This window comes from Rhodophyticola sp. CCM32, assembly GCF_004751985.1.
Lineage (GTDB): Bacteria > Pseudomonadota > Alphaproteobacteria > Rhodobacterales > Rhodobacteraceae > Rhodophyticola.
The window spans coordinates 859,259-914,865 of record NZ_CP038492.1 but is presented as its reverse complement, the minus strand read 5'-3'; the positions used below and the strand labels follow the sequence as shown (position 1 = coordinate 914,865).

56 protein-coding genes and 2 pseudogenes (2 of these 58 running past the window's edge) are annotated in these 55,607 nt (G+C 62.2%); 23 read left to right on the top strand and 35 right to left on the bottom strand.

Annotation, left to right across the window (positions count from 1 at the left end):
• The 3 genes from E2K80_RS04410 to E2K80_RS04400 all read right to left on the bottom strand — a co-directional run.
• Positions 1-284: the 5' portion of a branched-chain amino acid ABC transporter permease gene (locus tag E2K80_RS04410; protein WP_135373150.1), read on the bottom strand. It extends 730 nt beyond the left edge of the window; only the first 284 of its 1,014 coding nucleotides appear in the window; its start codon is at positions 282-284; its stop codon lies beyond the left edge, outside the window.
• Positions 285-395: 111 nt separating this feature from the next.
• On the bottom strand, positions 396-1,160 hold the full coding sequence (locus E2K80_RS04405) for a branched-chain amino acid ABC transporter permease (protein ID WP_168193097.1): 765 nt from the start codon (positions 1,158-1,160) through the stop codon (positions 396-398).
• A 74-nt stretch (positions 1,161-1,234) separates the two neighbouring features.
• Positions 1,235-2,416 carry an ABC transporter substrate-binding protein gene (locus E2K80_RS04400; RefSeq protein WP_135373146.1) on the bottom strand — a complete coding sequence of 394 codons (1,182 nt, stop codon included), beginning with the start codon at positions 2,414-2,416 and terminating at the stop codon, positions 1,235-1,237.
• A gap of 158 nt (positions 2,417-2,574) precedes the next feature.
• Between E2K80_RS04400 and E2K80_RS04395 the strand changes: the two genes are divergently transcribed.
• Positions 2,575-4,212 (top strand): NAD(P)-binding domain-containing protein, encoded by a 1,638-nt coding sequence (locus E2K80_RS04395; RefSeq protein ID WP_135373144.1) that lies wholly within the window; start codon positions 2,575-2,577, stop codon positions 4,210-4,212.
• Between the two features lie 38 nt (positions 4,213-4,250).
• Here E2K80_RS04395 and E2K80_RS19910 read toward each other — a convergent pair whose 3' ends face one another.
• Together E2K80_RS19910 and E2K80_RS19905 are read right to left on the bottom strand one after the other, a co-directional pair.
• Positions 4,251-5,123 carry an NAD(P)H-hydrate dehydratase gene (locus E2K80_RS19910; RefSeq protein WP_338014577.1) on the bottom strand — a complete coding sequence of 291 codons (873 nt, stop codon included), beginning with the start codon at positions 5,121-5,123 and terminating at the stop codon, positions 4,251-4,253.
• 77 nt (positions 5,124-5,200) lie between these two features.
• The gene (locus E2K80_RS19905) at positions 5,201-5,866 is read right to left on the bottom strand and encodes an NAD(P)H-hydrate epimerase (RefSeq protein WP_135373140.1); all 666 of its coding nucleotides are present in this window, start codon (positions 5,864-5,866) and stop codon (positions 5,201-5,203) included.
• Positions 5,867-6,039: 173 nt separating this feature from the next.
• On the opposite strand from E2K80_RS19905, the gene E2K80_RS04380 reads away from it, so the two are divergent.
• Together E2K80_RS04380 and glnA are read left to right on the top strand one after the other, a co-directional pair.
• Positions 6,040-6,378, top strand: coding sequence for a P-II family nitrogen regulator (locus tag E2K80_RS04380; protein WP_135373138.1), 339 nt, complete (start codon positions 6,040-6,042; stop codon positions 6,376-6,378).
• Between the two features lie 73 nt (positions 6,379-6,451).
• Positions 6,452-7,858, top strand: coding sequence for a type I glutamate--ammonia ligase (gene glnA / locus E2K80_RS04375; protein WP_135373136.1), 1,407 nt, complete (start codon positions 6,452-6,454; stop codon positions 7,856-7,858).
• A 200-nt stretch (positions 7,859-8,058) separates the two neighbouring features.
• Here the strand turns inward: glnA and E2K80_RS04370 are convergent, their stop codons facing one another.
• The 11 genes from E2K80_RS04370 to E2K80_RS04320 form a co-directional block, all read right to left on the bottom strand.
• Complete coding sequence (locus E2K80_RS04370; protein ID WP_135373134.1) at positions 8,059-8,346, bottom strand: transposase; 288 nt, start codon at positions 8,344-8,346, stop codon at positions 8,059-8,061.
• Positions 8,347-8,587: 241 nt separating this feature from the next.
• Positions 8,588-10,093 carry an aldehyde dehydrogenase (NADP(+)) gene (locus E2K80_RS04365; protein WP_135373132.1) on the bottom strand — a complete coding sequence of 502 codons (1,506 nt, stop codon included), beginning with the start codon at positions 10,091-10,093 and terminating at the stop codon, positions 8,588-8,590.
• A gap of 12 nt (positions 10,094-10,105) precedes the next feature.
• Entirely contained in the window at positions 10,106-11,260 is a 1,155-nt protein-coding gene (locus tag E2K80_RS04360; protein WP_135373130.1) for a fumarylacetoacetate hydrolase family protein, read from the bottom strand.
• Positions 11,257-12,093: an alpha/beta hydrolase gene (locus E2K80_RS04355; RefSeq protein ID WP_135373128.1), complete on the bottom strand. Its 837-nt coding sequence runs from the start codon at positions 12,091-12,093 to the stop codon at positions 11,257-11,259. The genes E2K80_RS04360 and E2K80_RS04355 overlap by 4 nt, the downstream gene beginning before the upstream one ends.
• Entirely contained in the window at positions 12,090-12,722 is a 633-nt protein-coding gene (locus E2K80_RS04350; protein ID WP_135373126.1) for a hypothetical protein, read from the bottom strand. The genes E2K80_RS04355 and E2K80_RS04350 overlap by 4 nt, the downstream gene beginning before the upstream one ends.
• On the bottom strand, positions 12,715-14,085 hold the full coding sequence (locus E2K80_RS04345) for a substrate-binding domain-containing protein (RefSeq protein ID WP_135373124.1): 1,371 nt from the start codon (positions 14,083-14,085) through the stop codon (positions 12,715-12,717). Before E2K80_RS04345 ends, E2K80_RS04350 begins: the two co-directional genes overlap by 8 nt.
• A 12-nt stretch (positions 14,086-14,097) precedes the next feature.
• Positions 14,098-15,072, bottom strand: coding sequence for an ABC transporter permease (locus tag E2K80_RS04340; protein ID WP_135373122.1), 975 nt, complete (start codon positions 15,070-15,072; stop codon positions 14,098-14,100).
• A complete protein-coding gene (locus tag E2K80_RS04335; protein WP_168193096.1) occupies positions 15,069-16,013 on the bottom strand; it encodes an ABC transporter permease in 945 nt (314 codons plus the stop codon). The genes E2K80_RS04340 and E2K80_RS04335 overlap by 4 nt, the downstream gene beginning before the upstream one ends.
• Entirely contained in the window at positions 16,006-17,529 is a 1,524-nt protein-coding gene (locus E2K80_RS04330; RefSeq protein ID WP_135373118.1) for a sugar ABC transporter ATP-binding protein, read from the bottom strand. Before E2K80_RS04330 ends, E2K80_RS04335 begins: the two co-directional genes overlap by 8 nt.
• Positions 17,530-17,604: 75 nt before the next feature.
• On the bottom strand, positions 17,605-18,744 hold the full coding sequence (locus E2K80_RS04325; RefSeq protein ID WP_135373116.1) for a substrate-binding domain-containing protein: 1,140 nt from the start codon (positions 18,742-18,744) through the stop codon (positions 17,605-17,607).
• Between the two features lie 53 nt (positions 18,745-18,797).
• Complete coding sequence (locus E2K80_RS04320) at positions 18,798-20,081, bottom strand: metal-dependent hydrolase family protein (protein ID WP_135373114.1); 1,284 nt, start codon at positions 20,079-20,081, stop codon at positions 18,798-18,800.
• Between the two features lie 353 nt (positions 20,082-20,434).
• On the opposite strand from E2K80_RS04320, the gene E2K80_RS04315 reads away from it, so the two are divergent.
• Positions 20,435-21,310: a hypothetical protein gene (locus tag E2K80_RS04315; RefSeq protein WP_135373111.1), complete on the top strand. Its 876-nt coding sequence runs from the start codon at positions 20,435-20,437 to the stop codon at positions 21,308-21,310.
• A gap of 413 nt (positions 21,311-21,723) precedes the next feature.
• Here the strand turns inward: E2K80_RS04315 and E2K80_RS04310 are convergent, their stop codons facing one another.
• Complete coding sequence (locus E2K80_RS04310; protein ID WP_443216565.1) at positions 21,724-21,987, bottom strand: DUF2312 domain-containing protein; 264 nt, start codon at positions 21,985-21,987, stop codon at positions 21,724-21,726.
• Between the two features lie 134 nt (positions 21,988-22,121).
• Between E2K80_RS04310 and E2K80_RS04305 the strand changes: the two genes are divergently transcribed.
• Positions 22,122-22,340 (top strand): hypothetical protein, encoded by a 219-nt coding sequence (locus tag E2K80_RS04305; RefSeq protein ID WP_135373107.1) that lies wholly within the window; start codon positions 22,122-22,124, stop codon positions 22,338-22,340.
• A gap of 87 nt (positions 22,341-22,427) precedes the next feature.
• Here the strand turns inward: E2K80_RS04305 and E2K80_RS04300 are convergent, their stop codons facing one another.
• Positions 22,428-22,616 (bottom strand): hypothetical protein, encoded by a 189-nt coding sequence (locus E2K80_RS04300; RefSeq protein ID WP_135373105.1) that lies wholly within the window; start codon positions 22,614-22,616, stop codon positions 22,428-22,430.
• A gap of 241 nt (positions 22,617-22,857) precedes the next feature.
• On the opposite strand from E2K80_RS04300, the gene E2K80_RS19045 reads away from it, so the two are divergent.
• From E2K80_RS19045 to E2K80_RS04275, 6 genes are all read left to right on the top strand, one after another.
• Positions 22,858-23,007 carry a hypothetical protein gene (locus tag E2K80_RS19045; RefSeq protein WP_168193095.1) on the top strand — a complete coding sequence of 50 codons (150 nt, stop codon included), beginning with the start codon at positions 22,858-22,860 and terminating at the stop codon, positions 23,005-23,007.
• 58 nt (positions 23,008-23,065) lie between these two features.
• Complete coding sequence (locus E2K80_RS04295) at positions 23,066-23,929, top strand: MBL fold metallo-hydrolase (protein ID WP_135376471.1); 864 nt, start codon at positions 23,066-23,068, stop codon at positions 23,927-23,929.
• A gap of 12 nt (positions 23,930-23,941) precedes the next feature.
• The gene (locus tag E2K80_RS04290) at positions 23,942-24,370 is read left to right on the top strand and encodes a YeeE/YedE family protein (RefSeq protein WP_135373103.1); all 429 of its coding nucleotides are present in this window, start codon (positions 23,942-23,944) and stop codon (positions 24,368-24,370) included.
• A 1-nt stretch (position 24,371) separates the two neighbouring features.
• Positions 24,372-24,797, top strand: a complete 426-nt coding sequence (locus E2K80_RS04285) for a DUF6691 family protein (protein WP_135373101.1) — start codon at positions 24,372-24,374, stop codon at positions 24,795-24,797.
• 18 nt (positions 24,798-24,815) lie between these two features.
• Positions 24,816-25,247, top strand: coding sequence for a TIGR01244 family sulfur transferase (locus tag E2K80_RS04280; protein WP_135373099.1), 432 nt, complete (start codon positions 24,816-24,818; stop codon positions 25,245-25,247).
• Positions 25,248-25,405: 158 nt separating this feature from the next.
• Positions 25,406-26,314 (top strand): lysophospholipid acyltransferase family protein, encoded by a 909-nt coding sequence (locus E2K80_RS04275; protein ID WP_238475654.1) that lies wholly within the window; start codon positions 25,406-25,408, stop codon positions 26,312-26,314.
• Positions 26,315-26,344: 30 nt separating this feature from the next.
• On the opposite strand, the gene E2K80_RS04270 is transcribed toward E2K80_RS04275, so the two are convergent.
• Complete coding sequence (locus E2K80_RS04270) at positions 26,345-27,046, bottom strand: DUF1223 domain-containing protein (protein WP_135373095.1); 702 nt, start codon at positions 27,044-27,046, stop codon at positions 26,345-26,347.
• Between the two features lie 81 nt (positions 27,047-27,127).
• Positions 27,128-27,577: a methyltransferase family protein gene (locus E2K80_RS04265; protein ID WP_135373093.1), complete on the bottom strand. Its 450-nt coding sequence runs from the start codon at positions 27,575-27,577 to the stop codon at positions 27,128-27,130.
• Positions 27,578-27,744: 167 nt separating this feature from the next.
• Between E2K80_RS04265 and E2K80_RS04260 the strand changes: the two genes are divergently transcribed.
• Positions 27,745-28,623: a glycosyltransferase family 25 protein gene (locus E2K80_RS04260; protein WP_135373091.1), complete on the top strand. Its 879-nt coding sequence runs from the start codon at positions 27,745-27,747 to the stop codon at positions 28,621-28,623.
• Here the strand turns inward: E2K80_RS04260 and E2K80_RS04255 are convergent.
• Positions 28,602-29,399, bottom strand: coding sequence for an arginine deiminase-related protein (locus tag E2K80_RS04255; protein WP_135373089.1), 798 nt, complete (start codon positions 29,397-29,399; stop codon positions 28,602-28,604). The two genes, E2K80_RS04260 and E2K80_RS04255, sit on opposite strands and share 22 nt — an antisense overlap.
• Before the next feature lie 214 nt (positions 29,400-29,613).
• On the bottom strand, positions 29,614-32,304 hold the full coding sequence (gene acnA, locus E2K80_RS04250) for an aconitate hydratase AcnA (RefSeq protein WP_135373087.1): 2,691 nt from the start codon (positions 32,302-32,304) through the stop codon (positions 29,614-29,616).
• Between the two features lie 235 nt (positions 32,305-32,539).
• Between acnA and ccmA the strand changes: the two are divergent.
• The 5 genes and pseudogenes from ccmA (at position 32,540) to E2K80_RS04225 (ending at position 35,354) form a co-directional block, all read left to right on the top strand.
• Positions 32,540-33,162, top strand: a pseudogene (gene ccmA, locus E2K80_RS04245) (heme ABC exporter ATP-binding protein CcmA).
• Positions 33,159-33,815 carry a heme exporter protein CcmB gene (ccmB, locus tag E2K80_RS04240; RefSeq protein ID WP_135373085.1) on the top strand — a complete coding sequence of 219 codons (657 nt, stop codon included), beginning with the start codon at positions 33,159-33,161 and terminating at the stop codon, positions 33,813-33,815. Before ccmA ends, ccmB begins: the two are co-directional and overlap by 4 nt.
• 56 nt (positions 33,816-33,871) lie before the next feature.
• The gene (locus E2K80_RS04235; protein ID WP_135373083.1) at positions 33,872-34,600 is read left to right on the top strand and encodes a heme ABC transporter permease; all 729 of its coding nucleotides are present in this window, start codon (positions 33,872-33,874) and stop codon (positions 34,598-34,600) included.
• A complete protein-coding gene (ccmD, locus tag E2K80_RS04230; protein ID WP_135373081.1) occupies positions 34,600-34,755 on the top strand; it encodes a heme exporter protein CcmD in 156 nt (51 codons plus the stop codon). The genes E2K80_RS04235 and ccmD overlap by 1 nt, the downstream gene beginning before the upstream one ends.
• The gene (locus E2K80_RS04225; RefSeq protein WP_135373079.1) at positions 34,752-35,354 is read left to right on the top strand and encodes a DsbE family thiol:disulfide interchange protein; all 603 of its coding nucleotides are present in this window, start codon (positions 34,752-34,754) and stop codon (positions 35,352-35,354) included. The genes ccmD and E2K80_RS04225 overlap by 4 nt, the downstream gene beginning before the upstream one ends.
• Before the next feature lie 42 nt (positions 35,355-35,396).
• Here the strand turns inward: E2K80_RS04225 and E2K80_RS04220 are convergent, their stop codons facing one another.
• The 5 genes from E2K80_RS04220 to E2K80_RS04200 form a co-directional block, all read right to left on the bottom strand.
• A complete protein-coding gene (locus E2K80_RS04220) occupies positions 35,397-35,894 on the bottom strand; it encodes a MarR family winged helix-turn-helix transcriptional regulator (protein ID WP_210405425.1) in 498 nt (165 codons plus the stop codon).
• 196 nt (positions 35,895-36,090) lie between these two features.
• Positions 36,091-37,404 (bottom strand): Ig-like domain-containing protein, encoded by a 1,314-nt coding sequence (locus E2K80_RS04215; RefSeq protein WP_135373077.1) that lies wholly within the window; start codon positions 37,402-37,404, stop codon positions 36,091-36,093.
• The gene (locus E2K80_RS04210) at positions 37,401-42,716 is read right to left on the bottom strand and encodes an Ig-like domain-containing protein (RefSeq protein WP_135373075.1); all 5,316 of its coding nucleotides are present in this window, start codon (positions 42,714-42,716) and stop codon (positions 37,401-37,403) included. Before E2K80_RS04210 ends, E2K80_RS04215 begins: the two co-directional genes overlap by 4 nt.
• Before the next feature lie 195 nt (positions 42,717-42,911).
• Positions 42,912-43,181, bottom strand: coding sequence for an FAD assembly factor SdhE (locus tag E2K80_RS04205; protein WP_238475653.1), 270 nt, complete (start codon positions 43,179-43,181; stop codon positions 42,912-42,914).
• On the bottom strand, positions 43,178-43,585 hold the full coding sequence (locus E2K80_RS04200; RefSeq protein ID WP_135373073.1) for a helix-turn-helix domain-containing protein: 408 nt from the start codon (positions 43,583-43,585) through the stop codon (positions 43,178-43,180). Before E2K80_RS04200 ends, E2K80_RS04205 begins: the two co-directional genes overlap by 4 nt.
• A 192-nt stretch (positions 43,586-43,777) precedes the next feature.
• On the opposite strand from E2K80_RS04200, the gene E2K80_RS19435 reads away from it, so the two are divergent.
• Complete coding sequence (locus E2K80_RS19435) at positions 43,778-44,980, top strand: pyridoxal phosphate-dependent aminotransferase (RefSeq protein ID WP_135373071.1); 1,203 nt, start codon at positions 43,778-43,780, stop codon at positions 44,978-44,980.
• A gap of 559 nt (positions 44,981-45,539) precedes the next feature.
• Here the strand turns inward: E2K80_RS19435 and E2K80_RS19430 are convergent.
• From E2K80_RS19430 to E2K80_RS19425, 3 genes and pseudogenes are all read right to left on the bottom strand, one after another.
• Positions 45,540-47,351: pseudogene (locus E2K80_RS19430) on the bottom strand (3-hydroxyacyl-CoA dehydrogenase/enoyl-CoA hydratase family protein); the annotation flags it as partial.
• Positions 47,352-47,487: 136 nt separating this feature from the next.
• The gene (locus tag E2K80_RS04185; protein ID WP_238475652.1) at positions 47,488-48,069 is read right to left on the bottom strand and encodes an enoyl-CoA hydratase-related protein; all 582 of its coding nucleotides are present in this window, start codon (positions 48,067-48,069) and stop codon (positions 47,488-47,490) included.
• Positions 48,059-48,277 carry an enoyl-CoA hydratase/isomerase family protein gene (locus tag E2K80_RS19425; protein WP_238475651.1) on the bottom strand — a complete coding sequence of 73 codons (219 nt, stop codon included), beginning with the start codon at positions 48,275-48,277 and terminating at the stop codon, positions 48,059-48,061. Before E2K80_RS19425 ends, E2K80_RS04185 begins: the two co-directional genes overlap by 11 nt.
• Before the next feature lie 199 nt (positions 48,278-48,476).
• On the opposite strand from E2K80_RS19425, the gene E2K80_RS04180 reads away from it, so the two are divergent.
• On the top strand, positions 48,477-49,238 hold the full coding sequence (locus E2K80_RS04180; protein WP_135373067.1) for an SDR family NAD(P)-dependent oxidoreductase: 762 nt from the start codon (positions 48,477-48,479) through the stop codon (positions 49,236-49,238).
• A gap of 599 nt (positions 49,239-49,837) precedes the next feature.
• The gene (locus E2K80_RS04175; RefSeq protein WP_135373065.1) at positions 49,838-50,536 is read left to right on the top strand and encodes a GntR family transcriptional regulator; all 699 of its coding nucleotides are present in this window, start codon (positions 49,838-49,840) and stop codon (positions 50,534-50,536) included.
• Positions 50,537-50,546: 10 nt separating this feature from the next.
• Here the strand turns inward: E2K80_RS04175 and E2K80_RS04170 are convergent, their stop codons facing one another.
• The 4 genes from E2K80_RS04170 to E2K80_RS04155 all read right to left on the bottom strand — a co-directional run bounded on the left by E2K80_RS04170 (position 50,547) and on the right by E2K80_RS04155 (position 52,321).
• Positions 50,547-51,026 carry a 2-oxo acid dehydrogenase subunit E2 gene (locus E2K80_RS04170; RefSeq protein ID WP_238475756.1) on the bottom strand — a complete coding sequence of 160 codons (480 nt, stop codon included), beginning with the start codon at positions 51,024-51,026 and terminating at the stop codon, positions 50,547-50,549.
• 28 nt (positions 51,027-51,054) lie between these two features.
• Positions 51,055-51,555: a MaoC/PaaZ C-terminal domain-containing protein gene (locus E2K80_RS04165; RefSeq protein ID WP_135373061.1), complete on the bottom strand. Its 501-nt coding sequence runs from the start codon at positions 51,553-51,555 to the stop codon at positions 51,055-51,057.
• Positions 51,542-51,829 (bottom strand): SRPBCC family protein, encoded by a 288-nt coding sequence (locus E2K80_RS04160; protein WP_135373059.1) that lies wholly within the window; start codon positions 51,827-51,829, stop codon positions 51,542-51,544. The genes E2K80_RS04165 and E2K80_RS04160 overlap by 14 nt, the downstream gene beginning before the upstream one ends.
• A gap of 96 nt (positions 51,830-51,925) precedes the next feature.
• Positions 51,926-52,321: an SDR family NAD(P)-dependent oxidoreductase gene (locus tag E2K80_RS04155; protein WP_135373057.1), complete on the bottom strand. Its 396-nt coding sequence runs from the start codon at positions 52,319-52,321 to the stop codon at positions 51,926-51,928.
• Here E2K80_RS04155 and E2K80_RS04150 point away from each other — a divergent pair.
• Genes E2K80_RS04150 through E2K80_RS04140 form a run of 3 tightly spaced genes read left to right on the top strand, consistent with a single transcriptional unit; the run spans position 52,296 to position 54,984 of the window.
• Positions 52,296-53,423 (top strand): CaiB/BaiF CoA transferase family protein, encoded by a 1,128-nt coding sequence (locus tag E2K80_RS04150; protein WP_238475650.1) that lies wholly within the window; start codon positions 52,296-52,298, stop codon positions 53,421-53,423. The genes E2K80_RS04155 and E2K80_RS04150 overlap by 26 nt on opposite strands.
• Before the next feature lie 26 nt (positions 53,424-53,449).
• On the top strand, positions 53,450-53,827 hold the full coding sequence (locus E2K80_RS04145; RefSeq protein ID WP_135373053.1) for a Zn-ribbon domain-containing OB-fold protein: 378 nt from the start codon (positions 53,450-53,452) through the stop codon (positions 53,825-53,827).
• Positions 53,824-54,984: an acetyl-CoA acetyltransferase gene (locus tag E2K80_RS04140; protein ID WP_135373051.1), complete on the top strand. Its 1,161-nt coding sequence runs from the start codon at positions 53,824-53,826 to the stop codon at positions 54,982-54,984. The genes E2K80_RS04145 and E2K80_RS04140 overlap by 4 nt, the downstream gene beginning before the upstream one ends.
• 98 nt (positions 54,985-55,082) lie before the next feature.
• Here E2K80_RS04140 and polA read toward each other — a convergent pair whose 3' ends face one another.
• On the bottom strand, positions 55,083-55,607 hold the end of the coding sequence (gene polA / locus E2K80_RS04135; protein ID WP_135373049.1) for a DNA polymerase I. 2,274 nt of this gene lie beyond the right edge of the window; 525 of the gene's 2,799 nt are visible here — the last part of the coding sequence; its start codon lies off the right edge, out of view; its stop codon occupies positions 55,083-55,085.

Sequence of the window (55,607 nt, the reverse complement as noted above, 5' to 3'; positions counted from 1 at the left end):
AGGAATGCCAGCAGCCAGGGCACGCCGAACTGCATCGTCAGGATCACCGAGACATAGGCGCCCGTACCCGCAAATGCCGCCTGCCCCAGGGTCAGCATCCCGGCCCAGCCGGTGATCACGTTCTGGCCCAGAACGAAGATTGCATAGATCATTGTCAGGCTGAAAATATGCAGCCAGAACCGGCCCGGCAGCACGAAGGGCAGAATTGCCATCGCAGCAATGAAGAGCAGCGGTGCAAACCGGCGCCAGGCCGGGCCCTGCGCGGGGGTCAGGATCGCCATCATCTCAGGATCTTTCCGCCGAGGCCACGCCGAACAGCCCGTTGGGCCGGAACAGCAGGACCGCCACGATGATGGCAAGGCTGACACCGTCCCGATAGGCCGAGCCTGCGGTCATCACCGCAAGGGTTTCAGCCAGGCCCAGCAGGATGCCCCCCAGAACGCGCCCTGAAAACTGCCGATACCGCCCAGCATGGCCGCAGCCCAGGCCTTGGTGGTCGCCATCAGCCCCATCTGCAGGAAGACCGCATTGAAATACATCGCAAAGAGGACCGAACCCGCGACACCCAGAAACCCGCCAAGCGCATAGATCGCCACGATCACACCATTGACCGGAATGCCCATCAACTGCGCCGTGGGCAGATCCTGGCAGACACATTGGGCGGCAATCCCGAACTTGGTCTTATGCAGAAAGAATGACGCCCCGATGACCAGCACCAGCGAGATCGCAAGAATGATCAGGGATTGCGATGACAGGGTGATACCCCCGATCTCGACCGGAAAGCGGGGGATAAGCTGCGGGAAGGAGCGCACTTCGGGGCCCCAGATCAATTGCGCCGCCGCCGCCAGAACAAGGCCCGCGCCAAGGGCGCTGATCATCGGAACGATGCGGTTGGCATGCCGGACCGGACGATAGGCGATGCGTTCAACCGCCATGGCGATCACAGCACCGGAACAACAGGCCAGAAAGATTGCCAGCAGCGGCGGCAACCCGGCCTCGATCAGGCTCAGCGCCACGAAAGAGCCGACCATGATCACATAGCCATGGGCGAAATTGATCAGATTCAGGATCGAATAGACCATGCTGTAGCCCAGCGCGATCAGGGCATAGATGGCGCCCACCGCGATGCCGTTCGACAATTGTTCAAGATAATAATCCAAGGGGCGGTCTCCGGGCGGTAAAGGCAGGGGGCGCATGTGCCGCCCCCTGCAACTGTCTTAGCGTGTCGCGCGGATCAGCGCAGCACATCCAGCCCGGTTTCATCCACGCTTTCACCGGTTGATCTGAAACTGCCATCCTCCACGGTGATCACCGCGAAGGTGCGGTTCATCACATCGCCCTTGGCATCCCAGTTATAGGTGCCGCCCGCCCCCTCGAACGTGCTGGCCTTGGCGTCCGCGATCAGGGTTTCGGCTGTGCTGTCCTCGCCCATCAGCGCCTGCATCAGCAAAAGCAGATCGCTGGTGAACACGGCAACCTGGCTGGGCAGCGCATCATAATCCTCGGCAAACTGGGACATGAAGGCCTGCGTGGTCTCGTTCTCCGCATAGGGATCATAGGCCGCCAGAATGCTGGCCCCTTCGGCTGCACCTTGGCTCAACTCGATGAACTCGTTATAGAGCAGCGAATCCGGGCCCACGACGGGGATATCCGTCACGCCCTGCGCCTGGGCCTGCCCCATGAACAGACCGCCCTCGGTATAGTTGCAGTTGAGCATGAACACATCCGCGCCCGCCGCCTTGAACGTGCTGATAATGGAGGAAAAATCCCGGTCTACATTCGGGGTAAACCCACCCTCGGCCACGATATTGGCATCCAGCGCCTCGGCAGCGATGACCATCTCGTCGCGCAAACCGCGGCCGTAATCATCGTTGGCGAACAGAATGGCCAGGTTCCGCTTGCCCAGATTGTTGACCGCATAGGCCGAATATTGTTGCGCCCCGTAATCGCCACGGATCGTCATGCGGATGATATTCTCCCACCCGTTTTCCGTGACCTGCGAGTTCGAGGATGAGCCGCATAATACGGGAATTCCGGCCTCGGCATAGATCGGCATGGCCGCCAGGGTGCAGGAAGAATTCACATGACCGACAACAGCCACGTATTCGCCCGAATCCACAATCCGGCGCGCGACCGAGGCCGCCTCGCGCGGCTGGCCCATATCGTCGAAGACGTCATAGGTAATGGCGCGCCCGCCAATGCCGCCCGTGGCCTCGATCACCTTGATCGCGGCATCGGCACCGCGTTGCGCGTTCAGACCGAACGAGGCTGAATCCCCGGTCATCGGCGCGGCCAGGGCGATTTTGATATCCCCCTCCTGCGCCCAGATACGTTGTGTCAGCAGCATGGTGGCAGCAGCACTGCCAACGCCGGATTTCAGAATCGTGCGGCGACTGAATTTCGAAGTATTCGACATTTTTTATCCCCTGTTGGTTCGCGTCACGGCCCACCGTCCGCATATGTTCGAAGCGAATCATGTCACGGCAACCGATAATGAGATTACTACTGATATATCAGAGATCATCAACATTGACATACTTATGAGAACATCTTTTAGTCCCCGGCGGAGGAACAGTGCATGACAAACAGGCAGATGAGGCTGAAATGACGGAAAATGAGCGGGTTTTGGAAAGTGGCTGGAAGGTGCGGCCCCTGAGTTTCGAAGGGATGCGCGATCATCTGACCAATCTGACGGCCATTGAGCATGATGATCTGCGCACCGGCCTGAAACCGCCTTTCTGCCAGACTGTTCTGCCCGATGCCGAGGCCCGGCTTTCCTGCCTGACCGACCGGGTGCATCATGACCTCGACATATTGCTGTATCCAAAAGACAAATGGGTCTTTCCCCGCACCTCTTCCACGGGCGAACATGTGTATGATGTTGTCATCGTGGGTGGCGGGCAATGCGGCCTGTCGGTGGGCCATGGGCTGTTGCAGGAAAAGGTCGATAATTTCCTGATACTTGATCGTGCTCCCGCAGGGCGTGAAGGGCCCTGGATGACCTATTCGCGCATGTGGACCCTGCGGTCCCCCAAACATGTCGGCGGGCCCGAACTGGGCATGCCTTCGCTTGCCGGGCGCAGCTGGTTCGAGGCGGTCTATGGGCCCGAAGGCTGGGACGCGCTCGACAAATGGCCCCGCCAGCTGTGGCAGAGCTATCTTGACTGGTTCCGCGCGGCGCTGAACCTGCCCGTGCGCAATGATGCCGAGGTTGCGGGCTTCGCGCAGGAAGGCGAGTTTGTACGTGTCACCCTGACCTCGGGCGAAAGCGTTCTGAGCCGCAAGGTCGTGCTGGCCACGGGGATTGAGGGCATGGGAAACTGGCGCGTGCCGTCCTTCATCCGCGAAAACGTTCCGCAAAGCGCCTATACCTTGTGCACCGACGATGTGGACAGCCTGGACTGGAAGGGACAAACCGTCGCAGTTCTGGGCGCCGGTGCCACCGGCTGGGACCGCGCCGCCGACCTGCTGGAACTTGGCGCGGCAGGGGTGACCATCTACATGCGTCGTGCCGGTGTGTTGCAATCCAACGCGTTCCGGTATCTGGAAAAATCCGGCTATCTCAGGCATTTCGCCTCGATGACCGATGCCGAGAAATGGCGCTGGATTCAGAAAATCTTCACCTTTGGCCAACCGCCCACCCAGGACGGTGTTGACCGTTGTGCGCAATTCCCCAACTTCGCCCTGCATCAGGGCGCGACCTGGACCGACACGCGCATCACCGATGATGAACGCGTCGAAGTGACGGCAAGCGACGGGACCAGGGCGGTCTTTGATCACCTGTTCATCGGCTGCGGCTTTTCCGTCGACGCCCGCAACCGGCCTGAATTGCGGCCCTTTGCCGATAACATCCTGTTGTGGCGCGACGTACATGAGTCGCCTGCCGAGGCCACAGATACCTGGTTGATGAGCTATCCCTATCTGACCCGCGATCTGCGCTTTAAAGAGCGGGACCCGGGCAAGACGCCGGTTCTCAACAACATCTATTGCTTCAACTACGGCGCGACGGTGACAAACGCCCATTCCGGCGGGTCGCTGTCAGGGCTGCGCTATGGCCTGCCGCCGCTGATCCACGGGCTGACCCATGCCCTGTGGATGGAGGATGAACCGGTCCATTTCGCCTATACCCGCGACTGGGACCAGATCGACACTGACCCGTCCATTCTGGCCGATCACATCATCTCTGCCGCACCGGAACTGACCAACGCCTAAAGCGCAGCACCCCGGTTTTCACCTGCCCCAATACAGCTTCATCCGGTCTGGGGGAGGTTACCGGTTTCAAGCAGGCGCAGCACCTTCGGCAGCATCTCGGGCAGGTCCTCGGCAATCAGGCCCGGGCCGAACATGCTGGCGCAGCGCATATGCAGCCATGCGCCGGTCTCGGCGGCTTCCATAGGGGCAAAGCCCCGCGCCAGAAGCCCGCAGATCATTCCGGCCAGAACATCGCCCGATCCGGCCGTCGCCAGCCAGGGCGCGGTGCCTGAATTGACCGCGCACCGCCCGTCTGGGGCCGCGATGACGGTGTCCGCGCCTTTGAGCAGCACCACACATCCCGCCCGCGCCGCCGCCTCACGGCAGGCCTCATCCCTTGAGGAACCCGGACCGGTTTCCGGCGCGGCGGCTGTTTTTGCCGCAATATCCGGGAACAGGCGGGCAAATTCCCCCGCATGGGGTGTCAGCACGACCCTCGCATGCAGCAATGCGAACAAGGTCTGCGGATCGTTTTCAAAGGAGGTCAGGGCATCGGCGTCCAGCACCACGGACCGGGCCGGGTAAGAGGGTGAGACCCCCTGCCCCAGGGCGGCCCTGACCAGCGCCTGCGTCCTCTCTCCCACGCCGATCCCGGGGCCCAAGCATATTGCGTTGATCCGCGTGTCGTCCAGCAGCGCCGCAAGCCCTTCTGCCCCGTCGCTTTTCCTGAGCATGATCGCGGTCAGTTGCGTGGCGCATTCCATCATCGCCGATCCGGGCGCGGCCACGGTCACCAGCCCTGCCCCGATCCGCAAGGCACCGCGCGCGGCCAGCCGGGCGGCCCCGCTGCGACCCATCGGGCCCGACAGGATCATGGCATGGCCATGGCTGTATTTATGAGCCTCCGGCGATTTGCGCAGAGCCTCTGCCATGGCCGGGCCACCGGTAATTTGACGAGGGTGTCGAAACATTCATGCCTCCGGCGGGCGTATTTGGAACAAGAAGAAGGTCACAGCCCGATGTCTTTGACAACAACCTTGCCGCAATATGAGGGGCCTCTGCCCATCACATGGCCTTTCTTAAGCCCGTGAAACGTGACCGTGAGATCGGCGGAAAAGGCATGTTCACCGCCCAGGGGCTGCCCGGTATCCGCATCCAGACCTGCCGGGATATCGACCGAAACAATGGCGGGGCCGGGTGCAGTATCCGTCAGCCGGGTATTCGAGATAATATCAGGAAACGGATGGCGCAGGGGACGGGTCAACCCGATGCCGAACAAGGCCTCGATCACAAGGTCATAATGCAGGCGGAAATCCGGGGCCTGGTGGGCCGGGAGACCCGGATGAACCTGCCCGCCCTGTTTGATCCAGCGCTTATAATTGCGCCCTGCATCCGGCGGCAGTTTTGTCGGATCGCCATAGAGGAACAACGCCACCCGCCAGCCCCGCGCCTTCAACATCCGGGCCACCACAAACCCGTCACCGCCATTATTGCCCGGCCCGCACAGCAGCGCAGCCCGCTGCGGCCCCTGCGCGAAGGCGGGCCATTGCTCCAGAATTGCCTCAACCACGCCCTGCCCGGCACGTTCCATCAGGGCCAGCCCCGTGACATCGCCCCGCTTGATCGCGTCCTGTTCGATGGCCCGCATCCGGGCCGCTGTCAGCAATTCTGCCACCTGGCACCTCTCCCGATTCAATATCGCACAAAAAGGGGGCGCATCGCACAATCCTTCACCGCGACGCCCGGAATCCCCAATCTGCACAGCCCTGCGTCACGCTACCCGATTGCCCCCTTTGAGCGAAAGTGGTGTCACGGGCGGGCATGCAAGATCGAGGAGGCAAGGGCGTTATGAAAAAGATCGAGGCGATCATCAAACCGTTCAAACTGGACGAGGTGAAAGAAGCCCTGCAGGAGATCGGGATTCAGGGGCTGAGCGTGACCGAGGTCAAGGGGTTCGGCCGCCAGAAAGGTCACACGGAACTGTATCGCGGCGCTGAATATGTGGTGGATTTTCTGCCCAAGGTGAAGATCGAGGTCGCGCTGCCCGATGATCAGGTGGATGCCGCGATCGAGGCGATCATCACTGCCGCCAAGACCGACAAGATCGGCGACGGCAAGATCTTTGTTTCCCCCCTCGAACAGGCGATCCGCATCCGCACCGGAGAATCCGGCGAAGACGCGCTCTGACGCCGGACGAATTTCGTAAATTTCGGGGCGCTGCTGCCCCGGCAACAGACCCATAACGTTAAGGAAGGTCACGATGAGCAACGAGAACGTTCTGAAAATGATCAAGGATGAGGATGTCGAATATGTCGATATCCGGTTTACGGATCCCCGCGGCAAGCTTCAGCATGTGACTGTGATGTCCGATCAGGTTGATGAGGATTTTCTGGAAGAGGGCTTCATGTTCGACGGCTCCTCCATTGCCGGCTGGAAAGGCATCGAAGCCTCGGACATGAAACTGATGCCCGACACCGAAAGCGCCTATATTGATCCGTTCTATGCGGAAAAAACGCTTTGCGTGCATTGTTCCATTCTGGAACCCGATACCGGCGAAAGCTATGAACGCGATCCGCGCGGAACCGCGGAAAAGGCCGAGGCGTATCTGAAATCCTCGGGCATTGGTGATGTGGCCTATTTCGGGCCCGAGGCGGAGTTTTTCCTGTTCGACGATGTGCGCTACTCGGTCGGGATGAACAAGGTCTCCTATGAGGTGGATGCCCAGGATGCGTCCTGGAACACCGATACGGAATATGAGATGGGCAATATGGGCCATCGGCCCGGCGTCAAGGGCGGCTATTTCCCGGTGAACCCCACCGATGCCAGCCATGATCTGCGTTCGGAAATGCTGTCAACGATGAAGCGCGTCGGGATGGATGTGGACAAGCATCACCACGAGGTTGCCTCCTGCCAGCATGAGCTTGGCCTGATTTTCAGCTCACTGACCAAACAGGCCGATGAGCTTCAGAAATACAAATACATCATCCACAACGTGGCCCATGCCTATGGCAAATCGGCCACTTTCATGCCGAAACCCATCGCCGGTGATAACGGCACCGGCATGCATGTGAACATGTCGATCTGGAAGGGTGGCAAGCCGTTGTTTGCAGGCGATAAATACGCCGATCTCAGCGATGAGGCGCTGTATTTCATCGGCGGGGTTCTGAAACATGCCAAAACCCTGAACGCGTTCACCAACCCCTCCACCAACAGCTACAAGCGCCTGATCCCGGGGTTTGAGGCGCCGGTTCTGCGGGCCTATTCCGCGCGCAACCGCTCGGGCTGTGTGCGCATTCCGTGGACGGAATCGCCCAAGGCCAAACGGGTCGAGGCGCGGTTCCCCGACCCGTCCGCCAACCCCTATCTGTGCTTTGCCGCCCTTCTGATGGCCGGGCTTGACGGGATTGCCAATAAAATCCACCCCGGTGAACCGTCTGACAAAGACCTTTATGATCTGCCCCCCGAAGAGCTGGCAGGCATCCCCACGGTCTGTGCCTCGCTGCGCGAGGCGCTGGACAGTCTGGAAGCCGATCATGATTTCCTGCTGGCCGGTGACGTGTTCACCAAGGACCAGATCGAAGGCTATATGGAACTGAAATGGGAAGAGGTGTACGCGTTCGAACACACCCCGCACCCGGTGGAATATCTGAACTATTACAGCTGCTGAACCAGCTTCGTATGAGACCCGGATCAGGGCGCCCCAAGCGGGCGCCCTTTTTCATGAGCGGCTTATAGTTTCAGCCTGAAATCCTGAATCACCCCGCACCATGCTCCCGCCCGGACCGCCCCCACGGCGCGGGCGATGCCCTCCACGCAATGCATATGTGGTCAGAGTTTTGGGCTGACGCCTTATAGTATCCCTTTTGGTCAAGCTCTGATTTCAACCCATTCTCGGCCTTCTTTGACGAGAGTATTTGCGAGGATGAGGAGCTTGCGCATGATAGCTGTCAGCACCACTTTCGGCGGTTTTCCGGCAGCTTTCATGCGTTCGTATTGGGTCGCGACGATTGCAGGCATGTAGAGTGCGTCACGCAGAGGTTTTCTTCCGCCCTGGATGAAGGACTGGCCTCGCCACCGGCCCGACTGCCGTGTGATCAGGGCGACGCCCGCCAGGCTGGCGACAGCCTTTTTGCGTAAACGCCCGATCTCTGGCACTCATTGATCGGCAGGGCATTTCGGCACGAAATGTCCCGAGAATGACGATCAGGATCGTCGTGGCGGCGACTGCACCGATGCCCTTGATGCTCTGCATCAGGTACAGCGCACGCTTCCGATCTGTGCAGGTTTCCAATTGCACCCGGATGGTGTGATCAATCTCTGCCAAATCCGCGACGACCAGGCGTAACCGGCGCCGGGTCATGTGTAATGACATGGATCAGATAAATGCAGACGCAGCCTAATCCCGCAAATCTGCGGGCAGCAAATCCCCTGGGATCGACTGAAAGCAGACCGGACGCAGGAACCGGCGGATCGCCATCGTCCCGACCGAGGTGGCCCCGAAATTGGTGGAGGCCGGATAGGGCCCGCCATGCACCATCGCATCGCAGACCTCCACCCCTGTGGGGAACCCGTTGGTCAGGATACGCCCCGCCTTGCGGGTCAGCACCGGCATCAATCCGGCGGCGGCCTCGTGATCGTCATCATCCAGATGCAGGGTGCAGGTCAGTTGCCCCGACAGGGATCGGGCGATGGCCGCCATCTGATCCATATCGCGCACCGTCACGACCAGACCGACCGGGCCGAAAATCTCCTCGGCCAGATCCGCATTGGCCAGCCAGTTTTCCGCATCCGTAAGGTACAAAGCGGGCTCCGCCGATCTTTGGTCGCAGCCTGCGCTGACCAGTTCCTGCACATCCCTGGTTTCGGCCATCCGGGTTTTGCCGGCCCTGTAGGCCTCGGCGATGCCACCGGTCAGCATGGTCTGCGGCGCGGTTGCGCGCAGGCCTTCGGCGGCGGCCTCAACAAACGGTCCGGCCTGGTCTTGCTGCACGATGGCAATGCCCGGATTGGTACAGAACTGCCCGGCCCCCATGCTCAGCGACCCCGCCCATCCGGCCCCGATCTCAGCCCCGCGCGCGCCTGCGGCCCCGGGCAGAAGAAACATCGGGTTGACCGATCCAAGCTCTCCAAAGAAGGGAATGGGATCGGGCCGTGCCGCGCACAGATCGAACAGGGCGCGCCCGCCCCTGAGCGAACCGGTAAACCCCGCCGCGGTGATCAGCGGATGCTGTACCAGCGCCTGCCCCACCTCGAAACTGCCGCCATGGACCAGAGAGAACACGCCGGCCGGCATGCCCTGCGCGGTGATCGCCGCCAGTATCGCCTGGGCCACGATCTCACTGGTGCCGGGATGGGCCTCATGGCCTTTGACAACCACCGGGCAGCCTGCGGCCAGGGCCGAGGCCGTATCGCCCCCCGCCACCGAAAACGCCAGCGGGAAGTTCGAAGCGCCGAAAACCGCCACCGGACCAACCGGCAGTTGTATCATCCGCAGATCGGGGCGCGGCAAGGGGGCCCGGTCGGGCAAGGCCGGATCGTGGCGCAGATCAAGATAGGCTTCTTGCCGGATATGGCTGGCAAACAGCCGCAATTGCCCGGTTGTGCGGCCACGCTCCCCCTCAAGCCGGGCCTCGGGCAACCCGGTTTCCGCAGCCCCGATCGCCGTCAGATCGGCGCCGCGCCGTTCAATCTCATCAGCGATGGCATCCAGAAAATCGGCCCGGGCTGCGCGCGAGGTTGCGGCATAGCTGTCAAACACCGCCTCCGCTGCCTGACAGGCGCGATCCACCAGATCCCGTGATCCGGTATGAAATTCCTGCACCGCGCCATTGACCGGGGCGTTTTGAAACCGCCCCGGTCCATCCACCCAGTCTCCGGCGATAAGATGTTGTCCTGTCAGCATGCGTTGTGATCCTCAAAGAAGGTTTCGTTGTGCCAGATTGCGCATCAGCGCGGCGGTGCCAAATGTCCATTCCGGCGCCTCGGTCGACAGGCGCACGGTGTTTTGCAGGCTTCCCAGAAGCGCGGTATGGATCCGCACCACATCGCCCAGTTTATGGGTAAAGCCCTTGCCCGGAATATCCCGGTCTTCGGTCGGCGCGAACAGCGTACCCAGAAACAGAAACACCCCATCGGGATACTGATGATGCGGCCCGCGAACCTGCGCCACCAGATCTTCGGGGTCACGACTGATTTCAGCCATAGAGGAGTGTCCGTTCAGGGTGAACCCCTCGGGTCCGGTCACTGTCAGGTCAATATCCATACGGCGGATATCGTCAAGTCCAAATCCGGTGTCGAACAAACGCAGGGCCGGGCCGATGGCGCAGGCCGCGTTGTTATCCTTGGCTTTGCCCAGAAGCAGGGCCGAGCGGCCCTCCACATCGCGCAGGTTCACGTCATTGCCAAGCGTGGCCCCCTTGATCCGGCCCCGGCTGTCCACCGCCAGCACGATTTCGGGTTCGGGGTTGTTCCAGGTCGAGACCGGGTGCAGGCCAACCGCCGCGCCGGTGCCCACCGCCGACATCGGTTGTGCCTTGGTAAACACCTCGGCATCCGGGCCGATGCCCACTTCCAGATATTGCGACCAGACCCCAAGTTCGATCAGCGTTTCTTTCAACTGCATGGCCGCGTCTGATCCGGGCCGGATATCCTGCAGGCTGTCGCCGATGACCGCAGTGCATTGGCGGCGCATGTCATCGGCCCTGGACGGATCGCCCATGGCCTTTTCCTCGATCACCCGTTCCAGCATGGAGGCCGCGAATGTCACCCCGCAGGCCTTGATCGCCTGGATGTCACAGGGCGCCAGCGGGACGGGTCTGGCGGGATCGGGCCGTTCCACCGCATTGCGGGCCAGATCGCCCAGATCCATGACCGCCACACCGGGGGCTGTGAAGGCCAGATCGGCGGGGTCATCGGCCTCCAAGAGGGCCTGCATGGTGGGGATGCGGATTGAGGTGATATCTTCCAGCCTATCGCCCACGACCCGCGCCACAATCGGCCCTGTCGCGTCTGGCGACCAGATGCGCATGACAAAACTGCCCTCTTCCGGCAGGTCGAACTCTCGGGTCATGGCGGGGGTCCTTTCACGATATCGGGCATCTGTCCGGTGGTCAGCCAGTGGCATATGTCGGGGATCAGCGGGGCCGGGCCTGTCAGGGTCCGGTGCAGAATATTCATGTGATGCGCTTCTGATACCAGGGCGGAACGGGCCAGAGGCGCAGAGCCCGCCATCTGCTGCGCCCCTTCGCGGAATGCCGCGGTTTCCTCAGCACCTGCCAGAAACAGCACCGGAACCGGCGGGGCAGAGGGGATGCTGTGCGCGGCAATCTCCTCCGCGCTCAACCCCAGATCCGCCTGCAGAAACGAGCGTGCGATCGGGTGCAGGTCAAAGACACCGCTGATGCACACCGCCCCCGCCACCCGTGCCGCGATATCGGGATGGGCAAGCGCGCGCAGGATCAGATGCGCCCCGGCGGAATGGCCGACTGGCACGATCCGCGCCGCAGGCTCCATCTGGATGATCAGGCGCAAACCCGCAGAGATATCCGCCACCAGCCCCTCCATCCGGGTGGCGGGCATCAACCGGTATTCCAGATTGGCGACCTGCCCGCCCAGACCGCCAAGCGCGGGCAGGACAAAACGATGATCCTCGGCCCGCAGCGCCCGCCAATATCCGCCATGCACAAAGACCGGCAGCAGATCGCCCCGGCCCGATCCGGGGCCAGTTTCACCCCATTGGCGCGGGTCTGGGCCATAGGGGTGTCGCTGCAAGGGGATCGTGTCAGCTATGCCTTTGCTGTCAAAAGCCATCCGGTCCAGCCAGGCGGCAAAATCCGGCAGAATTTCAGAGAATTTATAGTGCCGGTCCAGATCAGGCCCGGGCTGCGCAACCGGGTCTGTCATATGTCAGGCGTTTCAGATTGTGACAGACGCGCCCTGGCCCGGCGGAGTGCTGTGTCGATTTCCGCAGATTGCAGCGCCGGGTCGGCGCCCGGAAACACCGCCAGCAGGCAATGCCGGGCCGGATGATGCCCGATCACAAGGGCCCGGATAGCGCTGGAGCGCCCCTGATCCGACCCTTCGAACAGACGCAGGGTTTCGGGGCCATCCCCATCAATCGGGCTCGCCATCAGATAGTCCGGCGACGGGTGGATATAGGCCGGGCCACGCCCCAGAGAGAACGGACCGATATGCAGACCGCGCCCCTCTGCAACCGCCAGACAGGCGGTCACCTGCAGGCTGCGGCGCAGCTCTATCAGGATCGGGTCGACCATGCGGGCCAGATCGCCGAACCCCATGGCCGACAGGCCGATGCGCAAGGCCAGGGGGCCGCGCCGGTAGGTCATGTCGATATCGCGCTGCAACAGGCCCACCGCTTCGGCCTCGGCAGCCGCGCGCCGCCCGGTGCTGACCGGGCGCCCGCTGGCCCGCGCCACGGCCGATGGCTGCGCGCAAAGCTGATCAACCGGCGCATCGGTCAGTGCCGCGAACAGGGCCACGGCCCGCGCATGGGAGGGAGAACTCTCAGTCACCTGACCCTCCCCCATCGGCTGTGAAGGCCAGATCGCGCACACTGGGCCCCTGGGACAGAATGGCATCATCCGGCAGGCCCCATCCCACATGGGTTTCGGCCCAGATATCGGCACGGATATTGCGGGTCTCCTGACCGCGCGGCAGCACGACCGGGGCCGGAACCTCGATCCGGCGCTGCACCGGGCGCCCGGCCAGAATGTCCAGCGCCACCTCGATCGCCCGCCCGCCCATGGCGGCAGGATAATCCACCGCCACAAACGGCAATTTGTGATGCAGGGCCAGTTTGTACATGCGGTTCAGATCACCGCCCGTATGGATCGGCAGCGGCCCGCCCGTCTCGACAAAGCGTTGCAGGGACCCGACCCCCTGAAGGCCGCTGTCACACCAGACACCATCGGGCGGCGGGCTGCCCTGGGCCAGCAGACGGTCCACCGCCCGATACCCCCCCGCATCGGTCCAGCCGGTATAGGACACGGTTTCCACGGTGATGCCCGGATGCGCCGCAAAACTGGCCAGCGCGGCGGCCTGCCGGCGGATCGCAGGGCTGGCCCCTTCGACACCGGACAACATCCAGATACGCCCGGAAAATCCCAGCCGTTCAATCATCCATTGCGCGCAGATACGACCGATCCGACGGTCCGATGCGGTGGCGAAAGACACCAGACATGCCGCATCACTGGGGCGGCGGTCCACCGCCACGATGGGCAGGCCCGCCTCTGCCAGCGCCCGCAGGCGTGCATTGATGGCAGGCGCCGCCGAATGGGTGCAACTGATGATCAGCAGGTCGATCCCGGCGGATACCAATTCGTCGATCTGCTGCAATTGCAGGGCCGGGTCATCATCGGCGCTGCGCATAAGCACCTCTTCCAGCCGGTCCGCATACAGCCGCTGCGAATAGCGCATCGAGGCCAGCAGCGCCGCGCGCCAGGGGTTCGACAGGGACGCGTTTGAGAACCCGATGCGCACCGGCCCGGGCCGCATGAACCCGGATGTGTCAACCGTTTCGGTCAGCGCGCTCTGCCAGTCATCCCCGGGCATCTCGCCGGGCATGTCCTCGGGCACCGGGCCGGTCTGTGCCTGGGGCTGCGCCATCAGGCGCGGCGCGGCGGTGCCATGGGCCAGGGCAGGCTCCAGCGGGCTATACATCAGGCGCGCGGTCGCCGGGCCCAGTTGCAGCAGCCCGTGATCGGCACGAAGAAGCCATCCCTTTGCAACCAGCGCACGGATCAATGCGAAACCCGTCGCCCGTGTCAGACCCGCCCGGCTGAGCAGTACGCCCGTCGGCAGCGGCGTGTTCGCGCCGTCGAACGCCTCCAGCAGCGTTGCGATCCGGGTGATGTTTGAGCCTTTGTGCCCGCTCATTGATCCGTTCCGTCATTGCGCCCTCCGGGTCATATACACCGCGGCGGCCAGGATGATCAGCGATCCTTTTATAACAAGTTGCAACTCAACCGAGAGGCCGAGGATGACAACGATATTGAATAACGAGACCAGCACAAGCGTGGCCAGCAGCGCGCCGGGCACGCTGCCCTTGCCCCCTGACAGCGCCGCACCCCCGATCACGGCGGCGGCGATACTGTCCAGCTCATATCCGCGCCCTGTCCAGTTATCAACAATCCCCACATAGCCGACCAGCACAAGACCCGCGACCGCCGCCAGCATGCCCGAGGCGGCAAATGCCGCCACAACCAGAAACCGCACCGGCGCACCGGTCATCCGCGCGGTCTCCGGGTTGGTGCCGTAAAGCTTCAACCGGCGCCCGAAAACCGTGTATTCCAGCAACCAGTGCACCCCGAACCCCACCAGCAGCAGCAAAAGCACCGCAACCGGAAACCCCGCCAGCGTGCCGGTCGACAGCCAGCGCAATGTCTCGGGCAAAGTGCCACTGGGCGCGCCGCCGGTATAGGCAAAGCGCACCCCCTGCAGAACGATCATCGTCGCCAGCGTCGCCAGAAACGGCGTCACCCGGCGGAACGCGACCAGATAGCCGTTGATCGCACCGATCAGAGTGCCCAGAACCAGCCCGACCGCCAGGATCACTGTCACATTATCGCCCAGACCAATGGCAATGACGGCAACCGTCGCCATGATCGAGGCAACCGACAGATCCAGCCCGCGCACGATGATCACCATCATCTGACCGATGGCGACAAAGCCCAGGGGCGCGGCGGTGACCAGAATATCACGCAGATTGGCGGGCGCCAGAAACCGCGGCGACAACAGCGCGGTTATCGCCCAGATCAGGACCAGAAACCCCGCAAGCATCCAGAGTTCCCGGGTCTGGCGCGCCCGCACGGTGCCGCGATTGCGCGCCGGTTTGCCCGGGGGTGTGGTGGTGGCCGTCGTCATGATTTTGATGCCCCCGCAAAGAATGAAACCGCCGCGACAATGATCAGGCCCTCGACAATCCACTGGTAGTAGCTGGACACATTCATGAAGTTCAGAACATTGCCCAGAACCGCCAGCAGGATCACCGCCAGCAGGGTTCCCAGAACACCGCCGCGCCCGCCTGCCAGCATGGTGCCGCCCACGATCACCGGCGTGATCGACCGCAGATCGAACCCGACACCGGCGCGCGGATCGCCGACCCCGAACCGGCCGGTCATATAAATGGCGGCAATCGCGGCCAGCACACCGGACAGACCATAGACAAAAAGCCGGGTCTGATGGATCGGTGTGCCGGAAATGGCCGCAGCGTGATCATTGTCGCCCACCGCATAGATCCGTGTGCCGGTCCGGGTTTTCCACAGGGCGGCCCCGATCAGGACATACAGGACCAGCACGAAAATCATGCCATAGGGCACAGGCCCGGCGCGGCCATAAACGATATCTTCAAAAAACAGCGGAACCGACCCGGCAGGCTGCCGGGTCACCAGAAGCGCCACACCGGCCATGATGGTCGAGGTGCCAAGGGTCACGATCAGCGGGTGGATGCCGATATAGGTTGTGATCGCCCCGTTGATCAGGCCAATCGCCGCCCCAAGCGCCAGAACACAGATCACGGCCAGCCAGAATGTGCCCGCATTGTCCCCCGCGATCATCGCAAACACCACGGCCAGAAGGCCAAGCGCCCCTGCAAAGCTGAGATCAATGCCGCCCGACAGGATCACGATGGTCTGGGCCAGGGCGACAATCGCCAGCACCACCATCTGATCCTGAATATTGGCGATATTCAGCGGCGTGGCAAACCGGTCGGAGATGACCACCCCCACGACAAACACGATGGCAATCAGGGCCAGAACCACAAGATGCACCGGCTGCGCGCGGGTCATACGAAGAACGTCATGCATCGGCGCGCACTCCATGATGGGTTGCTGTTTCAATCGCGGCAATCGAGATGATCGCCTCCTCGGTGATCTCTGCCCCGGTCAGTTCACTGGCCAGTTCGCCATCGCGCATCACATAGACCCGGTCGCACAGGCCAACGATCTCGATCAGTTCCGACGAGATCACGAGGATCGCCACGCCTTCCTCGGCCAATCGGCGCAGAATGCGGTAAATCTCGGCCTTGGCGCCCACATCGACACCCCGTGTCGGTTCATCCAGGATCAGAACCTTGGGCCGGTTTTCCAGCAGCCGGGCCACCAGCACCTTTTGCTGATTGCCGCCCGAGAGCGCCGAAATCGGCAGGCCCACATGATCGACCACAACGCCAAACCGCGATTTCATGGCCCCGGCGCGCGCCTCTTCATGGCCGCGCGGGATCCGCGCGTGATGGGCGCCCAGCCCCGGGGTTGTGGCGGTGAAATTGCGCGCCACGGAACTTGCGGCAAACAGACCATCATCCTTGCGGCTTTCGGTCAGCATCAGAATGCCCGCCTCGATCGCGCTGGCCGGGCTCCGGTAGGGAAGCGGTTCGCCCATCACCTCCACATGGCCGGTGGCAGGTTCGGCCCCGTAAAGCGCCAGCGCCAGTTCGGTCCGGCCCGATCCGACAAGCCCGCCAAGGCCAACGATCTCTCCGGCATCGACATGAAAGGACACCGATGGCCCGCCCGGCTGAACGACAAAATCCTCAACCGTCAGAACCCGGTCCGCATTGCTTTGCAGGTCAGGTTTGGCCGGAAACATATCCCCCAGATCGCGCCCGACCATGGCGGACACCACACTGTCATGGTTGAAATCGGATATCGGGCCTTTCGAGGTCACCACCCCGTCCTTGATCACCGTGATATCGGTGCAGATCTCGAAAATCTCATCCAGCCGGTGGGACACATAGACAATGCCCATCCCCTTGGCGCGCAGTTCTGCAATCAGCTTGAACAGATGCCGGGTCTCGTTCTGCGACAGCACCGCTGTCGGCTCATCAAGGATCAAAATCCGCGCATCCGACCTGAGCGCTTTGGCAATTTCGACCATCTGCTTGTCAGCCACGCTTAATGTGTCAACCAGAATGCGCGGAGACAGGGCAATGCCAAGCGCATCGAACAGGCCTTGTGTCTGCGCATTCAGGCGGCGACGGTCGATCAGGCCAAACCGGGTGCGGGGTTCGGACCCCAGAAAGATATTCTCGGCCACGCTTAACGCGCCAAGGGTCGAAAACTCCTGATGGACAACCGCGATACCCGCCTCCAGGCTGGCCCGTGGCCCCGCCCAGGCAACCGGCGCGCCCAGATATTCCACATGGCCCGCCGTTGGCTGATAGAGCCCGGTCAGCAGCTTGATCAGGGTGGATTTCCCGGCGCCATTTTCACCGCAAAGGGCGACGCAGGCCCCGGAATTTACATCGAAATCCAGGTTTTTCAGCACCTCATTGGGTCCGAACGACTTGGACAGGCCGCGCGCGGCCAATAAGGGTTGAGTCATGATCGCCTCCCCGATCTCGCCTCGAAGATACGGGCAGGCCACAAAGGATGCAGCCTGCCCGTGATACTGTCAGGCCTAGCGCGGATAGACCGCCGAGAAGGTCTCGGGGTTGTAATCCGGGCCAACACCGCTCGACATGATCACCGATCCCGGTGCATCCATCAGCGCGTATTCATCCACATAGACATCCGCCTGAACCGACGCCGTTTCATGATCGCGTGACACGACAACCTGCTGGTTCACCTCGATCCGGCGCGGAATGCCCGCCCCTTCCAGAACCTCGAACAGAACCTCGAAGGCGCGCGCGCCCATGGCGGGCGGATAATCCACCCCGACCATCGGCACGTCATGCTGTACCGACAACTGATACATGGCGTTGAAATCGCCGCCCGTATGGGGCGGGATCTGGCCATCTTCGTAGCCCGCACCGATAAAGGCCTCGATCGAGCCGGAGCCCTGCAGGCCGGAATCTGCCCAGACCCCGTCAATCGCATCGCCATGGCGCTGGATCAGCGCCTGCATGATGGTCCGGCCATTGGCGGGCGACCAGGATGTGTATTGCGTATCAAGCACATTGATGCCGGGATACTGGTTGAACACCTCCATCGCCGCCGCGATCCGGTTTTCGGCGGGCGAGGCCCCGGCCAGACCGCCCAGCATCACCACATCGCCTTCGAAATTCAGCGTCTCGGCCAGCCATTGGGCGGAAATCCGGCCAAGCGCCTGATCGGATGCGGTGACAAAGGTGATATAGTTCTCGTCGGAGGATACCGCGCGGTCCACCAGAACCACCGGCACGCCTGACCGGCTGGCCCGGCGGATCGCCGGTTCCAGCGCCTCGGCGGTGACCGGACTGACCAGAAGAATATCGACACCCTGTGCAATCAGATCCTGAATATCCGCAGCCTGGGTTGACGGGTCATCGCCCGCATCGGTGATGATGAACCGCTCCAGCTGCTCCGCATGGCGTTCGGCGGCGGCTTCGATCCCGTGCAGCATGGCAACCCGCCAGGGGTTCGAGATCGAGGCGTTGGAAAACCCGATTGTATAGGGGCCGTCCTGCGCATGTTCCGATGCGTCATAAATCTCGACCGATCCCGGGTTCCACAGGAATGTGCGCGGAACCCCGTCATATCCGGTTGTGTCCTGGGCAAAGCCTGCACCGGTGCAAAGCCCTGCCGTCACGGCCAGAGCCGCCGTTTTGAAGATACGCATTGTTTCCTCCCTTGCGTATTGAGAATTATCGTAGCTGGGTGAGGGCGCGCGCCTTATTCCGCGGCGCGGATCAGTCCTGCGGCATGGATGCCGTCGCGCGGATCCTTGAACAGAACACCATCCTTCATGATCATCGCCAGGTTATCCTGATGCTGCAAAAGGCTGACATCCTGGGTGACATCGCCCCGGACCAGCAGCAGATCGGCCAGATAGCCTTCGCTGACCTGCCCCAGCACATCGCCCTGCCCCATCAGGCTTTGCCCGATCACGGTTGCGCATTGCAGCGCCTCAACCGGCGAATAGCCGAAATAGCGGACGAAATGTTCGATATCGCGGGCGTTCTGCCCCATCGGGGTCACCGCGAACCCGTAATCGCCGCCGACCACCACGCGAATGCCGCGCTTGCGGATCTCGTGATAGGTGGCGCAGGTCGCCTCGAATTTGCGGAACAGGTTCATCGCTTCGGCCATCTCTTTGGTGATGCCCGCCGGTTCGCCCTCTTTGGTGCTGTTATGGACCAGACCAAAAGCCGGGCCGACCCAGATACGGTCTTTCGCCTCTTCCAGCATGTCGAGCGCTTCTTCATCAGCGAAATCGCAGTGATAGATGCAATCGACACCGGCTTTCACCGCCATTTTGACCGATTGGCTTGACCGGGCATGGGCGGCCACTTTCTTTCCGAAAGCATGCGCGACCTTCACCACGGCCTCCAGTTCAGCCTCTTCGGTCGGGGTGATTTCAGCGCGCGCATGGCTGACAAACTCATCCCCCGAGATGTTGATCTTGAGAACATCAACACCATCGCGGATACATTCGCGGGACACCCGGCGAAATTCATCGGGCCCATCCGCGATCAACCCGAAGCTTTCCTGATAAAGGTGACGTTTGCGTTCATCGCCCAGACCGGCGGTTGTGGTCATCTCAGGGCTGCCGGCCAGCATCCGCGGGCCATCCAGCAGGCCTTCATTGATCGCATCGCGCGCAGTGACACCGATCATCGGCTTGGCCGATGCCGCCTCGAAAATCGAGGTGAAACCGTGCGACAGCAGAAGACGCAGGTTCCTGGCGGTTTCCAGCATATGCCGTTCAGGGCAAACCACGCCCAGTTCTTCCGGCGTGTTGATCCCGGTGAAACTTGGATGGCAGTGGCCCTCAACCAGGCCGGGCATCAGGCTCATCCCGGTGGCGTCAATACTGTCTGACGGCAGATCACCCTGTGGATCGCCCGCCGGAATGATTTTTTCGATTTGATTGCCGGATATGACAACCGTGGCCAGATAGCTTTCTGCCGCCTGCCCGTCCCAAACCATGGCGTTATTGATACACAGACCTGTCATCGGCCATTCCTCCCGTTTCCTCCCCTGCGGCACCGGTGAAGGCACCTGACAGACAGAATTCAGGAAGACGGAAGGATGGGAACAGGCCTTGGGGATAGAGATGTCCATATTTTAGACTACTATAAAATACGGATATCCCTGCACTTCAATAATCCTTAATCTTCTAAAAGATTTTGGAAACACCCCCGCCATGAGCCCCGGTCCGGGTTTGACGGGCCTGCATCTTTCATAAGGTCGCCTCAGCCACTTTTGCAAAAGACAATAGCCCCGGGCGCGCAGAAGAATTGCGTCCGGCCCGGCGCATGTATAGGTTCATGCGCAACATAAAACGAGCGATTTGGATCCATCCCGACATGCAGGTTGTCTATCATCTTGGTGCGCCCTGCACTGACAAGGATCAGCTGATCAAATCACTGCTGAAAAACCGCGCCCGGCTTACAAAGCAGGGTGTGGTGGTGCCGCCCCCGGGGCGCTATCGCACGGTTGTACGCGATGCCGCGCGTGCCCTGAAAGGGATGCCTGCCTCAGAAGATATTCAGGATGCGCTGCTGGATGCGATCATGGATGAGGAAGACTGCCAGCGGCTGGTTCTGTCCAACCAGCGCTTTATCTGCATCAACCGGCTGGTTGTGCGGGGTGCGCAGATCTGGCCGATGATCGAACGCGAAACCACCAAATTGCGCAACCTGTTTCCTCAGGCGCAGGTGGAATTCTTCATCGCCATGCGCGACCCCGCCACATTGATCCCGGCATTGTTCAAAGGCTCCCGGTTCAGTGATTTTGAGGAGTTTTCAGAGGGCATGCAGCCCGGCGCGGTCACCTGGTCGGAAATGCTGTTCAGGCTTAGCCGGGCACACCCGGATTGCCATATCACGGTCTGGAACAACGAGGACACACCGCTGATCTGGGGGGAGCTGTTGCAGAAACTGGCGGATGTGCCATCGCAGATGGGGCTGAAAGGTGTGGATGACCTGCTGGAACAGATCATTGATCCGGCCGGGTTCACACGTATGCAGGCCTATCTGGCGAAACACCCGCCCCGGACCGAAAGCCAGCGGCGGCGCATCGCGGCCGCTTTTCTGGACAAATTCGCCCTGGAAGACGAGATCGAAGAGGAACTGGATGTTCCCGGCTGGACCGAACAACTCGTCACAGAGATGACCGAACTCTACGAGGCGGATATGGATCAGATCACCGGCCTTCCGAATGTGACCTATATCGCGCCCTGAGTTTGGAAGCGTTTAGAGCGTTTCGGGTCAGCCTTGCATCGAAAAAGCTGCCTCTCGCCTTTGGCTCGAACGCGTTTTTCGATACCGTCTGTGTCAGGTTAAACCCGAAAAGCTATAGCGCGCCAGACCAAAATTCTGCACCGCATATGCATTGATCGGAGGGCATCGCCCGCCCCGTGGGGGCGGCTCAGACGCTGCCCGGCGGTGCCACCGGGCGCAAGGATGATTTATAACGTTTCGGGTTTAACCTGAAACAGCCCGCCTTTCACCTGAGACATGACATATAGCCAATATCCCGAGAGTGCCGAAGGCGTGGCAGGGTATAGGCGATGCAGGTTCAAGGTGGAATTCTCAAGAATTCCACGTGGAAAACTGGAGTTTTCCACCCCAGAAATGTCTCAAAGGCTCAGGATCTAACGCATGCCAAGCGCTTCCTTATACATTTCCAGCACCGCCTCTTCCTCGGCAATATCATCGGGCTCGCGCTTCCGCAGGGCCACGACCTTGCGCAGAATGCGGGTGTCATACCCACGCCCTTTCGCCTCTGCCATCACTTCTTTCTGCTGATCGGCAATGTCTTTTTTCTCGGCCTCCAGCCGTTCATAACGTTCGATGAACTGGCGCAGCTCATCTGCGGTCACGCGATAGCTGTCGGATTGGGGGGCGCTGTCATCCATCATGTCTCGGGGCCTTTGAATTTGGAGGATCGGGCGAAAGCTCTACCCTTCCGGATGCGGGGCTGCAAGGGATGCTGGACCCGGGTGGAGAAATTGCGCAGACTCCGGCATTCAAACCGGAAAGGACCCCACCCATGCCCCTGTTGATCTGGATCGGAACCGGGCTTGCCGGTCTGGGCCTTGTGATGATCGGATATTGCATCCTCCTGATCCTGTCGGCCAAACGCGCCAATCTGCCCGACGAACAGGTGCGCGCACGATTGCAGCGGGTTGTCCCGATCAATCTGGGCGCGGTTCTGACCTCTGTTCTGGGGTTGATGATTGTTGGGGTCGGGCTGGTGATCGGCGGGTAAAGCACCGTTCGGATTCATTGAAATCCCGCACATCTATTGAACCGGCCAGAATGTACCGGGCCGGTTCAGACACTCGGAACAGCTGGATCAGACCGGCATGTCGTTGAACAGATCTTCCAGCAGGTCGTCTTCCTCAGATTGCTGCGCCAGGGTGTCGGCCAGCCTGGACCGTTTGGCAAGAACACCTGTCATCGCTTTTTTCCCGATCGGCTTTTCATGCCTGCGCAGGCCGGTATGAACCTCGTTTGGCTGGAGGTCCTTGGATATGTTGGTCATTGCGGTGTCTCCCTTTGGTATTGATTGCGTCTGCACGCCCGCACCCGGGCTTTTTTGCAATCCCGTCACAATCTTCCTTTCGTGCGATCACCCGTTCCGATCTGGCCTGCGGCTTGAGCGGGTCACCGGTTTCGCGTCTTGGCCGCGCAAATTCGGTCAAACGGAGTGAAGAACAGAGGATGCAGGTGATCCTCTGCGATTTATTCCACCACATTTTACGCAGAACCCCTATTCACAGATTATGACCTGGATCAAAGCCTTCCTGACCCGGCAGATTTTCGCCTATATGCTGTCAGGCCATCCCGCTGGCCCGCGCCCCCGGACCCCGGGATCGGACGCGGCTTTCCAGAAGGCAGCCTTGCTTATGCCCGTGCAATATTGGCAGGCTTGACCTCTGCCCCGAAAACGCGACATAATTGACAATGACAACTTACTCCGCAGAGGCTCCGATGCATCCAGAGATCACCCCGTTCTTCGACGACGCGACGAACACCGTGTCTTACGTCGTCTGCGACCCGGCAGGCAAAGCCAGCGCGATCATCGATTCCGTGCTGGATTATGACCCTGCCTCCGGGCGAACGAAAACCGACAGCGCCGATCGGATCATCGCTTTTGTGAAAGCCGAAGGGCTGGATGTGCAATGGGTGCTGGAAACCCATGTCCATGCGGACCACTTGAGCGCGGCCCCCTATCTGCAGGAACAGTTGGGCGGCAAGATCGGGATCGGCAAAAACATCACCCTGGTGCAGGATACATTCGGCAAAATCTTCAACGAAGGCACCGAATTTCAGCGCGATGGCAGCCAGTTCGACGCGCTGCTGTCCGAGGGCGACAGTTTTCATATCGGCCAGATGCGGGGCGATGTGATGCATACGCCGGGCCACACACCGGCCTGCATGACCTATGTGATCGGCGATGCCGCCTTTGTCGGCGATACGCTTTTCATGCCCGATTTCGGCACTGCGCGCTGCGATTTCCCCGGTGGCTCGGCCAGTGATCTCTACAATTCGATCCAACGAATTCTGAACCTGCCCGATGAGACGCGGATTTTCGTCGGTCATGATTACAAGGCGCCGGGCCGCGACCAATATGCCTGGGAAACCACCGTGGGAGAACAGAAAGCCCTGAACATCCATATCGGTCAGGGCCGCCCGATCACGGAATTTGTCGAGATGCGCGAGGCCCGCGATGCCACCCTTGGCATGCCGCGCCTGATCCTGCCCTCGCTCCAGGTCAATATGCGGGCGGGCCGGATGCCCGAGCCGGAAGATAATGGCACAGCCTATCTGAAAGTACCGATCAACACACTTTGAAAGGCGCAGGACATGGACGCGCAATATCTTCTTGGCCTGCGTGGCGGGCTGATCATTGGTACGGCGGCGGCGCTTTTTCTGCTGGTCAATGGCCGGATCATGGGGGCCAGCGGGCTTTTGGGCTCGGTTCTTGATGGCTCTGCCCGGGGCAATGACCGGCGCGAGAAACTGGCCTTCATCGCCGGTCTGATTGGCGCCCCTGCCCTTGTGGCGCTGGTCTTTGGCGCCCCGCCGACCCATCTGACGGGCAATATCGCGGTGATCATCGCCGCCGGTCTGCTGGTTGGCATCGGCACACGCATCGCCAATGGCTGCACCTCGGGGCATGGGGTCTGCGGCATCTCGCGGCTGTCCCTGCGCGGGCTTGTTGCCACCATGTTCTATCTGCTGGCAGGCGGGGTCAGCATGGTGCTGTTCCGCCATAGTCTGGGGCTGATCTGAGATGCGGATGTTTGTCGCCGCCCTTGTGGGCGCGCTGTTCGGTCTTGGCCTGATGCTGTCGGGCATGACCGATACCGACCGGGTCCAGGGCTGGCTGGATATTTTCGGCGCGTGGGACCCGACGCTGGCCTTCGTGCTTGGCGGGGCGATCCTGCCGATGGCGCTGGCCTGGCGGCTGACCCACCGTGTCGCGACCCCGGTTCTGGGCACCGCCTTCCCGCCCCCGCCAGACCCGAGGCTGGGCCGCAATCTGATCATCGGATCAACCCTGTTCGGCGCAGGCTGGGGATTGGCGGGGCTTTGCCCGGGCCCGGCCCTGGCATCGCTGGCCTGGGGCGGATGGGGCGGCGCGCTCTTTCTTCTTGCCATGGCAGCAGGCATGGTGATGACACCGTTTTTGCGCCACCGCTTTGCCATACTGGCCTGATCGACAGGAAACCATAAGATGGACATTCGCCCGCTGACCGAAACCTATGCCGTGGCCCCGCAGCTGGAGCCCGCAGACATGGCCACACTTGCGGCTGAGGGCGTCACCACGGTGATCTGCAACCGCCCCGATGCGGAAAATCCGCCGCCGCTTTTCGCCGCCGAAATGCAGGCCGCCGCCGAAGCCGCAGGGCTGGGTTTTGTGTTCAACCCGATCACCGGGGGGGCCATGACCATGGACAATGTGGAAGAACAGGCCGACGCGATGGCAGGCGCAGACGGGCCGGTTGTGGCCTATTGCGCCAGCGGCAACCGCTCCAGCATTGTCTGGGCCATGACCCAGGCCGGCACCTTGCCCACAGACGAGATTCTCGCCGCAACCCGCGCCGCAGGCTATATGCTGGACGGGCTGCGCCCGCAGATCGAGGCCCTTGCGGCCCGGACAGGCTGAGAACCGGTCAGGCGCGTCAAGACCGCCGCTTTGTAACGCACTTGTGATCGTGCATCGCGGCACGTATGTCTGACGATGCAAAACCCGGGCCCGCCGCGGCCAGAAGGTCCGGGCCTGAGACGCTGAGCCCAAGCCAAAAGGACCCAAGAGTCATAGGCGTGTCTGACACACAAAGCTTTACCTGGCGCGACCGGCTCATTGACTGCCTGGCGCGGATACTGATCTGTCTGGCGCTCATATTGCCTTATCGCGCACGGGTGCCCATGATGGGCTGGCTGATGCGCCGGGTTGTGGGGCCTGTCATCGGTGCGCGTGCCCGCGTGATCAACAATCTGGCACATATCTGGCCTGACATGCCCGCATTCGAAACCCGGCAGATCGCCACCGCAGTGCTGGACAATACCGGACGCATCCTGATCGAGAATTATTCGACCTCGGCCCTTCTGGCGCGCGCCGAAGCCTGGGAGCCGAAAGGCCCGGGCCTCACCGCCCTGGCCGAGGCGCAGGCCACAGGCCGCCCGGTCCTGTTGATCACCGGGCATTTCGGAAATTACGAAGCGGCCCGCGCTGCCCTGACCGTCCGGGGCTATTCCATCGGCGGATTGTACCGCCCGATGAATAACGGGTATTTCAACCGCCATTATGTCAGGACGATGGAAAGCTTCGGCGGGCCGGTCTTCCCCAGAGGGCCGAAAGGGCTCCGGGGGTTTGTCCGGCATCTGAAACAGGGGAGACAGGGCGTGTTGCTGATTGATCAGTATTTCGCGACCGGGGCCCTGTTGGACTATCTGGGGAAACCCGCGCCCACCTCGACCTCGGCTGCGGAAATCGCCCTGAAATATGATGCAGCCCTGATCCCGTTCTATGCGACCCGGCTGAAAAACGGCCTGGATTTCGAGGTTGCGTTAGAGGCTCCGGTTGCGCATAGCGATGCGATCACCATGACACAGGCCCTCAATGACAGTCTTTCGGCAAAGGTGCGGGACAACCCGGCGCAATGGTTCTGGCTGCACCGCCGCTGGAAACCCGAGCGGCAGGCCAGGCATTTCGAACAATCCGAAAGCTGACATCCCAACCGGGTGTACTGTCAGACCCCGTCAATCCAGCCGAACCGCACCCAGGATCGCACCAAAACCGCTGGTCTGAATGATCATCGCCACGTTCCCATCACCTTCCGGGCGCACGCGGGTCTGGAAAACGCCTGCGCCATTCCATTCACCAATCACCTGCCATGAGGTCACAACATTATGGTAGATGATGACATGGCCGGCATTTTCGCCACGGTGGATATCGACCTCTTCAAGGGGGGAATAGCTGATCAGTTGCACCATCATATTCGGGCGCGGCGACACCATGTCGGTCTGCGCCTGCACAATATATTCATCTCCCTCAAGCGTCACGCTTATCTCAACCGGGTAAGGTTGCCGGGAGTGGTCCATGATCAGTTCGGCCACATTCATCGGTCGATAGCCGATGACGTGATCAACCCCGCCAATGATCATCTGCGGCGTATAGATCACGGTCGACCCCGCCGCGCGGCCATAATCATGCTGGCGCTGTGTAAATTCCTCGGTCGCGAATGTATCGGCCCAGCCGATATAATCCCAGTAATTCACATGCAGGCTCAGCGCGATGACATCCTCCCGCGCGGCCAGTTCGCCCAGCAATTCATCCGCGGGCGGGCAGGATGAACAGCCCTGAGAGGTGAATAACTCAATAACGACAAGCTCACCCGCCCTGGCACCGGATACAGGCATCAGCCCTACAATGGCCAGGATGAGCATCAGAAACAACCGCATGAAACGCCTTTCCAGCAAGAAGGTTACCTACTGGTAACCGCGGGATCCCCCGGTGACCAATCAAGGATTTGAGAGACTTCGTTACAACCAGCGACGGGTCGCCTTTAAATATTGGTGCGCGGCAGGCCCAAACGCAGAGATTAACCTTTCCTCTTCGGGAATGACAAAACGCCTGCTCAGCACCCCCAGATACAGGATCGGCAGCAAAACCGGGCTCAATACGCCAAGCCACAGGACATAGCCGGTCAGAATCAGCATCATGCCCAGATAGATCGGGTTGCGGGACAATCGAAACGGCCCCTCGGTGATCAGGACCTGCGGCGCCTCATGGGGTTCGATGGTGGTTTTCTTGCGGAAGAACCACAAGGCCGACCAGAAGATCAACACCAGCCCCGCCAGACCAAGCCCGACACCCGCGCCCCGCAAGACCGGCCCGAACACCGTGACCAGAGGCAATTGACGGGCCAGAAACCAGGCAAGCGCAAGAAACCCGGCCAGCCAGACCGGCGGCAGATCGGGAAACCCCTTCATGATGCCTGATACTCCATGCCCATAGTCTTGCGTCTTTCAGCGATCATGTGAACCCGGATTTACCCGATATGCCTGCCGACAGCTCGAACCCGGCTCCTTTACCCCTGCCCTTGCCCTGGCGGCACCTTTCATGACAAAACGCGCCCGCATGCGCAGACCGGAGATTCATGCCCCAGACGATCCCCATCTTTGTGATAAACCTCACCCGCCGTCCCGACAGGCTGGCCCGTGTATCCGCACATCTGGCGGAGCGCGGCGTCAGCTTTACCCGGCAAGAGGCCTGCGACGCCCGCACAGCCACAGAGCCGGTGATTGCCAGCGTGATCCGGCAAAGCGGCCCGCTTGGCCGTCTGGGTCAGGGCGACAGGGCCTGTACCGTCAGCCATATCTGGGCCTGGCAGCACTTTCTGGATGGCGATGCCAGCCATGCCCTGTTTCTGGAAGATGATGTTTATCTGGCCGAAGATCTGGCCGAGCTGTTGGCAGACACTGACTGGATTCCGCCGGAAACCGATCTGGTGAAGCTGGAGAAATTCGACGCCGGCAGCTCACGTTTACTGCTGGCAGCCCAGATCGGTCACACCCCTGCGGGCCGGGCATTGCACCCGATGCGATCACGCCATGTGGGGGGCGGGGCCTATATCCTGTCCCGCAAGGGGGCAAAGGCCGCGCTGGCCTGGCGGGGGCGCATCCGGGTGCCGGTGGATCATTTTCTGTTCAACGATACCGTTTCACCGCTTCGCCGGGTTTTGCGCCCGGTGATCATCCGGCCTGCCATGGCGACACAATGGGCCTATGGCCATGAGTCCGACAATGTGGACCTGGGCCGGGCGGTTCAGCCGACAGGATGGCGAAAACGGCTGCGCAGTCTGTGCCGTGGCGTCACCGAAATCAATCAGGCGCCGCGTCAGCTTTTGCAATATCTGACCGGGCGGGCGAAGATGATGACATTGCGTTTTGAACCGACACCGCCGGGACCACCCGGGCATACAGGTTCAGACCCGGGCGGCGCCGGGCAGGAGGATCACCGGTCTGGCAGGGAATAGCGCAGCGACATGCAGGACAGCCCGCCATCCAGCAGCGCCGCCGCCGAGGTCGGCAATTCCCGGACCTCATAGCCCGCATCACTCAACCGGTCAGCACTCTGCGAAAACCCCTGTGACAGAAAGACCGGCGCATTGAACCGGATGGCATTCGCCGCCCCCTCTTCCCCCGGGGCGGTTTCAATCACCCGGTAGCCATCGAAACATCCCGTGGCCGCCAGACGGGGCGAGGCAAGGATGGTTTCCGGGTCCAGCAAGCTGCTTTCGGTCTTGAAATGCAGGATTTCCGGGGGTGTTTCCACCAGACGCAGCTGATAGCCCAGATCCTCGACAATCGGGCGCAACTGCGCCACGCCTTGCGCATCGGTGCGCGCCGACAGGCCCACCATCACCTCGGTGTCGGAACACAGAATATCCCCCCCATCGACAAACCCGCCCGGTCCCAGATCACGGATTTCCGGGAACAGGCGCTGCAAATCCGGGCGCAGGGCGGCGGCCTCTCCCCGCCGTGTCGGCGCACCGGGCCGCAGGACAATCGCAACACCTTTCAGGCAGAGCGCCGGGTCTTCGATAAACACGCTGTCGGGAAAAGCCTCTGCCGCTTCCAGCACGGTCACCTCCGCCCCTGTCTGACGCAGGGCCGCCACATAACCGGCATGCTCCCGCGCAAACACATCCGGGTCCGGCGCGCCGTGATCCTCGGCACGCAGCCCATCGGTGACGGACCGGGACGGCGCGCGGCAAAGCGCATGGGTGAAGGTGATTGAATGATTGGTCATGGCGGATAGTTTGCAAGTACCGCGATGAGAGGCAACCCAAAAGCACAGGCCCGAAATTCTGCAACATATAGGCATAACACAAAGGGCAGCGCCGCCGGGCGGAAGGTTGGGGCGGGGTGGTTCAGGATATCAGGCCGGGGCTATATAATACGGCTTGAAACCAGACAGCCCCGGCTTCTGGCCGGGGCTGTCCTTTCAGATCATGTTCAGAGCTTTATGCCGCGCGTGCCAGATCACGCAGCACGTAATGCAGCACACCGCCATGTTCGACATATTCCTTCTCGATCGCCGTATCGATCCGGCATTTCAGCTTGATCTCCCTGCTGGAGCCATCGCCAAAGGTGATCGTGCAGGGCACGATATCCTGCGGTTTCAGATCGCCCGCCAGCCCGGAGATCGAGACGGTCTCATCCCCTTTCAGACCCAGGGATTTCCGCGTATCGCCACCGGTGAACTCAAACGGGATCACCCCCATACCCACCAGGTTCGAGCGGTGGATACGCTCGAAACTTTCCGCGATCACGGCTTTCACACCCAACAGATTGGTGCCTTTCGCGGCCCAGTCCCGGCTGGACCCGGCCCCGTATTGCTCCCCCCCGAAGATCACCAGCGGCGTGCCTGCCTCCTCATAGGACATCGCCGCATCGAAGATCGAGCTTTGCTGCCCGTCGGGTCCAAGCGTATAGCCGCCTTCCACCCCGTCCAGCATCTCGTTCTTGATGCGGATATTGGCGAAAGTGCCGCGCATCATCACCTCGTGATTGCCACGACGCGACCCATAGGAATTGAACTCCCGCACCGGCACCTGCCGGTCCACCAGATACTGGCCCGCAGGCGTGCTATCCTTGAACGATCCCGCAGGTGAGATATGGTCGGTGGTGACCATATCGCCCAGGATCGCCAGCACCTTGGCGCCCTCGATATCCGAGATCACGCCGGGCTCCATCCCCATGCCCTGGAAATAGGGCGGGTTCTGCACATAGGTCGATGCCGGCGGCCAGTCATAGGTCTGGCTGTCTGTGGTTTCCACATCCTGCCATTTTTCGTCCCCTTTGAAGACATCGGCATATTTCTCGATGAAGGCCTCGCGGGTCACGGTCGCCTCGACCAGTTCGGCCACTTCCTGGGATGTGGGCCAGATATCCTTCAGATACACATCCTTGCCATCGGGTGTCTGCGCAATCGGGTCAGAGGCCAGGTTGACATCCATCGTACCGGCCAGCGCATAGGCCACAACCAGCGGTGGCGAGGCCAGATAATTGGCCCGCACATCGGGGCTGATCCGGCCCTCGAAATTGCGGTTGCCCGACAGAACCGAGGTTGCCACCAGATCACCCTCGGCAATCGCCCTGGAAATCTCTTCCTGCAACGGACCGGAATTGCCGATGCAGGTGGTGCAGCCATAGCCGACCAGATTGAAACCGATCGCGTCCAGATCCTCCTGCAACCCGGCCGCTTCCAGATAGGCGCTGACCACCTGGCTGCCGGGCGCCAGCGAGGTTTTCACCCAGGGCTTCCGGTCCAGACCCAGGGCCGCGGCCTTGCGGGCCACCAGACCGGCGCCGATCATCACATACGGGTTCGAGGTATTGGTGCAGGAGGTGATCGAGGCGATCACAACCTTGCCCGATTCCATCGTGTAATCCTGCCCCTCGACGGCCACTTCCTTGCCCATCGGGCGTTTGAACGTGTCCTTCATCTCTGTGGTGAATGCGGTTTTGGCATCGGTCAGGGCAACGTAATCCTGCGGCCGTTTGGGCCCGGAAATCGCCGGCACGATCATGCCCATATCCAGATGCAGCGTATCGGTATAGACCGGCGCATAATCCGCGCCGCGCCAGAACCCGTTTTCCTTGGCATAGGCCTCGACCAGGGCCACGGTATCATCGCTGCGCCCCGTGCTGCGCAGATAGCGCAGCGTTTCCGCGTCAATCGGGAAGAACCCGCAGGTCGCGCCATATTCCGGCGCCATATTGGCAATGGTCGCACGATCCGCCAGCGGCAGATTGTCCAGACCCGCGCCATAGAATTCGACAAATTTGCCGACAACCCCGCGTTCACGCAGCATTTCGACCACTTTGAGCACCAGATCGGTGCCGGTGGTGCCCTCGACCATCGCCCCGGTCAGCTCGAAGCCCACAACCTCGGGGATCAGCATCGAGATCGGCTGACCCAGCATCGCCGCCTCGGCCTCGATCCCGCCGACGCCCCAGCCCAGAACCGCGGCGCCATTGACCATGGTGGTATGGCTGTCCGTGCCCACCAGCGTGTCAGGATAGGCCACCATCTCCCCATGCTGGTCAGTGTCGGACCAGATCGTCTTGGACAGATATTCCAGGTTCACCTGATGGCAGATGCCGGTGCCGGGCGGCACCACACGGAAATTGTTGAATGCCGACTGGCCCCATTTCAGGAAGGTATAACGCTCCATATTGCGCTCATATTCCCGGTCCACATTCATCTGGAAGGCGCGCGGGTTGCCAAAGGCGTCAATCATCACCGAATGGTCAATGACCAGATCGACCGGGTTCAGCGGGTTGATCTTTTCTGGGTCACCGCCAAGCGCCACCAGACCGTCGCGCATCGCCGCCAGATCGACCACCGCAGGCACGCCGGTGAAATCCTGCATCAGCACCCGGGCCGGGCGATAGGCAATCTCGCGCGGGTTTTTGCCGCCCTTATCCGCCCAGTCCGAAAACGCCTTGATGTCCTCGACGCGAACCGTCTTGCCATCCTCAAATCTCAGCATGTTCTCAAGCACCACTTTCAGCGCGGCGGGAAGTTTCGAGAAATCGCCAAGACCTGCCGCCTGAGCCGCAGGAATGGAGTAATAAGCATAAGACATATCGCCGACTTTCAGCGTCTTGCGCGTGCCGGATGTATCATGGCCAACGGTGATGGGCATAAGTGGGGCCTCCCTGGTATCCAATGGAAATGGGTTGGTGCTGCATCGGCCTATGCCATCAAGATCAGGGCTGATCAAGACTGCACAATGCCCGATAGCTGGGGTGTAACAGATTTCGGTATGCAATTGTATACCAAATTGCAACACCTGGCCCTGACCCACATATGTCGCCGGGTGGATGCCGGACCGGGCGGGGTCTTCCCTCACCCCGATCTTTCGGATACCCCTCGATATAATGCAAATGACGGTCACCGATCTGGCCTGCGCACGCGGGTCGCTGCAAGTGCTTGCGGGCCTGTCCTTTTCCGTGGCTGCGGGCCAGGCGCTGATCCTGCGCGGGCCAAACGGATCGGGAAAAACCACGCTATTGCGGACCCTTGCGGGGTTAACGCCCCCCTGTCCGGTCAGATCATACCCGCCCCCGACAGCATCGCCTATGCCGGCCATGCGGACGGGTTGAAAGCCCAGCTTTCGGTGCGCGAAAACCTGTCTTTCTGGGCCGGTGTCTTTGGCGGGCAGGGTATCGACGCCGCCATTGCCGGCTTTGATCTGACCGATCTGCTGGAGCGGCGGGCGGGCGAATTATCTGCCGGGCAGAAGCGTCGGCTCAGCCTGGCGCGGCTTCTGGTCACAGGGCGGCCGGTCTGGTGTCTGGATGAGCCCACGGTTTCCCTCGACACCGGCAATGTCACCCGTTTTGCAACCGCGGTGAAGGGCCATCTGGCCTCTGGCGGCAGTGCCATCATCGCCAGCCATATCGACCTTGGCCTGCCCGGGGCAGAGACCCTTGATATCGCCCCCTTTGTCGCCAAATCCCTGCCGGAAAGCGACCCGTTCAGCGATGAGGCCTTCCCATGATCGGCCTGTTCCGGCGCGATCTGGCACTGGCGATCCGCGCCGGGGGCGGCTTTGGTCTGGGCCTTGCCTTCTTTCTGATTGTCACGGTTCTGGTTCCGTTTGGCGTGGGCCCCGATACCGGCACCCTTTCAACCATCGCGCCGGGCATCCTTTGGCTGGGCGCCCTGCTGGCCTGTCTTTTGTCCCTCGACCGGGTGTTTCAACTGGACTGGGAGGATGGATCGCTGGACCTGCTGGCCACCGCGCCCCTGCCGCTGGAAGGGGTCGCGGCGGTCAAGGCGCTGGCCCATTGGGTCACAACCGGCCTGCCGCTGGTGGTGGCAGCCCCGGTGCTTGGCCTGCTTCTGAACCTGCCTGCCCCGGGATTTGCCTGGCTGATGGCCTCGCTTGCCCTTGGCACGCCCGCGCTTTCGGCCATCGGCACCTTTGGCGCGGCCCTGACCGTGGGGCTGAAACGGGGCGGGTTGCTGCTTTCCCTGCTGGTGCTGCCGCTTTACGTGCCCACGTTGATTTTCGGCGCACTGGTGGTGTCCCGGGGCGCGCGCGGGCTTGAGGCAACCACGCCTCTGGCGCTGCTGGCGGGCATCACCCTGGCCACAATTGCCACCCTTCCCTTCGCCGCCGCTGCCGCCCTCCGCGTCAATCTGCGCTAGGATAGAACGCGCTTCACGTATTGTGAGCGCTGACAGCCGCGCCTAAGTTTCCGGCCATGTCATTTTGGGAATATGCAAATCCACGCAAATTCATGGCCATTTCGGCCACCGTTCTGCCATGGGTCGCCGCCATCGCCGCCCTGTGTCTGGCAACCGGGCTGATCTGGGGGTTCTTTTTCACCCCCGATGATTTCCGTCAGGGGGCCACGGTCAAGATCATTTACCTGCATGTGCCCGCCGCGCTGATGGCCATCAACACCTGGCTGATGATGCTGGTTGCCTCGCTGATCTGGGTGATCCGCCGCCACCATGTCAGTGCGCTGGCCGCAAAGGCCGCCGCCCCCGTGGGGATGGTGTTCACGCTGATCGCGCTTTTCACTGGCGCAGTCTGGGGGCAGCCGATGTGGGGCACATGGTGGGAATGGGACCCGCGGCTGACCTCCTTCCTGATCCTGTTCCTGTTCTATCTGGGCTATATCGCCCTGTGGGAGGCCATCGAGAACCCGGATTCAGCCGCGGACCTGACCAGCATTCTATGCCTTGTCGGCGCGGTTTTCGCCATCATCTCGCGCTATGCGCTGATCTTCTGGAACCAGGGCCTGCATCAGGGGGCCACCCTGTCGCTGGATGCAGAGGAGAATATCTCAACTGTGTTCTGGTATCCGCTGGTCCTTTGTATCGCGGGCTTCATCTTTCTGTTTCTCACCCTGGTGCTTTACCGCACCCGGACCGAGATTCGCAGCCGCCGCCTGAAAGCGCTGATCGCCCGGGAAAGGATGGCCTGATGCCTGATCTGGGACGTTATGCAACGGAGGTGCTGCTGGCCTATGGCGGGTCGCTGGCTTTGCTGGTGGTCATGGTTGCCGCCTCTGTCTGGCAATCGCGCCGGGTCCGGCGGCGGCTGGAGGCGATGGAAACCCGGCGCGGGAAACCGTCATGAAGGTGAACTGGCTGATGGTTCTGCCCGTGCTTCTGACCCTTGGGTTTTTCGGGATCGCCGGGGTGCAGCTGATGACCAATCAGGATGCGCTTCAGCACGGGGTCGATACCACGGCTCTGCGGTCGGCGCAGCAAGGCCATGCAGCACCCGGTCTGGCGCTGGAGCCGCTGGCCGGAACCCCGACCCCGTTGCTGATTGATGACGATCTGCGCGGCAACGGGTTGATCATGGTGAATTTCTGGGCCAGCTGGTGCCCGCCCTGCCGTGCGGAACACCCGACACTGACAGCCCTGGCCCGGACCGGAACCCCGCTTTATGGAATCAATTATCGCGATCAGGAAGATCACGCGCTTGGCTTTCTGGAGGAGCTTGGCAATCCCTATGACCGGATCGGGCGCGATGATGCGGCCCGCAATGGCCGGAACTGGGGTGTGGTCGCCATGCCCGAGACATTCTTTATCAATGACGCGGGTGTGGTGGTGTATCACTTTCGCGGCCCGGTGACCCGGCGCGCGCTTGAGACCCAGATCATCCCGGCGCTGGAGACTGCCGGTCACAACCTGACCCTGCCAGCCCCGGTCTCTGACAGCAACGGCTGACAGACCGCATGGTCAGGGCTCCGCCCGCACGATCTCTCAACCTCAGTAGATATAGCGGATCTGGTCAGCCCAGTACCGTTCCATCCGTTTCAGCGAGTGGTTCACCTGATCAATCCCATCCGGGCCCAGAACACCATGGGCCTGCAACCCGTCCGCGTGGCGCGCGAAAAGATCGGCCACCATATCGCGCACCTCCCGGCCCTTTTCGGTCAAACGCACACGCACCGACCTGCGGTCAATTTCGCAGCGCTGATGGTGCATATACCCCATCTCGACCAGTTTCTTGAGATTGTAGGAGACATTCGACCCCTGATAATACCCACGGGTTTTCAACTCCCCCGCGGTCACCTCATTATCGCCGATATTGAACAGCAACAGCGCCTGAACCGCATTGATATCCAGCAGGCCCAGACGTTCAAACTCATCCTTGATGACATCCAGCAGCAGGCGATGCAAACGCTCCACCAAAGACAATGATTCCAGATACCCGGCGATGAAACCGTGCTTGGACGTCTCCGCAAGGGGGGCGTGCATACTCATTTGTAACTCCGCGTGTCTGCTCCCCCTCAGACTTGCGTGAAAAAAAACAACAATCAGTTAAGAGCAGATCATATTTGCAGGAAGACCGTGCAAATTGAAAATAATATCGACAAATCAGGGCACGGCCCTGCCGCACACACTCTCCTGCGGCCTGCGCAAACCCGGGCAAACCCCCGGCCCTGACAGACACGCCGCTTCAGAATTCCAGCCGCAGCCCCGCCTCGATCCCATAGCTGATATGCCCGTCGGCGCTGCCGATCCCGTCAAGAAACATATTGGCGCTGGCGGTCAGGCCCCGATGATTGTCAAACCGGTATCCCAGGTCGAACCGGCCCCGGGCAGAGCTTTCGCGGTCGATAAAGGCCGAACCGCCGCCATCCATACGGGACCAGATGCCCGACACCCCCCAGTTGATCATCAGATCCCCCGCCGCAAGCACAAACGGTTTCTCGAAATCCAGCCCGATGGCCAGCTCGCTCAACCCCACGGTTTGCGCCGGCACCAGCACACCGGCGGCATTGCGATAGGCATCCTGCCCGTCGCTGACATGGCTGAAACTCAGGCTGGGATAGGTGCTGAGCCCCGCGCTGTGAACCGCGCCGCTCAGGGTCAGCATCGCCAGCCAGCGGTCTCCGTCAAACTGCGCGGCAGGGCTGCCCGGCGCTGTCACGGTGTTGCTGGTCTGACCATAAAGCAACCGCCCCTCGATATAAAGCGGATGCCCCGGGAACTGCGCCACGACATAAGGCCCGGCCAGCCAGCCATGCCCCTCCACCTCTGTGCCCTGCGCATTGGTCATCTCGCTATGGTCAAGCTGGATCATCGCGCCCAGCAACATCGTTTCGCTCAACACGGTATGGCCGCCAAGAACCGCCCTTGCATAGCTGCCGCTCTGTCCGGTGTCATCCTCGCTTCGGGCGGCCTGAAGCGACATCCAGACAGGGCCGCGCCCATCTGTCTGCATCTCGAACCTGCCTTGCCCACGACTGACAGAAGCCGACAGGCGGCCGCTTTGCTGGCCGCTCAGAAACCCGCTGAGCCGGGGCTGGTTCGCCACCAGATCACGCGATCTGGTGGTCAGGAAATCCGCGACCTCTTCACCTGTGTCAGGTACGGTTACAGCCTGCGTCGAAACGCTTGCCGCCGCCGATCCCTCGCCCGAGGCATCCTGCGCGGCCCCCTGCGCCACACTGACGGTCAGCGGGCCATCTGCATCGGCTGTTACCCCCGCCTGATAGGTCTGCGGCCCGCCGGAAAACTGGCTGAGCGACGCGTTGCCCAACACGATATCATCGGCGGCAAACCCGGTCACGGGTTCCGAGAAGGTGAAGGTCAGGCCGGCCATCTCCCCCACCGCCAGACTGTCCGGCAGGCCCGAAATCTGCAATTGCGGCGGGGTGCCATCGGGCTGCACCGCAAAGACCGAGGCGGCCAGACTGGCATGGCCCGCCGCATCAATCGCGGCCCCTGCGGGAAGGCTGACCGTATGGCGCGCGGCGCGCGGGGTCACCTGAACGGTATAGACCGTATCGCCCCCGCCAGCCCGGACAGATCCGCATCGACGGTCAGAAAATCCCCCGGATCAAGCCCGCTCACCGGTTCGGAAAACCGCACTGTCAGGGTGTAGGGCAATGTTGCAGGCGATGGCGGCGTGCCGGAAAGGGTCACCGATGGCGGGCTGAGATCGGCGGTCACTGCAACCCGTGCCTCCTGATTGCCCAGCCCTGAGGCATCATGCGCCCTGTCCGCCGCAACATGCAGCACAACCGCCCCGTCGCCCAGGGGCGTCAGCGTCACCTCATAGGATGCGCCCGTGCCGCTGAACCCGGACAGGCTGGCATTTTCCGTGTTCAGATCCTCGACCCCGAAGCCGGTCACAGGTTCCGACACCCCGATTGCCACGCGCACCGGCCCGCCGATCAAAGCAGGCAGACCACTGACCGAGATCACCGGCGCGGTCAGATCGGCGCGGCTTTCAAGACTGCCGGACCGGTTGCCATTGCCTGCCGGATCATGGGCAAGACCGCCCGCAAGCCTCAACGTCACAGCGCCATCCGCCAATGGTGTCACCTGCACGGAATACTCCGCCGCACTGCCGCTGAAATCAGACAGGGTTGCATTGCTGCTGGTCAGATCCCCGATCCCGAACCCGGTGACGGGTTCCGAAAACCGGATATGCACCAGAACCGGCCCGGTGATCACCGGGCCCATGCCGCTGAACACAGGCTCCGGCCGGGTCAGATCGGCCCGGCCCTCCACCCCGGTCGAGGCGGTATTGCCATGGCCGCCCGCATCCGCGACCGCATCGGCGGGCAGGGCCAGCGTCACCGGGCCGTCGCTGCGCGGCGTCACTGTTACCTGATACACGGCCCCGCCCCCGGTCAGGCCGGACAGATCCGCATTGCCGGCCACCAGATCCGCCCCGGTCAGGCCGGTCACCGCTTCGCTGAACCGCAGGGTAACCACAACCGCCCCGTTGAAAAGCGCGGGCAAGCCGATAATCTCGACCGTCGGGCCAAGCAGATCGGCCCCGGCGCTGATCTCTGCCGAGGCGGTGGAGGCATTGCCCGCCGCATCTGTGGCAGCGGCGCCCTGCACCTGCATGCGCAGCGTCGCGCCGTCCGCCCCCGGGGTCACAGTGACCCGGTAACTGTCACCACTGCCGCTGAAGGCGGAAAGCGTGCCGCCCGCAAGGGTGATATCGTCGATCTCAAACCCGGTCACCGGTTCCGAAAACCCGATTGTCACAGGCACGGGGCCGCTCAATATCGCGGGCAACCCGCTCAACACGGGTGTTGGGGCCGTCCGGTCCGATTGCCGGGTGAAGGGCGGCGCCGCCAGAGACAGGTTGCCCGCCCCGTCCTCTGCCACCCCCGCCGCAATATTCAGGCTGACCTGCCCGTCCGCCATGGGCTCAAGGGTCAGATCATAGCTGTCACCGCTGCCGGAAAAACCCGAGACACGGCCGTTGCCGACAGTAAGATCGCCGGCATCGAACCCGGTGACCGGCTCGGAAAAGCGGATGGTCACCGGCAGACCTGCCCCATTGCCCGGGTCGGGGGCGGGGCTGCTGATCACGACCGAGGGCGCGGTATGGTCCAGATCGACCCAGTTTTCCGGCGCGCCCAAGTGATCGTCCATACCGCCGGACAGAAGCGGGTTGCCCGCCGCATCGGTGATGCTGCGCCCGGCGGCGAAATCCAGCACCACGCGCCCGGTGACATCCGCCAGATCGCCGCCTGCGGCAGTCACCCGCGCCTGTGTGCTGCTTTGCACCGCGACCGACAGGCTGGCGGAACTGCCGCTCAACACAAAATCCGCCGCATCGACAGCGCTGACCGCCTCGCTGAACACCAGATCCCAGATCAGCTGATCGGCCCGGGCGGGACTGCTGGCCGGGGTGGTGCGGGTGATGGCCGCCAGGCGCGGGGCCTCCGGGTCATAGCGGCGCGCCAGGCTGACCGGCCCCTCGCTGCCCTGCCCCAGAGAATCCTGAAACGCGGCGGCCGGAACGGTGATCTGCACCTGCCCGGCCCCGTTTGGCGTGATCCGAATCCGGGCGGTCCGGCTGTCGGGATAGGTGATCCCGGCGAGACTGCCATTGCTGATCTGCACCCCGGGCGGCGTCGCAGGCGGCACCACCACGGGCTTGCTGAACTCCAGTGTCACCAGCATCTCACCGGCGGCAAACGGATCAGAGGTGGCGGAGGAGGCGCTGATCCGGGGGGCGGCATTGTCCAGCTGCCAATCCGCTCCGCCCGCCCCTGTCCCCTGATGGCGCAAACCGCGCAGGACCAGTACATTGCCCGCCCCGTCGCGAATATCGGCCCCGGGGGCAAACCCCAATGTCACAGTACCGGTCAGCCCGGCCAGATCGCCCCCTGACACCTGAACCCGTGCGCGATCCGCCTGCACCGGATCGACCGAACGGATGGTGGCACTGCTGCCGGTCACCGCGAAATCAGCCGGGCTGAGACCGGTGACCGCTTCGTCAAAAACAACCTCCCATGTCAGGCTGTCGGCCCTGGTGGGGCTTTCGGTCGGGTCATGATACCGGGCCTCGATCTGTTCCGGCGGGCGGTTGTCGATCTGCACCTCGTAACTGCCCGCAGGCGCGGCCCCGGTCAGCCCGTTGCCTGCCGCATCGGAAACCCCGGTCAGGTCCACCAGATCAAGCGCCACCACCGCATCCGGCAGATCAGGCAGGTCGCCGCCCGCGAAGGTCAGATGATAGGTTTGGGGCGATATGTTCTGCACACTGGTCAGCGCCGCAGTGGTGCCGGTCAGGCGGATGACCGCGCTGTCCAGCCCGGTCACATCCTCGGAAAACACCAGCGCCCAGGTCAGGCTGTCCGCATTGCTCAATGCCGGGCCGACCCGGGTGACCCCGGTCAGGCGCGGGGCGATCAGGTCGATCCTGCCGCTGACCGGGTCCGAGGCGGTATTGCCATTGCCCGCCAGGTCCTGCGCGCTGTCGGCTGCAACCGACACGCTGACCAGACCGGACGCGCCGGGATCAGGCGTTGCCGTCACCCGATAGCTTTGGGCAGAGACCGCGGAAAACCCGCTCAGCACCAGCGTTGAGGGGGAGACCTGAAACCCGTCCTGCCCGAACCCGGTGACCGGTTCCGAAAACGTGACTGTCAGGGTCACCGGGCCGGTCAGATAGTCCGGCATGCCGGTAAGGGTCACGCCGGGCGGGCTGCGATCCAGCGGCGCGCTGATCTCTGCCAGCGCCAGATTGGGGTTGCCCGCCGCATCCATCGCCACGCCAGCCGCAACAGACAGCGCCAGATCATCCCCGGCCCCGGGGCTGGCCGTGACCTGATAGCTGTCACCGCTGCCGCTGAACCCCGATAGCGTGCCGTTGCCTATGGTGATATCGGCGATTCCGAACCCGGTCACCGGTTCGTCAAAGCCAATCGTGATCACCACCGGGCCGGACACTTCCAGAGGCAGGCCCGAGAGACCGCCACCGGGCGCGGTATTGTCGAGCAGATAGGTCTCTACCACGCCGGTCGCGGTCAGATTACCAAGGGCATTGCCCGGCAGATCGGTGATATCCTGACCCACTGCCAGATCAACACGGACCTCCCCCTCCGCCACCGCAAGATCACCACCGGAGATATGAAGCTCATAGAGATCCGCCGCCAGCGCGGTGACCTCTGCCGTGGCAGTGCTGCCGGTCACCGCGAAATCCGTGGCATCGACCCCGGTCACCGGTTCCGAAAACCGGACCTGCCAGGTCAGGCTATCCGCATTGGTCACAGCGAGCGCCGGGTTATCACGGGTAATGGCGCTCAGGCGCGGCGCGCTCCGGTCCGAGGTCACCTCAACCGCGACCGCCTGATTGCCATTGCCGGCGGCATCCACCACCGTATCGGCGGCGATCTCGGCCCGGATCAGCCCGTCACCCCCCGGCACCAGATCAAACCCATAGCGTGTGCCGGACCCGGTGAAATCCGCCACCGAGCCGCCGCTCACCACGATATCCGAGGCTGCCAGCGGCGTGACCCCGGCCTCGCTCAACCCGATTGTCACCGGAATTTGCGCGCTGTTGCTTAGATCCGCGACAGATATGGCCAGGGTGACAACAGGCGCTGTTCTGTCCGAGGTCAGGGTGATCTGTGCGGCAGCTGTATTGCCAAGCCCCACCAGATCCTCGGCCACATCCTCCGGCAGATCGACATGGATCATGCCATCGCCATCGGGGGTCAGATCGGCCTCATAGCGGGCATCGCTGCCGCTGAACCCGGTGATCGCCCCGCCGCTGACCAGCAGATCCCCCGCTTCAAACCCGGTGACCGGTTCGGTGAACACAATCTCCAGCGGGATCACCGCCAGATTGGTCCTGGGTGCAGCATTGCTCATGATCGTGGCGGCGGGGGCCGTGCTGTCGATGGTATAGGCGGGGTCATCCGTACCCGTCACCCCGGTATCCGCCAGCGCGTTTTCGGCCAGATCAGCGATATCCTGGCCCGCAGCGATGCCCAGGCTGACTACCCCGTTCCGGCTGTTCAGGTCGCCGCCGCTGGCGGTGATCCGGTAGAGGCTGGCCGAAACCGGGGTGACCGACAGGGCGGCGGTGCTGCCGCTGAGGGTGAAATCATCCGCGCTGACATTCTGCACATCCTCGTCAAACACGATCTGCCAGGTCAGCGGCCCGGTTGAGACAAGCGCCTCACCCGGGCTGTGCCGGGTCAGCGCGGTGATCCTTGGGGCAATGGTATCTCCCGTTGCGCCCGAAGGGTCAAAACTGGTGGCCCGCAAGGCCGCGTTTTTGGCGCTGCCCGTGCCCTCCACATGGGTCTCAACCGGTACTGTGATGGTCTCCCCCCCGGACATATAGCTGATCGAGCAATGATGGGGTGCCCCGTCAATCGGCAGATCATAATCCGCGAAGACAAATGAACCGGTATAGCTGCTGCTCAGAACCGGCGTGACCGAAGCACAGGTGAAGGACATTGCCGAGGCCGATTTCGGTTTGATCCGCAGCGTGATACGATAGGTCGCGTCTTCCGCTGCGGCGGTGTCCAGGCTGATCAACACCCCGGTTGTGGGCACCGAGCGGGTATTGCTGCAACTGCTGGCTGCAAGATCAACCCGTTGCGACAGAATGACCCCCGCCGCGCTGGCCGAACTGGCCGGGCAGGCAATCGTGTCGGCCTGTCCCGCACCGGCGGAAAGGCACCAGACCAGCGCGGTGAGACCGATGAACGCCAGACCGCGCGCACAGCGAAAATAACACCGGAATATTCTGGCATCCGCATGTCGCGCCGACCTGACAGGAACCGGACCTGAGAACCCGTTTTCAAAAAACATTTTCCCCCGCAAAATGCCCAACCTGTCATCAGGCATGCGCAAGAGACTGTTAATAAACGTTTAAAATTGTTCAGACTCTGTGGAGGTCATGCATCGGGACCCTCCCGGCGAAACACAGCAAGCGGTCGGATGTCACAAGATGTAAATCGGGATGGTCCGCTCCGCGCAGATCACCGCCCCCGTGGCGGCCGCGTCTCAGGCCCCGCCGATACGCACCGTCGCCGCCAGATCTTCGATGAAAGCGGCATAGGCTTCGGGGGCCGGTTGCTGGCCGGATACCCATTGATAGAGATCCAGATCAGCCTCGGCCAGGATCGCCTCGAACAGATCCAGTTCCGCCTCCGAGGCATGGGCCAGATGGGCCGCGGCCCAGCCCCCCAGGATCAGATCCATCTCTTTGATGCCGCGATGTTCTGCCCGTATTTTCAGACGTTTAAGGCGGATATCGCGCGGCTCCACTGTCACAGGCCCGTCCCGGACAATGCGCCCCTTAACTGCTTTTCCAGACGGCCCAGTTTCTCGGCCATCTGCCCCTGCTCGGCTTTCAGGCGCCGCAATTCGCCCAGTATCTCTTCCACCCCGCCGGGCATCGGCACAACCGGTTCGGGGCCATCCAGCCCTTCCCCCTGGCCGGTCAGCAACCACATGATCGACACGTTCAGCAGACCGGCCACCATTTGCAGCTTGTTGGCGCGGGGTTCGTTCTGGTCGTTTTCCCAGCCTTTGACGGTTTTCGGCTTGATCCCAAGCCGCCGGGCCAGTTCATTCTGGCTTAACCCTGCGGCCTCGCGCGCGCCTGCCAGACGGTCGCCGAATGTGGCGGTGTCATCGTCAAACCAGCCTGCTCCGAATATGGGCTCTTGCGTCATGGGGTCTCCTGCCGGGTCTGGCGGTTGCAGATATCGCTCGCGGGGCCGATCTTTGCACATCTCTGGCGGCATTGATCCGGTCCGGGCGCCGGATCAGCGCTTGATTGCGACGCGGCGCGACCCTAAGCATGGGCCTGCCTGATGTAAACCGGATCGCCTGACGCGGCCCGGCACAGCCCCCGGAGACCTGACATGCCTTTCCTGTCCGACACGCTCAAACGCGTCAAACCCTCGCCCACCATCGCCGTGTCGAACCTGGCGGCGGAACTGAAGGCAGCCGGCAAGGATGTGATCGGCCTGGGCGCGGGGGAACCCGATTTCGACACGCCTCAGAACATCAAGGACGCCGCCAGGGCCGCGATGGATGCGGGCAAGACGAAATACACCGCCCCCGATGGCATCCCGGAACTGAAACAGGCGATTTGCGCCAAGTTCAAACGCGACAACGGGCTGGAATATACGCCGGCGCAGGTCAGTGTCGGGACCGGCGGCAAGCAGATTCTCTATAACGCGCTGATGGCCACCCTGAACCCGGGCGATGAGGTGGTGATCCCCGCGCCCTATTGGGTCAGCTATCCCGATATGGTGCTGCTGGCAGGCGGCGAGCCGGTGATTGCCGAGGCGCAGGCCCAGACCGATTACAAGCTGACGCCGGAACAGCTTGAGGCGGCGATCACCCCGAAAACCAAATGGTTCATCTTCAATTCCCCGTCCAACCCCACCGGCGCGGGGTATACGGCGGAAGAGTTGAAAGGCCTGACCGATGTGCTGATGCGCCACCCCCATGTCTGGGTGATGACCGATGATATGTATGAACATCTGGTCTATGGCGATTTCGAATTCGCCACGCCCGCAGAGGTGGAACCGGGTCTCTATGCCCGCACGCTGACCTGCAATGGCGTGTCCAAGGCCTATGCGATGACCGGCTGGCGGATCGGCTATGCCGCCGGGCCGGAGGATCTGATCAAGGCGATGCGCAAGATCCAGTCGCAATCGACCTCGAACCCCTGTTCGATCAGCCAATGGGCGGCGGTCGAGGCGCTGAACGGCCCGCAGGATTACATCCCCGTCAATAACGAGACCTTCCGGCGCCGCCGGGATCTGGTGGTCGGGATGCTGAACGCGGCAGAGGGGATCACCTGCGCCACGCCCGAGGGGGCATTCTATGTCTACCCGTCGATTGCGGGCTGCATCGGCAAAACCACGCCTGCGGGCGTGAAGATCGACAGCGATGAAAGCTTTGCCACGGCGCTGCTGGAGGAAAAGGGCGTGGCGGTTGTGTTCGGCGGCGCCTTTGGCCTGTCGCCGAATTTCCGGGTCTCATACGCAACCTCGGACGAGAACCTGAAAGCCGCCTGCACCCGGATACAGGCGTTTTGCGCTGAGCTTCGTTGAAAGACGGGGGGGTGGAAAACTGCAGTTTTCCACACGGAATTCTGCAGAATTCCGCCTTAAATCCCCCGGTTTGACCCTGTAGCGCCACCTGCATCCGCTCGCGGGTCTCCTGCCGCGCCGCCATGCGCAGCACCGCCGCACGTTCCAGCGCCAGCAGTTCCACCTCGGGCATCGGTGTGGACGGGTCCGCGGTTGCCCCGCCTGTCAGAACTGCGGCCAGGTCCTCGGCAATCTCAAGCTGATGATCCGTCACCCTGCCTGCCCTGTGATCCGCCCTTGGTGCCTCCAGCACGGCTGCAAGCCCCTCGGCCCCGCAGACCGGCAGGCGAGCCCGGGCGGGCGGGGCATAGCCGTCGATCAGACCCCGCGCCACATCGCGTGCGACCCTATCCACCTCCCCCACCGGCATCACGACCGGGTCGCCTACCCGCAACAGCCCCTGTTGCTGCGCCGCGCGGGCATTGGCCGCCACCGGGCCGGGCAACAGCAGGTCAAGCACCTGACCTGCCGCCGCCTGCGGATCACCGCCACAGCGATCAAGCGCGCGCTGATAAAGCCGGGTGGTGCCGCCCCATCCGGGCAGAATGCCAAGTCTGGTTTCCGGCAGGCCAAGCCGGGCCTCTGCATGGCAGATCACGGCATCAGAATGCAGCGCCAGCTCGCAGCCGCCACCAAGGGCCAGTCCGCAAACCGCAGACACAACCGGGATGGGGGCATAGCGCAGCGCCGTGAAACTGCTATGTCCGCGCTGCAGATAGGCCTCCAACGCATCCGGGTTGTCGATCAGACCCGCAAACAGGGCAAGATCGGCCCCGGCCGAGAAAACCCGGGGCGTCCCGCCACAGATCACCAGAGCTTTGAGCCACTCGCCCGCCTGCGACAGGGTCTCGTCCAGCGCATCGAACACAGCAGGGGAGAAAACCCCCATCTTCCCGGTCAGCCGCAGGCAGGCGATGCCATCCTCACCCTCGTCAACCCGTGCCACATCAGAGGATATAATGGCTGCCCTGCCGGACCGGCGGGCCTGATCGCCCTTTGGGCGGGTCAGGATTGTGCCGTCAAGGGCAACCGCCGGAACATCCCCGTGAAAGAAGCCGCCCGCGGTCACGGCCGCCGCCAGAAGCGGCGGAACCGGGCGCCCCTGATCCGCAAGGCGGGCCGCGATCAGACCCGGACCAACCCGGTCGGCCTGCCGGAACGGCCCTTCGCGCCAGCCATAGCCAAGGGCAATGGCGGTGTCGATTGACGCGCTGTCCCGCGCGATGCCCGCGCCCACCTCAATGGTATAGAGCAGCAGGTTCGACAGCACCGTCCAGGCATAATCACCATAACGCCCACCCGCCGCAATCAACGCCGCCGGGTCGCGCCCGCCCCCGGGCAGATCAGGGGCCGGGGCCTGTGCGCGATATGTGAAACTGCTCAGGTCCAATGCATCCCGGCTGCCATCGTCAGCCTTGCGATAGAACCCGGCCCCTGACTTGCAGCCAAGCCGCCCATCCCCGATCATCCGCTGGCTCAGCGCGCTTTGCGCCAGATCATGCCGGTGACAGGCATCACTGTCAGGCAGGGTTCGGCTCAACTCCCCCCAGACCAGAGGGATCAGGTCGATCCCGATCAGATCAAGCAGCCCGAACACCCCGGTTTTCGGCACCCCGAAACCGGCAATGACCGCATCGGCCTCTTCCACGCTCAATCCCTGCGCCTCGGCCTCCAGCACGGCCATGGCGATGTAGTAGCACCCGATCCGATTGGCGATGAACCCCGGTGTATCGCGGCAATCCACCAGGGTCTTGCCCAGAACGCTCTGCCCTGCACCACGAATGCGATCAAGGGTATCGGCGCTCACATCTTCGCCCGCCACAATCTCAAGCAGGGGCATGTTCCGGGGCGGGTTGAAAAAATGGGTGATGACGAAATGCGCGGCAAATCCGGGCGACTGGTTTGCAATCAGCGCGGCCCGTCTGAGGGTCGATGTGTTTGACGAGACCACCGCATCGGGCGGGCGATGCGCCTCGATCCCTGCGTAAAGCGCGCGCTTGACAGCCAGGTCTTCAATCACCGCCTCCACGATCCAGTCAGCCTGTGCCAGGCGGTGCATATGGTCATCGGTATTGCCGACCCGCACCAGCGTGGCGGCCGCATCCACAATGAACCCGCCGGTTTTCATCTGCCGGGCCAGACCCGCCCTGGCAGGCCCGTCGCGATCCAGCTGCGTCCCGGCGATGTCGAGCAGATCGACCGGGATCCCCGCATTGGCAAACTGTGCCGCGATACCGCCCCCCATCGCGCCTGCACCGATCACCGCAGCGCGGCGAATTGGCCCGTCAGCAACCCCATGGGCCTGCGGGAACGGGGCAGAGACATCTGTCATGGCACGTGGCTTTCCGTATATGTGACCGTATATGTGACTGGCAGCGCAACATACGCCCCGGATCACGGCTTCATAGGTTTCGTATTATTACATGTAAATCTTGTATACACGAAGCGATGCCAGATCAATTCCGCCGTCATCGCCCGCGAAAGACCGGACGGGTTCTGGACAGAAACGCCGCAACCCCGGCCTTGAAATCCTCACTCCGCGCGGCGGCGACAAAAGCCTCTTTTTCAGCGGCCAGCTGATCCGGCAGGTTTGTACCTTGCGCCTGATTCAACAGGTGTCGCACCGCCCCGAACGCCTGTGTGGGGCCCTTCGCCAGACGGCGGGCCAGCGCCTGCGCCCGGTCCTCCAACTCCGGCTCGGGGCAGATCTCGGTCACCAAGCCAAGCGCCTGCGCCTCAGCCGCGCTGATCGGTTCCCCCAGCAGGGCAAGTTTCATCGCCGGACCCCGGCCCAGCTTGCGCGACAGATACCACGTGGCCCCGCAATCGGGCACGCCACCGATCCGGTCATAGGCCATCATGAACCGCGCCTCCTGATCCGCCACCACCAGATCGGCCCCAAGCATCAGGGAAAACCCGGCCCCTGCCGCAACCCCGCGCACAGCGGCGACCACCGGCGCCGGCTGTTCCGCCAAGGCCGTGATCGCCGGGTTCAGAACGCTCAACAGATCTGCGACCACGGCACTGCCGCGATCCGGGTCAGCGCCCATATCGGTCAGGTCCCCCCCCGGCCACAAAGCCGCGCCCCTCGGCCCCCAGCAGAATGGCCCTTGTGCTGGCTGTGGCAATCGCGCGATCCACCGCATCGGCAAACGCCTTTGCCAGATCAAGACTGAGCGCATTCAGCGTATCGGGCCGGTTAAACCGGATCTCCGCGACACCATCTTCCTGACGCAGGATCACAAGCGGTGTGGTCATGGCCCATCCTTTCCACAGGCAAAGGGGCGATACGCGGCCCGGGCAGGCCCGTTTCAAACAGAAATCCCCCCGGAATGGCGCATATGGTGTATTTTCAATTGCCAATACGTATACAGTCAGTAGTATCCCTGCACAAGATGACCTGGCGCGGGCGCCATCTGCCCTGCAACGGCCCGGGCGCAATAGGGAGGAGACCAGCATGGATCTGGGCCTGAAAGGGAAGAAAGCCATCGTGACCGGGGCCACCAAGGGCATTTGCCGGGCCACCGCCGCACTGCTGGCCGAGGAAGGCTGCGACATCGCCATATGTGCGCGCAACGCAGATGATGTGGCGGCGACCGTCGAGGCGCTTGCAATCCATGGCACCAGGGTCTGGGGCAGTGCCTGCAACATCAAGAAAGCCGATGAATATGAGGCCTGGCTGAATGAGGCCGCCGGGCAACTGGGGGGCTGCGATATCTTCGTGCCCGGGGTCAGTGCCGGCGGCGGCATGGAAGGCGAAAAAAGCTGGTATCGCAATTTCGAGATTGATGTTCTGGGCTGTGTGCGCGGCTTTGACACCCTGTTTCCGGTGATGAAGGAGGCGGGCAATGCCTCGGTCATCTTCATCTCGACCACTGCGGCGGTGGAAACCTTCATGGCGCCCATGGCCTATAACGCGCTCAAGGCGTCCCTGATCACCTATGCCAAGCAGATGTCGCAGGTCCATATGAAGCGCGGCATCCGCTTCAATGTCGTCTCGCCCGGGCCGATCATGGTGCCCGGCGGCGCCTGGGACCAGATCCGCGATCAGGATGAGGCATTCTATAATTCCATTGTCGCGCAACAGCCCGACGGGCGCATGGGCGACCCGGATGAGGTGGCGCGCTGCATCGCATTTCTGGCCAGCGATGCCGCCAGTTGGGTGACCGGCGTGAACCTGATCGTGGATGGCGGGTTTACCAAACGGGTGCAGTTCTAGGGTCAGGACCCTGCCCGCCGCGCGGTGCATAAATGGCCGCCGCCTTTATCGAACCGGTGCCGGGGCAGGATATGACTGTGCAAGATCTGCTGATCTGATGCGCGGGCCGGATCGCGGCCTATAAACTGCCGCGCTATATCCGCTTTGTGACGGGTTGGCCGATGAGCGCGACAAAGGGTCAGAAATTCCGCCTGCCCGGTAATTTCACAGCAAGGGAAAAGCTGTCACCGCGCCGCTGATGGCAACGGGGGTCCTGCGTTCAGACGCATATCGGCTTTTGACTGGGCATCATACCTTTTTTGTATACACAAGAGCAATAAAGTAACAGATTCCGGCCCGGGAACCTGCGCTGGACATCTCAAAACCCGGAACAGCTTCGATCATCCTCATTTGCAAACGGCCATTTTTTCCCTGTTTCCCATTCAAAAGGTCGCTTTTCTGCCGAAAAGCCATTGCCAGTCGAAAATACACGGCATGTCACACAAAAATATGCCAGAAACCAAAAGAGAGTGTAGACTAACCCATCCCAACGCCATATGGGCGTATATCCAAACAGGATCGCAGAAAAACCTACAGCAAAAAACAGGCAGGACCCCGCAATGCCAAAAACCAGAGGTGTCACACATTCCGCCCATGTTCTCGTCACGCTGGAAAACGACATATTCTCAGGCATCTTGCCTCCCGGGGCGTCTTTGGACGAAGAGGCGCTGGCGCAGCGGTTCAATGTGTCCCGCACCCCGGTCCGCGAGGCGATGCTTCAGCTGATCCAATCCGGTCTGGTGGAAAAAAAGCCGCGGCAGGGGGCCATCGTGGCGCGCACCGATGTGGGCGATATGATCCGCCTGTTCGAGGTGATGTCGGAACTGGAAGGTGTGTGCGCAAAATATGCCGCCCGGCGCATGACCGAGGCTGAACGCAGCCAGTTATCGGATACTCATGCCCGGTCAGATGCGGCGCTGTCCGCCGGTCGGGATGATGACTATTATAAACTAAGCCGCAACTTTCACCTGATGATCATTGATGGCACCCATAACCGGGATCTGATCGACATCACCAATAGGCTTGGGATCAAGCTGGTCCCCTATCGCCGGTTCCAGCTGTCCTATCCCGGGCGCTCAGACAGCAATCTCAAGGATCATGCGGCTATTCTTCAGGCCATCCTTGACCGTGACCCGGATCTGGCGGCGGAGCTGTCGCGCAAACACACGAATTTGCAGGGCGATGTTCTGGCGGAATATATCGCCACGAATTCCGGGAAAGCCGCCGAATTTGCCGGGTCGCATTCTCATGCAGGGTGACGCAAGCGCATCAGTGCATCAGCGATAAAGGCGTTTCCAGCAGGTCGCGCAACGCCGCAAGAAACTGCGCGGCCAGGGCCCCGTCAATCGCACGATGATCGGCCGACAGGGTGGCACGGATATCTGTGGCAAACGCCACCCCGCCCTCTGCCGTCTCCACCGCGACCCGCTGCGTGCCGCCAAGCGCCAGCGTTGCTGCCTGCGGGGCGGTGACAATCGCATCGAAGGATCGCACCCCGTACATGCCCAGATTTGACAGGGTGAATGTCGCCCCGTCCAGCATACCGGCCGTCAGATCTCGCGCCCGCGCCGCCTCGGGCAACTCCCTGGCCTCGGCCGCAATCACCGTAACCCGCTTCTGCGCGACATTGCGCAGAAGCGGGGCCAGCAGGCCGTCCTCCACCGCGACCGCCATGGCGATATCCACCTGGTCAAACCGGGTGATGCCGGTGTCGGACACATGGGCATTCACCTGCGGGACCCGGACCAGCGCCAGGGCTGTGGCCCGCAGGAACAGATCATTGAGCGACAGGTTCTGCCTGTCCCCCTCTGCGATAGACCAGATCGGTCGAGGTGAAATCGAACACGATCTCGCCTTTCTGATTGGTCAGCTTATGGGCGAGGATCGCAATCCCCAGCCCCGGGCGGCTGGCCGAGGCGCGTTTCGAGAGGATTTCGGAATGGGCACATAGCTGATCACCCGCATATACCGCCTTGCGCCAGCGGACATTCTCCCACGCGACGCCGCAAACCCAGGCGATATCGCCGTTTTCCTCATGATCCAGCAGGCGCCACAGGGAAGCCGTATACAACCCGCTGGCAATGACCGCACCAAACAACGAGTCGCGCGCGGCCTGTTCATTGGCGTGAAACCATTGCGGATCATAGTGCCGGGAATAGGCCAGCATCTCCTCCAGCTTCACGCACAAAACGCGGGACCGGGTGGCCTCCCCGATCTCCAGATCCTCCCAATGGCGCGGCGGGCGGGCGTTCTGCACCGCGCTGTCAGTCGCCGACATAATCGCCCAGCACTTTGTGGAAATGCCGTATCCGAAGCTCCTGATCGCCGATCCAGAGGCCCGGCAACCCGTCGGAATGCATCCCGGCCTGCACGCCCGGCAGATTATAGGCATCCTGATCGACCACCAGCCCAAGCGAGATTTCACCGTGTTTGTAAGACGCATGTCCGGGCGGCTCGGGGCGGTCCTCCCCCTCTTTCAGAAGCTTGAACAGATACATGTCAAAGAACATCTTATCCGGGTTTGTCGGATGCGGCCTTTGCCGGAACAGCATCAGATCATCCGCATGGGTGTTCAGCGTCAGATTTACGATGGATAGTCATACCCAGCTCCCTTTTGCCGCGCGGATCGCGGCCGTTTTGCATGTCATTCAGAACGGAACACGTTTTGAAAACCCCCCGTCGACCAGCAGATTGGCCCCCTGGCACCAGCTTGCCGCCGGGCTGACCAGAAACACAGCCGCCTTTGCAATCTCGGCAGGCGTGGCCATGCGTTTTGCGGGATGTCCGCGTCTGGCCGTCTCATAGATGCGGCTGCGCGCGATGCGCACCATTTCCCAGTTGCTGCCCTCATACATGGTGGGTCCGGGCGACAGGCAATTGACCCGGATGCCCCTGGGCGCCAGCTGTTGCGCCAATTGCTGTGACCAGGTGGTCAGCGCCGCCTTGATCCCGTTATAGGCCATCGGGCCGACAAAACTTTCCGCCGAGGCCATCGACCCGATCACCAGGATCGAGGGCGTGCGTGCCTGTTCCAGAAACGGCATCGCCTCTTCCACGCTGCGCAGCCTTGGGCCCCCATGGGTTGGCAACACCGATGGGAAACCCGAACAATCCACTTATTTTCAGACCGTTAACCGGGGAAAGAAATCCCTGACACTTGATTTTTCAACCCCGGAAGGGGCCGGTATCCTGCGCCGGTTTGTGTCTGAAAGCGATGTCTTCATCGAAAATTTCCGCACCGGCACACTGGCCCGGTATGGTCTGGGCTATGATGATCTGATCAGGATCAACCCGCGGCTGATCTATTGTTCGATCACCGGATTCGGGCAGATCGGGCCCTATGCCAACCGCTCGGGCTATGATTATCTGGTTCAGGCCATGGGCGGGCAGATGGCCGTCACCGGCCTGCCCGAAGGGATGACCGGCGCGGGCCCGATGCGGGTGGGCGTGCCGATTGCGGATATCGCGGCGGGCAATAATGCGGTGATCGCGATCCTTGCGGCCCTGCATCATCGCGGCAAGACCGGACGCGGGCAACATCTTGATATCGCGCTGTTTGATTCTCAGGTCGCCCTGCTTCTGAACTCTCTGAGCGCCTGGCTGAATGCCCGCGCGCCCCTGCCCCGCACCGGCAATGACCACCCGACCGCCGTTCCCAATGGCGTGTTCGAAGCCCGGGACGGGGCGATCCTGATCGCCACCTTCAATGACCGGGAATTTGCGCGGCTGGCCAGGGTTCTGGATCATGAGGACTGGGCCTGCGACCCGCTTTTCGCCCGGTCCCGCAACCGGCTGACCAACCGCAAGGCCCTGGGGGAACAGATGACGGCCATCCTGCGCAGCAGGGGCAAGGCCCATTGGATGGCCAGGCTGAATGCCGCGAAAGTGTCCTGCGGGCCGATCAATGACATGGCCGATATCGAAGCCGACCCACAACTGGCCCATCGGAATATGTTTGCCACCCTGACCCATCCTGAAATGGGCGATGTGCGCGTTGTCGGCAGCCCGTTGAAATTCTCGGAAACCCCGGTCATCCTTGAACGCAGCCCGCCGCTTGCGGGGGAGCATACAGAAGATCTGTTGCGCGACCGGCTTGGGCTGACCCCCGGTGACATGGCCCGGCTGCGCGCTGCCGGGATCATCTGACACCAGATCGCAGACAGGGGCAGGATATGGATGCGGAAGGACCGGAGCGGCGCTTTCTTGAGTTTCTGCGCAAGGGCCAGATGATGTTGCAGCGCGATCCGCAGACCGGGCGGGCCGTCTTCCCGCCCCGGTTGCGGGGGCCGTGCCATGGGCAGGGTCTGGAAGACTGGGCGCCGATCTCGGGCCGGGGAAGGATATATGCCTTCACCATCGAACACCCCCGCGCGCCTGCCCCGCCGCGCGCTTTGATTCTGGTCGATCTGGACGAGGGCGGGCGCCTGGTATCGCATATGCCCGACACATCGCCGGACGCTGTGCGGATCGGTGCGCCTGTGCAGGCCCGGATTGTGACGCCTGAAGACGGTGACCCGCATCTGGTTTTCGATCTGGAGCCAGCGCCATGAGCCGGACAGACGGGTTTCCGCGCGGTCGCAGCGCCATTGTCGGGGCGGCCACTTTCGGCATCGGCGAATGCCATGGTTTCACATCGCTGGAAATGGCCGCGCAGGCCGGGCTGCTGGCGCTGGAGGATGCGGGCCTGCCGCTCGACGCGGTCGATGCGCTTCATACCTGCCTGCCCGATGATTTTCTGTCGGGGCTGGCGCTGGCGGAATATTACGGCATTGCGCCCCGGATCACCGACAATAACCGCATTGGCGGGTCCAGTTTCATGGCCCATGCGATCAGCGCGGCGATGGCACTGGATGCGGGGCTGTGTGACGTGGCGCTGATCACCTATGGCTCCAATCAGCGCACCGCCGCGGGCGGGCTGATCTCGGCCCTCAAAAGCTCCGCGGTGGAGGCGCCGCACAACCCGATGCTGCCTGTCGCGGGCTATGCCATGGCCGCCATGCGCCACATGCATGATTATGGCACCACCCGTGACGATCTGGCCGCCGTCGCCCTTGCCGCCAGCGCATGGGCGCAGAAGAACCCCGAGGCGTTCCGCCGCACACCGCTGAGCGCCGAGGCGTATTTTGACGCGCGGATGATCGCCACCCCGCTTGGTGTCAGGGATTGCTGCCTTGTGACCGATGGAGCAGCCGCCGTGGTGATGACCCGGATGGACCGGGCAAAGGATCTGGCCCATGCGCCGGTCGCGCTGCTTGGCGGGGCGGCAGAGGTCACCCATAAGGAAATTGCCGCGATGCCCGACCTGACCACCACCGGTGCGGTCCGGTCAGGCGCACGGGCCTATGCCCAGGCCGGTGTCACACAGGGCGATATCGACATTGTGGAACTTTACGACGCCTTCACCATCAACACGATCCTGTTCCTTGAGGATCTGGGGTTCTGTGCCAAGGGCGAAGGCGGCGCTTTCGTGTCTTCGGGGGCCATCGCCCCCGGTGGCAGCCTGCCGGTCAACACCAATGGCGGCGGGCTGTCTTGCGTCCATCCCGGGATGTATGGCCTGTTCACGATGGTCGAGGCCACCCACCAGTTGCGGGGCGAGGCCGGGGCCAGACAGGTCAACAACCCCGAACTTGCCCTGTGTCACGGCAATGGCGGCGTGTTGTCCAGCCAGGCCACGCTGATTCTGGGGGCGCAAGGGACGGTCTGAAACCCCGGTCATTCGAAGCCGCCAAGAGGGTGGAAAACTCCAGTTTTCCACCCGGAATTCTGCAGAATTCCGGCGTGTTGCCCTGTTGCAGCCTTACCTCAATGCGCCTCGGCCCAATGTGCGCCCTGGCCTGCATCCACCGTCAGCGGCACCGACAGGTCCACCGCCGGATGTGCGGCCCCTTCCATCACCTCGCGGGCCCGGGTGATCAGACTGTCCACCGCATCCTCTTCAACCTCGAACAGCAATTCATCATGGACCTGAAGCAGCATCTTCGCAGGCAGCCCGTCAATCGCCGCCTCCATGCGGATCATCGCCCGGCGGATCACATCCGCCGCCGTGCCCTGGATCGGCGCGTTGATCGCCGCGCGATAGGCGAAACTGGCTTTGGGGCCCTTGGCATTGATCTCGGGCGTATGGATTTTCCGCCCGAACAGTGTCTGCACATAACCGTTTGATTTCGCGAATTCTTTTGTCGCATCCATATAGGCGCGAATGCCCGGGAAACGTTCGAAATACCGGTCGATGAAGCCCTGCGCCTCGGCCCGGGGGATGCGCAGATTGCGCGCCAGACCAAAGCCGGAAATCCCGTAGATCACCCCGAAATTGATCGCCTTGGCCTG

Excerpts from the sequence above, each read along its gene's own strand:
- E2K80_RS04320 (WP_135373114.1), bottom strand. The coding sequence starts at position 20,081 with ATGACAGGTCTGTGTATCAATAACGCCATGGTTTGGGACGGGCAGGCG.
- E2K80_RS04160 (WP_135373059.1), bottom strand. The coding sequence starts at position 51,829 with ATGCTGTTCCGGCAAAGGCCGCATCCGACAAACCCGGATAAGATGTTC.
- glnA (WP_135373136.1), top strand. The coding sequence starts at position 6,452 with ATGAGCAACGAGAACGTTCTGAAAATGATCAAGGATGAGGATGTCGAA.
- E2K80_RS04335 (WP_168193096.1), bottom strand. The coding sequence starts at position 16,013 with ATGCATGACGTTCTTCGTATGACCCGCGCGCAGCCGGTGCATCTTGTG.
- E2K80_RS04380 (WP_135373138.1), top strand. The coding sequence starts at position 6,040 with ATGAAAAAGATCGAGGCGATCATCAAACCGTTCAAACTGGACGAGGTG.
- E2K80_RS19910 (WP_338014577.1), bottom strand. The coding sequence starts at position 5,123 with ATGGCAGAGGCTCTGCGCAAATCGCCGGAGGCTCATAAATACAGCCAT.
- E2K80_RS04330 (WP_135373118.1), bottom strand. The coding sequence starts at position 17,529 with ATGACTCAACCCTTATTGGCCGCGCGCGGCCTGTCCAAGTCGTTCGGA.
- E2K80_RS04175 (WP_135373065.1), top strand. The coding sequence starts at position 49,838 with ATGCCAAAAACCAGAGGTGTCACACATTCCGCCCATGTTCTCGTCACG.
- E2K80_RS04345 (WP_135373124.1), bottom strand. The coding sequence starts at position 14,085 with ATGAGCGGGCACAAAGGCTCAAACATCACCCGGATCGCAACGCTGCTG.
- E2K80_RS04270 (WP_135373095.1), bottom strand. The coding sequence starts at position 27,046 with ATGCGGTTGTTTCTGATGCTCATCCTGGCCATTGTAGGGCTGATGCCT.
- E2K80_RS19425 (WP_238475651.1), bottom strand. The coding sequence starts at position 48,277 with ATGACCACACCGCTTGTGATCCTGCGTCAGGAAGATGGTGTCGCGGAG.
- E2K80_RS04265 (WP_135373093.1), bottom strand. The coding sequence starts at position 27,577 with ATGAAGGGGTTTCCCGATCTGCCGCCGGTCTGGCTGGCCGGGTTTCTT.
- E2K80_RS04290 (WP_135373103.1), top strand. The coding sequence starts at position 23,942 with ATGGACGCGCAATATCTTCTTGGCCTGCGTGGCGGGCTGATCATTGGT.
- E2K80_RS04140 (WP_135373051.1), top strand. The coding sequence starts at position 53,824 with ATGAGCCGGACAGACGGGTTTCCGCGCGGTCGCAGCGCCATTGTCGGG.
- E2K80_RS04260 (WP_135373091.1), top strand. The coding sequence starts at position 27,745 with ATGCCCCAGACGATCCCCATCTTTGTGATAAACCTCACCCGCCGTCCC.
- E2K80_RS19045 (WP_168193095.1), top strand. The coding sequence starts at position 22,858 with ATGACCTGGATCAAAGCCTTCCTGACCCGGCAGATTTTCGCCTATATG.
- E2K80_RS04315 (WP_135373111.1), top strand. The coding sequence starts at position 20,435 with ATGCAGGTTGTCTATCATCTTGGTGCGCCCTGCACTGACAAGGATCAG.
- E2K80_RS04210 (WP_135373075.1), bottom strand. The coding sequence starts at position 42,716 with ATGTTTTTTGAAAACGGGTTCTCAGGTCCGGTTCCTGTCAGGTCGGCG.
- E2K80_RS04310 (WP_443216565.1), bottom strand. The coding sequence starts at position 21,987 with ATGGATGACAGCGCCCCCCAATCCGACAGCTATCGCGTGACCGCAGAT.
- E2K80_RS04155 (WP_135373057.1), bottom strand. The coding sequence starts at position 52,321 with ATGCCGTTTCTGGAACAGGCACGCACGCCCTCGATCCTGGTGATCGGG.
- E2K80_RS04200 (WP_135373073.1), bottom strand. The coding sequence starts at position 43,585 with ATGACGCAAGAGCCCATATTCGGAGCAGGCTGGTTTGACGATGACACC.
- E2K80_RS04235 (WP_135373083.1), top strand. The coding sequence starts at position 33,872 with ATGTCATTTTGGGAATATGCAAATCCACGCAAATTCATGGCCATTTCG.
- E2K80_RS04145 (WP_135373053.1), top strand. The coding sequence starts at position 53,450 with ATGGATGCGGAAGGACCGGAGCGGCGCTTTCTTGAGTTTCTGCGCAAG.
- E2K80_RS04165 (WP_135373061.1), bottom strand. The coding sequence starts at position 51,555 with ATGTCGGCGACTGACAGCGCGGTGCAGAACGCCCGCCCGCCGCGCCAT.
- ccmB (WP_135373085.1), top strand. The coding sequence starts at position 33,159 with ATGATCGGCCTGTTCCGGCGCGATCTGGCACTGGCGATCCGCGCCGGG.
- E2K80_RS04355 (WP_135373128.1), bottom strand. The coding sequence starts at position 12,093 with ATGACAGACCCGGTTGCGCAGCCCGGGCCTGATCTGGACCGGCACTAT.
- acnA (WP_135373087.1), bottom strand. The coding sequence starts at position 32,304 with ATGCCCATCACCGTTGGCCATGATACATCCGGCACGCGCAAGACGCTG.
- E2K80_RS04180 (WP_135373067.1), top strand. The coding sequence starts at position 48,477 with ATGGATCTGGGCCTGAAAGGGAAGAAAGCCATCGTGACCGGGGCCACC.
- E2K80_RS04185 (WP_238475652.1), bottom strand. The coding sequence starts at position 48,069 with ATGGGCGCTGACCCGGATCGCGGCAGTGCCGTGGTCGCAGATCTGTTG.
- E2K80_RS04325 (WP_135373116.1), bottom strand. The coding sequence starts at position 18,744 with ATGCGTATCTTCAAAACGGCGGCTCTGGCCGTGACGGCAGGGCTTTGC.
- E2K80_RS04360 (WP_135373130.1), bottom strand. The coding sequence starts at position 11,260 with ATGACCCGAGAGTTCGACCTGCCGGAAGAGGGCAGTTTTGTCATGCGC.
- ccmD (WP_135373081.1), top strand. The coding sequence starts at position 34,600 with ATGCCTGATCTGGGACGTTATGCAACGGAGGTGCTGCTGGCCTATGGC.
- E2K80_RS04280 (WP_135373099.1), top strand. The coding sequence starts at position 24,816 with ATGGACATTCGCCCGCTGACCGAAACCTATGCCGTGGCCCCGCAGCTG.
- E2K80_RS04255 (WP_135373089.1), bottom strand. The coding sequence starts at position 29,399 with ATGACCAATCATTCAATCACCTTCACCCATGCGCTTTGCCGCGCGCCG.
- E2K80_RS19435 (WP_135373071.1), top strand. The coding sequence starts at position 43,778 with ATGCCTTTCCTGTCCGACACGCTCAAACGCGTCAAACCCTCGCCCACC.
- E2K80_RS04365 (WP_135373132.1), bottom strand. The coding sequence starts at position 10,093 with ATGCTGACAGGACAACATCTTATCGCCGGAGACTGGGTGGATGGACCG.
- E2K80_RS04295 (WP_135376471.1), top strand. The coding sequence starts at position 23,066 with ATGCATCCAGAGATCACCCCGTTCTTCGACGACGCGACGAACACCGTG.
- E2K80_RS04285 (WP_135373101.1), top strand. The coding sequence starts at position 24,372 with ATGCGGATGTTTGTCGCCGCCCTTGTGGGCGCGCTGTTCGGTCTTGGC.
- E2K80_RS04400 (WP_135373146.1), bottom strand. The coding sequence starts at position 2,416 with ATGTCGAATACTTCGAAATTCAGTCGCCGCACGATTCTGAAATCCGGC.
- E2K80_RS04340 (WP_135373122.1), bottom strand. The coding sequence starts at position 15,072 with ATGACGACGGCCACCACCACACCCCCGGGCAAACCGGCGCGCAATCGC.
- E2K80_RS04300 (WP_135373105.1), bottom strand. The coding sequence starts at position 22,616 with ATGACCAACATATCCAAGGACCTCCAGCCAAACGAGGTTCATACCGGC.
- E2K80_RS04305 (WP_135373107.1), top strand. The coding sequence starts at position 22,122 with ATGCCCCTGTTGATCTGGATCGGAACCGGGCTTGCCGGTCTGGGCCTT.
- E2K80_RS04220 (WP_210405425.1), bottom strand. The coding sequence starts at position 35,894 with ATGAGTATGCACGCCCCCCTTGCGGAGACGTCCAAGCACGGTTTCATC.
- E2K80_RS04225 (WP_135373079.1), top strand. The coding sequence starts at position 34,752 with ATGAAGGTGAACTGGCTGATGGTTCTGCCCGTGCTTCTGACCCTTGGG.